The sequence below is a fragment of the Leclercia sp. LSNIH3 genome, assembly GCF_002935105.1.
GTDB lineage: Bacteria > Pseudomonadota > Gammaproteobacteria > Enterobacterales > Enterobacteriaceae > Enterobacter > Enterobacter adecarboxylatus.
This window is the reverse complement of the sequence record NZ_CP026387.1, coordinates 1,947,567-2,004,239: the sequence shown is the minus strand read 5'-3', so window position 1 is coordinate 2,004,239 and position 56,673 is coordinate 1,947,567. Positions and strand designations below refer to the sequence as shown.

The 56,673-nt window shown below is 55.4% G+C and carries 55 protein-coding genes and 2 pseudogenes (2 of these 57 running past the window's edge); 32 read left to right on the top strand and 25 right to left on the bottom strand.

From position 1 onward, the window contains the following. Positions 1-1,332, top strand: the 3' portion of a protein-coding gene (rnr, locus tag C3F35_RS09710) for a ribonuclease R (RefSeq protein ID WP_032616185.1). Its footprint begins 1,110 nt before the window's first position; the window shows 1,332 of its 2,442 coding nt (coding positions 1,111-2,442); its start codon lies beyond the left edge, outside the window; the stop codon is at positions 1,330-1,332. Positions 1,333-1,617: 285 nt separating this feature from the next. After that, entirely contained in the window at positions 1,618-2,352 is a 735-nt protein-coding gene (gene rlmB, locus C3F35_RS09705; RefSeq protein ID WP_032616186.1) for a 23S rRNA (guanosine(2251)-2'-O)-methyltransferase RlmB, read from the top strand. A 123-nt stretch (positions 2,353-2,475) separates the two neighbouring features. Here the strand turns inward: rlmB and C3F35_RS09700 are convergent, their stop codons facing one another. Then, positions 2,476-3,765 carry an MFS transporter gene (locus tag C3F35_RS09700; protein WP_077227715.1) on the bottom strand — a complete coding sequence of 430 codons (1,290 nt, stop codon included), beginning with the start codon at positions 3,763-3,765 and terminating at the stop codon, positions 2,476-2,478. Positions 3,766-3,948: 183 nt separating this feature from the next. On the opposite strand from C3F35_RS09700, the gene C3F35_RS09695 reads away from it, so the two are divergent. Continuing rightward, complete coding sequence (locus C3F35_RS09695; protein ID WP_059308900.1) at positions 3,949-5,571, top strand: isovaleryl-CoA dehydrogenase; 1,623 nt, start codon at positions 3,949-3,951, stop codon at positions 5,569-5,571. A 3-nt stretch (positions 5,572-5,574) separates the two neighbouring features. Here the strand turns inward: C3F35_RS09695 and C3F35_RS09690 are convergent, their stop codons facing one another. From C3F35_RS09690 to bsmA, 3 genes are all read right to left on the bottom strand, one after another. After that, positions 5,575-7,500 (bottom strand): methyl-accepting chemotaxis protein, encoded by a 1,926-nt coding sequence (locus C3F35_RS09690; RefSeq protein ID WP_032616189.1) that lies wholly within the window; start codon positions 7,498-7,500, stop codon positions 5,575-5,577. A gap of 172 nt (positions 7,501-7,672) precedes the next feature. Continuing rightward, the gene (gene yjfN / locus C3F35_RS09685) at positions 7,673-7,960 is read right to left on the bottom strand and encodes a DUF1471 family protease activator YjfN (RefSeq protein WP_032616190.1); all 288 of its coding nucleotides are present in this window, start codon (positions 7,958-7,960) and stop codon (positions 7,673-7,675) included. 136 nt (positions 7,961-8,096) lie between these two features. Then, complete coding sequence (bsmA, locus tag C3F35_RS09680; protein WP_071886502.1) at positions 8,097-8,426, bottom strand: biofilm peroxide resistance protein BsmA; 330 nt, start codon at positions 8,424-8,426, stop codon at positions 8,097-8,099. A 138-nt stretch (positions 8,427-8,564) separates the two neighbouring features. On the opposite strand from bsmA, the gene yjfP reads away from it, so the two are divergent. After that, the gene (gene yjfP / locus C3F35_RS09675) at positions 8,565-9,296 is read left to right on the top strand and encodes an esterase (RefSeq protein ID WP_059308899.1); all 732 of its coding nucleotides are present in this window, start codon (positions 8,565-8,567) and stop codon (positions 9,294-9,296) included. Here yjfP and ulaR read toward each other — a convergent pair. Then, positions 9,293-10,048 carry an HTH-type transcriptional regulator UlaR gene (ulaR, locus tag C3F35_RS09670; RefSeq protein WP_032616193.1) on the bottom strand — a complete coding sequence of 252 codons (756 nt, stop codon included), beginning with the start codon at positions 10,046-10,048 and terminating at the stop codon, positions 9,293-9,295. The two genes, yjfP and ulaR, sit on opposite strands and share 4 nt — an antisense overlap. Before the next feature lie 108 nt (positions 10,049-10,156). Beyond that, positions 10,157-11,221, bottom strand: a complete 1,065-nt coding sequence (ulaG, locus tag C3F35_RS09665) for an L-ascorbate 6-phosphate lactonase (protein WP_032616194.1) — start codon at positions 11,219-11,221, stop codon at positions 10,157-10,159. 356 nt (positions 11,222-11,577) lie between these two features. Here ulaG and ulaA point away from each other — a divergent pair, with 356 nt between their 5' ends. The 6 genes from ulaA to C3F35_RS09635 are packed head-to-tail and all read left to right on the top strand — an operon-like array spanning position 11,578 to position 15,985. After that, entirely contained in the window at positions 11,578-12,978 is a 1,401-nt protein-coding gene (gene ulaA, locus C3F35_RS09660; RefSeq protein WP_032616195.1) for a PTS ascorbate transporter subunit IIC, read from the top strand. Positions 12,979-12,990: 12 nt separating this feature from the next. Beyond that, entirely contained in the window at positions 12,991-13,296 is a 306-nt protein-coding gene (gene ulaB / locus C3F35_RS09655; protein WP_032616196.1) for a PTS ascorbate transporter subunit IIB, read from the top strand. A gap of 9 nt (positions 13,297-13,305) precedes the next feature. Next, complete coding sequence (gene ulaC / locus C3F35_RS09650; RefSeq protein ID WP_032616197.1) at positions 13,306-13,773, top strand: PTS ascorbate transporter subunit IIA; 468 nt, start codon at positions 13,306-13,308, stop codon at positions 13,771-13,773. A gap of 12 nt (positions 13,774-13,785) precedes the next feature. Further along, the gene (locus tag C3F35_RS09645; protein WP_032616198.1) at positions 13,786-14,436 is read left to right on the top strand and encodes a 3-keto-L-gulonate-6-phosphate decarboxylase UlaD; all 651 of its coding nucleotides are present in this window, start codon (positions 13,786-13,788) and stop codon (positions 14,434-14,436) included. Between the two features lie 9 nt (positions 14,437-14,445). Then, positions 14,446-15,312, top strand: coding sequence for an L-ribulose-5-phosphate 3-epimerase (locus C3F35_RS09640; RefSeq protein WP_103793119.1), 867 nt, complete (start codon positions 14,446-14,448; stop codon positions 15,310-15,312). After that, positions 15,299-15,985 (top strand): L-ribulose-5-phosphate 4-epimerase, encoded by a 687-nt coding sequence (locus C3F35_RS09635; RefSeq protein WP_103793120.1) that lies wholly within the window; start codon positions 15,299-15,301, stop codon positions 15,983-15,985. Before C3F35_RS09640 ends, C3F35_RS09635 begins: the two co-directional genes overlap by 14 nt. A 79-nt stretch (positions 15,986-16,064) precedes the next feature. On the opposite strand, the gene yjfY is transcribed toward C3F35_RS09635, so the two are convergent. Then, on the bottom strand, positions 16,065-16,340 hold the full coding sequence (gene yjfY / locus C3F35_RS09630; protein WP_032616201.1) for a DUF1471 family protein YjfY: 276 nt from the start codon (positions 16,338-16,340) through the stop codon (positions 16,065-16,067). A gap of 343 nt (positions 16,341-16,683) precedes the next feature. Between yjfY and rpsF the strand changes: the two genes are divergently transcribed. The 5 genes and pseudogenes from rpsF (at position 16,684) to C3F35_RS09605 (ending at position 19,204) form a co-directional block, all read left to right on the top strand. Beyond that, on the top strand, positions 16,684-17,079 hold the full coding sequence (gene rpsF, locus C3F35_RS09625; protein ID WP_011915632.1) for a 30S ribosomal protein S6: 396 nt from the start codon (positions 16,684-16,686) through the stop codon (positions 17,077-17,079). Between the two features lie 6 nt (positions 17,080-17,085). After that, on the top strand, positions 17,086-17,400 hold the full coding sequence (priB, locus tag C3F35_RS09620) for a primosomal replication protein N (RefSeq protein ID WP_006178996.1): 315 nt from the start codon (positions 17,086-17,088) through the stop codon (positions 17,398-17,400). Between the two features lie 4 nt (positions 17,401-17,404). After that, positions 17,405-17,632: a 30S ribosomal protein S18 gene (gene rpsR, locus C3F35_RS09615; protein ID WP_000135199.1), complete on the top strand. Its 228-nt coding sequence runs from the start codon at positions 17,405-17,407 to the stop codon at positions 17,630-17,632. Between the two features lie 41 nt (positions 17,633-17,673). Next, positions 17,674-18,123 (top strand): 50S ribosomal protein L9, encoded by a 450-nt coding sequence (rplI, locus tag C3F35_RS09610; RefSeq protein WP_032616202.1) that lies wholly within the window; start codon positions 17,674-17,676, stop codon positions 18,121-18,123. Between the two features lie 153 nt (positions 18,124-18,276). After that, positions 18,277-19,204 (top strand): annotated as a pseudogene (locus C3F35_RS09605) (DMT family transporter). A gap of 23 nt (positions 19,205-19,227) precedes the next feature. Here the strand turns inward: C3F35_RS09605 and C3F35_RS09600 are convergent. Next, the gene (locus C3F35_RS09600) at positions 19,228-19,863 is read right to left on the bottom strand and encodes an OapA family protein (RefSeq protein WP_032616204.1); all 636 of its coding nucleotides are present in this window, start codon (positions 19,861-19,863) and stop codon (positions 19,228-19,230) included. Positions 19,864-20,094: 231 nt separating this feature from the next. Between C3F35_RS09600 and fklB the strand changes: the two genes are divergently transcribed. Together fklB and cycA are read left to right on the top strand one after the other, a co-directional pair. Continuing rightward, on the top strand, positions 20,095-20,715 hold the full coding sequence (fklB, locus tag C3F35_RS09595; protein ID WP_032616205.1) for an FKBP-type peptidyl-prolyl cis-trans isomerase: 621 nt from the start codon (positions 20,095-20,097) through the stop codon (positions 20,713-20,715). Positions 20,716-21,021: 306 nt separating this feature from the next. Then, positions 21,022-22,431, top strand: coding sequence for a D-serine/D-alanine/glycine transporter (gene cycA / locus C3F35_RS09590; RefSeq protein WP_032616206.1), 1,410 nt, complete (start codon positions 21,022-21,024; stop codon positions 22,429-22,431). Positions 22,432-22,515: 84 nt separating this feature from the next. Here the strand turns inward: cycA and ytfE are convergent, their stop codons facing one another. Beyond that, positions 22,516-23,178, bottom strand: coding sequence for an iron-sulfur cluster repair protein YtfE (ytfE, locus tag C3F35_RS09585; protein WP_032616207.1), 663 nt, complete (start codon positions 23,176-23,178; stop codon positions 22,516-22,518). 242 nt (positions 23,179-23,420) lie between these two features. Between ytfE and C3F35_RS09580 the strand changes: the two genes are divergently transcribed. After that, complete coding sequence (locus tag C3F35_RS09580; RefSeq protein ID WP_103793121.1) at positions 23,421-25,070, top strand: methyl-accepting chemotaxis protein; 1,650 nt, start codon at positions 23,421-23,423, stop codon at positions 25,068-25,070. A 305-nt stretch (positions 25,071-25,375) separates the two neighbouring features. Here the strand turns inward: C3F35_RS09580 and C3F35_RS09575 are convergent, their stop codons facing one another. Continuing rightward, positions 25,376-26,224, bottom strand: coding sequence for an SDR family oxidoreductase (locus C3F35_RS09575; protein ID WP_103793122.1), 849 nt, complete (start codon positions 26,222-26,224; stop codon positions 25,376-25,378). A gap of 89 nt (positions 26,225-26,313) precedes the next feature. Between C3F35_RS09575 and C3F35_RS09570 the strand changes: the two genes are divergently transcribed. Continuing rightward, entirely contained in the window at positions 26,314-26,694 is a 381-nt protein-coding gene (locus tag C3F35_RS09570; RefSeq protein ID WP_032616210.1) for a winged helix-turn-helix transcriptional regulator, read from the top strand. Positions 26,695-26,768: 74 nt separating this feature from the next. On the opposite strand, the gene C3F35_RS09565 is transcribed toward C3F35_RS09570, so the two are convergent. From C3F35_RS09565 to C3F35_RS09550, 4 genes are all read right to left on the bottom strand, one after another. Next, on the bottom strand, positions 26,769-27,734 hold the full coding sequence (locus tag C3F35_RS09565) for a DMT family transporter (RefSeq protein WP_103793152.1): 966 nt from the start codon (positions 27,732-27,734) through the stop codon (positions 26,769-26,771). A gap of 76 nt (positions 27,735-27,810) precedes the next feature. Beyond that, a complete protein-coding gene (locus C3F35_RS09560) occupies positions 27,811-28,635 on the bottom strand; it encodes an AraC family transcriptional regulator (protein WP_059308894.1) in 825 nt (274 codons plus the stop codon). Between the two features lie 18 nt (positions 28,636-28,653). Further along, positions 28,654-28,842, bottom strand: a complete 189-nt coding sequence (locus C3F35_RS09555; protein WP_059308893.1) for a hypothetical protein — start codon at positions 28,840-28,842, stop codon at positions 28,654-28,656. A 529-nt stretch (positions 28,843-29,371) separates the two neighbouring features. Then, the gene (locus C3F35_RS09550) at positions 29,372-29,602 is read right to left on the bottom strand and encodes an ECs_2282 family putative zinc-binding protein (protein ID WP_032616213.1); all 231 of its coding nucleotides are present in this window, start codon (positions 29,600-29,602) and stop codon (positions 29,372-29,374) included. Positions 29,603-30,179: 577 nt separating this feature from the next. On the opposite strand from C3F35_RS09550, the gene C3F35_RS09540 reads away from it, so the two are divergent. Beyond that, positions 30,180-30,335, top strand: a complete 156-nt coding sequence (locus tag C3F35_RS09540) for a hypothetical protein (RefSeq protein WP_158251938.1) — start codon at positions 30,180-30,182, stop codon at positions 30,333-30,335. Between the two features lie 133 nt (positions 30,336-30,468). On the opposite strand, the gene arsC is transcribed toward C3F35_RS09540, so the two are convergent. The 3 genes from arsC to C3F35_RS09525 are packed head-to-tail and all read right to left on the bottom strand — an operon-like array spanning position 30,469 to position 32,561. Beyond that, positions 30,469-30,894: a glutaredoxin-dependent arsenate reductase gene (arsC, locus tag C3F35_RS09535; protein WP_103793125.1), complete on the bottom strand. Its 426-nt coding sequence runs from the start codon at positions 30,892-30,894 to the stop codon at positions 30,469-30,471. A 12-nt stretch (positions 30,895-30,906) separates the two neighbouring features. Then, positions 30,907-32,196: an arsenic transporter gene (locus C3F35_RS09530; protein WP_103793126.1), complete on the bottom strand. Its 1,290-nt coding sequence runs from the start codon at positions 32,194-32,196 to the stop codon at positions 30,907-30,909. Between the two features lie 44 nt (positions 32,197-32,240). Continuing rightward, positions 32,241-32,561, bottom strand: a complete 321-nt coding sequence (locus C3F35_RS09525) for a transcriptional regulator (RefSeq protein WP_032616217.1) — start codon at positions 32,559-32,561, stop codon at positions 32,241-32,243. 85 nt (positions 32,562-32,646) lie between these two features. On the opposite strand from C3F35_RS09525, the gene arsH reads away from it, so the two are divergent. Further along, positions 32,647-33,327 (top strand): arsenical resistance protein ArsH, encoded by a 681-nt coding sequence (arsH, locus tag C3F35_RS09520; RefSeq protein WP_103793127.1) that lies wholly within the window; start codon positions 32,647-32,649, stop codon positions 33,325-33,327. A gap of 107 nt (positions 33,328-33,434) precedes the next feature. Here the strand turns inward: arsH and C3F35_RS09515 are convergent, their stop codons facing one another. From C3F35_RS09515 to cpdB, 3 genes are all read right to left on the bottom strand, one after another. Beyond that, on the bottom strand, positions 33,435-33,836 hold the full coding sequence (locus C3F35_RS09515) for a hypothetical protein (protein ID WP_103793128.1): 402 nt from the start codon (positions 33,834-33,836) through the stop codon (positions 33,435-33,437). A 194-nt stretch (positions 33,837-34,030) separates the two neighbouring features. Continuing rightward, the gene (locus C3F35_RS09510; protein ID WP_199186157.1) at positions 34,031-35,122 is read right to left on the bottom strand and encodes a YadA C-terminal domain-containing protein; all 1,092 of its coding nucleotides are present in this window, start codon (positions 35,120-35,122) and stop codon (positions 34,031-34,033) included. Between the two features lie 1,115 nt (positions 35,123-36,237). Further along, positions 36,238-38,181 (bottom strand): 2',3'-cyclic-nucleotide 2'-phosphodiesterase, encoded by a 1,944-nt coding sequence (gene cpdB / locus C3F35_RS09505; RefSeq protein ID WP_103793129.1) that lies wholly within the window; start codon positions 38,179-38,181, stop codon positions 36,238-36,240. Between the two features lie 190 nt (positions 38,182-38,371). Between cpdB and cysQ the strand changes: the two genes are divergently transcribed. After that, a complete protein-coding gene (gene cysQ / locus C3F35_RS09500; protein WP_032616220.1) occupies positions 38,372-39,112 on the top strand; it encodes a 3'(2'),5'-bisphosphate nucleotidase CysQ in 741 nt (246 codons plus the stop codon). Here cysQ and C3F35_RS09495 read toward each other — a convergent pair. After that, complete coding sequence (locus C3F35_RS09495; RefSeq protein WP_032616221.1) at positions 39,106-39,663, bottom strand: YtfJ family protein; 558 nt, start codon at positions 39,661-39,663, stop codon at positions 39,106-39,108. The two genes, cysQ and C3F35_RS09495, sit on opposite strands and share 7 nt — an antisense overlap. Positions 39,664-39,985: 322 nt before the next feature. Here C3F35_RS09495 and C3F35_RS09490 point away from each other — a divergent pair, with 322 nt between their 5' ends. Then, entirely contained in the window at positions 39,986-40,192 is a 207-nt protein-coding gene (locus tag C3F35_RS09490; protein WP_032616223.1) for a DUF1107 domain-containing protein, read from the top strand. A gap of 57 nt (positions 40,193-40,249) precedes the next feature. Here C3F35_RS09490 and C3F35_RS09485 read toward each other — a convergent pair whose 3' ends face one another. Further along, the gene (locus C3F35_RS09485) at positions 40,250-41,587 is read right to left on the bottom strand and encodes a hemolysin family protein (protein ID WP_032616224.1); all 1,338 of its coding nucleotides are present in this window, start codon (positions 41,585-41,587) and stop codon (positions 40,250-40,252) included. 362 nt (positions 41,588-41,949) lie between these two features. On the opposite strand from C3F35_RS09485, the pseudogene C3F35_RS27055 reads away from it, so the two are divergent. Then, positions 41,950-42,105: pseudogene (locus C3F35_RS27055) on the top strand (LacI family DNA-binding transcriptional regulator); the annotation flags it as partial. On the opposite strand, the gene msrA reads toward C3F35_RS27055, so the two are convergent. Then, a complete protein-coding gene (gene msrA, locus C3F35_RS09475; RefSeq protein WP_032616225.1) occupies positions 42,106-42,747 on the bottom strand; it encodes a peptide-methionine (S)-S-oxide reductase MsrA in 642 nt (213 codons plus the stop codon). It abuts the pseudogene before it with no gap. 224 nt (positions 42,748-42,971) lie between these two features. On the opposite strand from msrA, the gene tamA reads away from it, so the two are divergent. The 3 genes from tamA to C3F35_RS09460 are packed head-to-tail and all read left to right on the top strand — an operon-like array spanning position 42,972 to position 48,825. Continuing rightward, positions 42,972-44,705 carry an autotransporter assembly complex protein TamA gene (tamA, locus tag C3F35_RS09470; protein ID WP_032616226.1) on the top strand — a complete coding sequence of 578 codons (1,734 nt, stop codon included), beginning with the start codon at positions 42,972-42,974 and terminating at the stop codon, positions 44,703-44,705. Then, positions 44,702-48,478: an autotransporter assembly complex protein TamB gene (gene tamB, locus C3F35_RS09465; protein ID WP_103793130.1), complete on the top strand. Its 3,777-nt coding sequence runs from the start codon at positions 44,702-44,704 to the stop codon at positions 48,476-48,478. The genes tamA and tamB overlap by 4 nt, the downstream gene beginning before the upstream one ends. Positions 48,479-48,480: 2 nt before the next feature. Further along, positions 48,481-48,825: a gamma-glutamylcyclotransferase family protein gene (locus C3F35_RS09460; RefSeq protein ID WP_032616228.1), complete on the top strand. Its 345-nt coding sequence runs from the start codon at positions 48,481-48,483 to the stop codon at positions 48,823-48,825. Between the two features lie 37 nt (positions 48,826-48,862). On the opposite strand, the gene C3F35_RS09455 is transcribed toward C3F35_RS09460, so the two are convergent. Beyond that, positions 48,863-50,446, bottom strand: a complete 1,584-nt coding sequence (locus tag C3F35_RS09455) for a methyl-accepting chemotaxis protein (protein ID WP_103793131.1) — start codon at positions 50,444-50,446, stop codon at positions 48,863-48,865. A 219-nt stretch (positions 50,447-50,665) separates the two neighbouring features. Further along, positions 50,666-51,193, bottom strand: coding sequence for an inorganic diphosphatase (gene ppa, locus C3F35_RS09450; protein ID WP_032616230.1), 528 nt, complete (start codon positions 51,191-51,193; stop codon positions 50,666-50,668). 309 nt (positions 51,194-51,502) lie between these two features. Between ppa and ytfQ the strand changes: the two genes are divergently transcribed. From ytfQ to C3F35_RS09425, 5 genes are all read left to right on the top strand, one after another. Beyond that, on the top strand, positions 51,503-52,459 hold the full coding sequence (ytfQ, locus tag C3F35_RS09445; protein ID WP_032616231.1) for a galactofuranose ABC transporter substrate-binding protein YtfQ: 957 nt from the start codon (positions 51,503-51,505) through the stop codon (positions 52,457-52,459). 266 nt (positions 52,460-52,725) lie between these two features. Next, complete coding sequence (ytfR, locus tag C3F35_RS09440; protein WP_032616233.1) at positions 52,726-54,228, top strand: galactofuranose ABC transporter, ATP-binding protein YtfR; 1,503 nt, start codon at positions 52,726-52,728, stop codon at positions 54,226-54,228. Between the two features lie 10 nt (positions 54,229-54,238). Beyond that, positions 54,239-55,264 (top strand): galactofuranose ABC transporter, ATP-binding protein YtfT, encoded by a 1,026-nt coding sequence (ytfT, locus tag C3F35_RS09435; RefSeq protein ID WP_163604553.1) that lies wholly within the window; start codon positions 54,239-54,241, stop codon positions 55,262-55,264. Continuing rightward, complete coding sequence (yjfF, locus tag C3F35_RS09430; protein ID WP_032616236.1) at positions 55,251-56,252, top strand: galactofuranose ABC transporter, permease protein YjfF; 1,002 nt, start codon at positions 55,251-55,253, stop codon at positions 56,250-56,252. Before ytfT ends, yjfF begins: the two co-directional genes overlap by 14 nt. Before the next feature lie 93 nt (positions 56,253-56,345). Continuing rightward, positions 56,346-56,673 carry the 5' end (the start) of a methyl-accepting chemotaxis protein gene (locus C3F35_RS09425; protein WP_103793132.1) on the top strand. 1,241 nt of this gene lie beyond the right edge of the window, so the window shows 328 of its 1,569 coding nt (coding positions 1-328); the start codon lies at positions 56,346-56,348; its stop codon lies off the right edge, out of view.

Here is a 56,673-nt window from a genome sequence, read left to right as displayed (position 1 = left end):
TATGAAGCGGTGATGAGCTCACATGCTCGCCTGACCTACACCAAAGTGTGGCACATGCTGCAGGGTGACCAGGATCTGCGTGAGCAGTATGCGCCGCTGGTGAAGCACATCGAAGAGTTGCACAACCTCTATAAAGTGCTGGATCAGGCGCGTGAAGAGCGCGGCGGCATTTCATTTGAGAGTGAAGAAGCGAAGTTCATCTTCAACGCTGAACGTCGCATCGAGCGTATTGAACAGACTCAGCGTAACGATGCGCACAAGCTGATTGAAGAGTGCATGATCCTGGCGAACATCTCCGCGGCACGCTTCGTTGAGAAAGCCAAAGAGCCAGCGCTGTTCCGTATTCACGATAAACCGACCACGGAAGCCATTACCTCGTTCCGTACCGTACTGGCGGAACTGGGGCTTGAGCTGCCGGGTGGCAACAAGCCGGAGCCGCGCGATTACGCCGAATTGCTGGAATCCATTGGCGATCGCCCTGATGCAGAAATGCTGCAAACCATGCTGCTGCGTTCGATGAAGCAGGCGATTTACGATCCAGAAAACCGTGGTCACTTCGGCCTGGCATTGCAGTCTTATGCCCACTTTACCTCGCCGATCCGCCGTTACCCGGATCTCTCCCTGCACCGCGCCATTAAGTATCTGCTGGCGCAGGAGCAAGGTCATAAAGGCAACACGACGGAAACCGGTGGTTACCACTACTCCATGGAAGAGATGCTGCAACTGGGCCAGCACTGTTCCATGGCAGAACGCCGGGCAGATGAAGCAACCCGTGACGTGGCTGACTGGCTGAAGTGTGACTTCATGCTGGATCAAGTTGGTAATGTCTTTAAAGGCGTGATTGCCAGCGTCACCGGCTTTGGCTTCTTTGTGCGTCTGGATGAGCTGTTTATCGACGGTCTGGTGCACGTCTCCAGCCTGGACAATGACTACTACCGGTTTGACCAGGTTGGGCAGCGTCTGATTGGCGAATCTGGCGGGCAAACCTATCGTCTGGGCGATCGGGTGGAAGTGAAGGTTGAAGCCGTCAACATGGACGAGCGTAAGATCGACTTCAGTCTGATCTCCAGCGAACGAGCGCCGCGCAACGTGGGTAAAACCGAGCGCGAGAAAGCGAAGAGAGGGGCCGCCGGTAAAACCAGCGGCAAACGTCGTCAGGCCGGGAAGAAGGTGAACTTCGAGCCGGACAGCGCGTTCCGTGGCGAGAAAAAACAGAAGCCGAAGGCCGCAAAGAAAGAAGCCAGAGCAGCGAAAAAGCCGTCAGCGAAATCTCAGAAAATCGCCGCCGCGACCAAAGCAAAGCGCGCAGCGAAGAAAAATAGCGCTGAGTAATACCTCCCAGTCACCCCTTCCAGCCGGAAGGGGTGACGCTTTTTAGCCGTAAGGCATCCCGTAACAAAATAGATATTTCCTTGCGTCCTACCATGCCTCCACGCGCTTTTTGCTGAACGCCAGTTTGCCTGCGCACCCGGTCCCGACAGACGTTGCGTGAGCGGTGGTGAACGGCTAATGCCGACAGGAGTCGATTTGACCGGCGGGTCGGTTATAATAGGCGCAAGTGACGACATTCACGGCCCCATTTAACCCGGCGCACACCGCCTCACATGAGTACCTTTAATGAGTGAAATGATTTACGGCATCCACGCGGTGCAGGCCCTGCTGGAGCGCGCACCGGAGCGTTTTCAGGAAGTGTTTATTCTGAAAGGGCGTGAAGATAAACGCCTGATGCCGCTGATCCACGCCCTGGAAGCGCAGGGTGTGGTGATCCAGCTGGCGAACCGTCAGTATCTGGATGAAAAAAGCGAAGGCGCGGTGCACCAGGGAATCATCGCCCGCGTGAAGCCGGGTCGCCAGTATCAGGAAAACGATCTGCCGGATCTCATTGCTTCGCTGGAGAATCCGTTCTTCCTGATCCTCGACGGTGTGACCGATCCGCACAACCTCGGTGCCTGCCTGCGTAGCGCCGATGCGGCGGGTGTCCACGCGGTGATCGTGCCCCGGGACCGTTCCGCACAGCTGAACGCGACGGCCAAAAAAGTGGCCTGTGGCGCAGCGGAAAACGTGCCGTTGATCCGGGTAACCAACCTGGCGCGTACCATGCGTCAGCTGCAGGAAGAGAACATCTGGATCGTGGGTACGGCGGGTGAAGCTGACCATACTCTGTTCCAGAGCAAAATGACCGGCCGCATGGCGCTGGTAATGGGTGCAGAAGGCGAAGGTATGCGCCGCCTGACCCGTGAGCACTGCGACGAGCTGATCAGCATTCCGATGGCAGGCAGCGTCTCGTCCCTGAACGTCTCCGTGGCTACCGGCATCTGCCTGTTTGAAGCGGTGCGCCAGCGCGGGAAATAAACTAAAGGCCTTCAAAGAAGGCCTTTAGTGTTTTCTCCCTCTTACTATGGGAGAAGGTTGGGGTGAAGGCACCAGAGGGTGATCATCCGGGCCGGGTAAGCGTAATGCTACCCGGCACATACCTCACTCCTCCAGCGACCGCAAATGGTCATCCTTTCTCAGCGTCATCAGCGCCACAATACTCACCACTGCCGTCGCCATCACGTAATATGCCGGGATATCCAGATTCCCCGTCTCTTTTATCAGACCTGTAATGATTAAACCCGCACAGCCCGAGAAGATGGCATTCGACAGCGAATAGGCCAGCCCCAGCCCGGTATAACGTACTCGCGTCGGGAACATCTCCGACAGCATGGCCGGCCCTGGTCCTGCCAGCATTCCTACCAGGCCACCAGCAATCAGCACCACAATCGCTTTCACTGCCAGGGTACTGGATTCAGCCTGCAATATTTTCAGCAGCGGCAGGGCGAGGATCAGCAGCAGGACAGCGGCAATCACCATCACCGTGCGGCGTCCGATGCGGTCGCTGAGGATCCCCGACGGAATAATGGTCAGCGCAAAACCGATATTGGAGATCACTGCAATCAGCAGCGCCTGGTTAAAGCCGGTATGCAGGGCAGATTGCAGGTAGGCGGGCATGATCACCAGATAGGTATAGCCCGCAGCAGACCACACCATCACCCGGCCGATCCCCATCACAATGGCTTTCAGCGTGTCGCCGGTTTTGGCCTTCGCAACGACTGGCCTGGTTTGCTGTTTCACGAAGCTCGGCGTCTCTTCCATACTCACCCGCAGCCACAAGGCGACGGCCCCCAGCGGCAGAGCGATAAAGAACGGAATGCGCCAGCCCCAGTCATGCAGAGCTTCTGGTGTCAGCAGCGCCGACAGCAACGCCACAATGCCCGCACCGGCCAGCAGTCCCAGCGCAACGGTAAACGACTGCCATGCGCCGTACAGCCCCCGTTTGCCGCGCGGGGCGAACTCGGTCATCAGCGATACCGCGCCGCCATACTCGCCGCCCGCGAACAGCCCCTGCAGGATCCGCAGGACGGTGATAATCAGCGGGGCGGCAATGCCGATGCTGGCATACACCGGTACGAGACCGATGGCCGCGGTGGCCAGCGTCATCATCACCAGCACGATGATAAGCGTGGGCTTACGCCCGATACGATCGCCGATCCGCCCGAAGACGATGGCGCCCAACGGACGAAAGAAAAAGGCGATAGCAAAAGAGGCGTAGGTGAGGATCAGGCTGGTCAGCCCGGCCTCGCCGCTGAGCTGGAAAAAGTTTTTTGCAATCACAGTGGCCAGAAAACCGTACACCGCAAATTCGTACCATTCGATGAAATTACCAATTGAGCCAGCAATTAAAGCGCGCTTATGGGCATCCGGCGCTCGTTGAGGGGTTTGCATCGTTATTCTCTCCATGAGGGTAGGAATAAATTATTCACCATAAAAGCTATTTGGAAATTTATTATTCGCGCAATCTGTGACCAGATTCACGCTTACGGAGGGCGAAATTTTGTGCCCGCTCCCGTGCAGCGTCTGCCTGGCCTGTCCATAATTACGTCATTGCCATAGAAGGAGGGATACATTATGCACTGGCAGACGCACACTGTTTTTAATCAGCCTGCGCCACTCACCAACAGCAACCTTTTTCTTTCCGATCGTGCCCTGTGCGAAGCGGTCAGCCGTGAAGGCGCGGACTGGGACGCCGAGCTGCTCGCCAGTATCGGCCAGCAACTGGGTACGGCAGAATCTCTGGAACTGGGCCGCCTTGCCAACGTCAATCCACCTGAACTGCTGCGCTTTGACGCCAGCGGAACCCGGCTGGACGATGTGCGCTTTCATCCCGCGTGGCACCTGCTGATGCAGGGTCTGTGCGCCAACCGGGTGCATAACCTGGCGTGGGAAGAGGAGGTGCGCAAAGGCGCATTTGTGGCCCGGTCGGCACGCTTTATCCTGCATGCGCAGGTTGAGGCCGGCACGCTTTGCCCGATCACCATGACCCATGCCGCCACGCCGCTGCTGCAACAGGCATTACCGCGCGCCTTCCACGACTGGCTGACGCCGCTCCTCAGCGACCGTTATGACTCGCATCTGGCCCCGGGCAATCAGAAGCGCGGTCTGTTAATTGGCATGGGGATGACGGAAAAACAGGGCGGATCGGATGTTCTCAGCAATACCACCCGGGCAGAACGGTGCAGCGACGGTAGCTACCGGCTGGTGGGCCATAAATGGTTCTTCTCTGTGCCGCAAAGCGATGCCCATCTGGTGCTGGCGCAGGCGAAAGGTGGCCTGTCGTGCTTTTTCGTTCCCCGTTTTCTCCCAGACGGCCTGCGTAATGCCGTGCATCTGGAGCGTCTGAAAGACAAGCTGGGGAACCGTTCGAACGCCAGCAGTGAAGCCGAGTTTCTCGAGGCGACCGGCTGGCTGCTGGGCGAGGAGGGTGAAGGGGTGCGCCAGATCCTGAAAATGGGCGGCCTCACCCGATTCGATTGCGCGCTTGGCAGCCATGGCCTGATGCGCCGGGCATTTTCGGTGGCGCTGTATCATGCCCACCAGCGGCAGACCTTTGGCAAAAACCTGATCGATCAGCCGCTGATGCGCGACGTATTAAGCCGCATGGCGTTGCAGCTGGAAGGGCAGACTGCGCTTCTGTTCCGCCTGGCGCGCGCCTGGGATCGCCGGGATAACGAGCGCGAAGCGCTGTGGGCGCGGCTGTTTACCCCGGCTGCAAAGCTGGCCATCTGTAAAGCGGGGATCCCCTTTGTCGCTGAAGCGATGGAGGTGCTCGGCGGTATAGGCTATTGCGAAGAGAGTGAATTGCCGCGCCTGTACCGTGAAATGCCGGTCAACAGTATCTGGGAAGGCTCGGGCAATATCATGGGGCTGGACGTGCTGCGCGTGCTGGCGAAACAGCCTGCGGTGATGGATCTGCTGGCCGATGATTTTGCCGAGGTGAAAGGGCAGGATCGGCACTTCGATCGCAGCTGGCGCCAGTTGCAGCAGAAGTTACGTAAACCGCAGGAGGCGCAGGGCAGGGAGATCGCCCGGCAGATCTTCCTGCTGGGCGCGGGGGCGCAGATGTTGCGCCATGCGTCACCGCCGGTGGCGCAGGCCTGGTGTCGTGAAATGCTTGATGCCCGCGGCGGATCGCTGATCGGCGAGCAGGTCCAGGACGACCTGCTGCTCCGCGCCACGGGCGGCGTTGCCTGATCCTTACAGGCGGAACAGGCTGACCAGATCGGTCAGGTGCGAGCCTTTCCCGCGCAGGACCTGCGCGGTCTGTTCGCTGCGCGAGACGCGATCGGCGTTAATATGCGACGCTTCGCCGATATGCGTCATCGCCAGGTTCACCTGACCGATGCCTGCCGACTGCTCGCGGGAGGCATGGTTAATTTCCGTGACCAGCTGGTTGATATTGTCGATGTGCTCAATGATGCTATCCATCGCCTGACGGGTCTGCTCCGACAGGGCGTGGCCCTCGCTCACCTTGCTGAGCGTATCGCCAATCAGCTGTTCAATCTCCTTCACCGCGTTGGCGCTTCGTGCTGCCAGGGCGCGAACCTCCTGAGCCACCACGGCGAAGCCTTTACCGTGCTCACCTGCGCGGGCGGCTTCTACGGCGGCGTTTAGCGCCAGAATATTGGTCTGGAAAGCGATACCCTCAATCACCCGGGTAATGGCTTCGATACGTTTCGATGCTTCGCGAATATCATCCATCGTAGAGACAGCATTGCTGACGGTCTCCCCGCCCTGATGCACTGCCCGGGACGTTTCGCCCACCAGTTGCTGGGTCTGCTCCATATTGGCCGCATTCTGCTGCACGCTGGCCGCCAGTTGCTCCATACTGGCAGAGGTCTCTTCCACGCTGCTGGCCTGCTTGTTGATCTGTTCGGAGATCTCGCCGGTATCCGCCGCCAGGGCGTTGGTTCCCAGATGGATATCTCCCGCGGCTTCACGCACCTGCAGCACGATTTTTTGCAGCCCGCCGCCAATGCCGTTAATGGCGCTTATCAGCTGACCCACCTCATCCTGACGGGTGGCTGGCAGAGTGGCGCGCAGATCGCCTGCGGCATACTGTTCTGCCAGACCAATCACATCGCGCAGCGGGCGTGTCAGCCAGCGGCGGATAATAAACACGAACAGCATGGCGAAGAGCGCAGACAGAACAACGCCAGCCAGCAGGAAGCGATCGCGCATGCTGGTCACATCGGCCAGCAGGACGGTTTTATCCACTTCGCCCACTATCGTCCAGTTCCAGCCCGGGAGCGGCGTCCAGGCCATAATCAGGGTGCGACCATCGGCGCTCTGACGTTCCAGGGTGCCGGAGTCATCCCCCAGTAACTGTTGCTGAACCTCGTTCTCCCACGTCGGCAACCGTCCCTCTTCTGCGCTGTGGAACAGGTACTGGCCGTGATTTTTGCCATTGCTGCGGTCCAGCACAAAGAAGTGGCCACTTTCGCCCAGACGGCGGCTGAGGATCTTCTCGCGCATGACGTTCCACGAGTGGGTGATGTCGACCCCGACGAAGATAATGGCGATTACCTGTCCACCCGCATCCTTTACCGGTTGGTACTGGGTGATATAGCGTTTGCCGAACAGCAGGGCGAGGCCGCGATAAACCTCTCCTTTGGCCACCACTGCCCATGCTGGACTGGCGTGATCCAGTTTCGTACCGATGGCCCGATCGCCGTTCTCTTTACGCAGGGAGGTTGCCACGCGAACAAAGTCGTCACCGCTGCGAACAAACAGCGTAGAGATGGCGCCGGTGCGATTCAGAAAATCATCGGGTGTGGTGTTGTTCTCATGGAGTTCCGTATCGCCGCCTTTCAGCAGCGGGACAGTCTGACCGTTGATGGTGCGGGTCTGGCTGGCGTCAAGGTTCAGCGGCTGCGGCAAAAAGGTGGTGAACAGGCGGGTATAGCTTTCCACCTCTTCGGTGAGGCTAGTGTTGAACATCTGCACCATATCCACCACGCCGGTGGACTGGTTATGCAGGTCTTCTATGGCCAGCGATTCGAGTTTTTGACTGGTGTTATAGCTCAGAAGGAAAGTGAAAAGCAGAAAGAGTGTGGCAACACTCAAGCCGGTAAGCAGCGATAGCTTTGTGCCCAGACCTGCACGGCGAAAAAAGTTGATCATAAATTGCTCATTGTTAAAAAGGTAACGCTTTTCAACGGCAGAGCAGGGATAACATTTATTGGGTTTATGTAACAAAATGTTACATAAGTGTCTCGTGGTAGTAACGGCAAGGATAATAGAATTGTAAATAATAAAAAGCCACTCTTTTTTAGTGGCTTTTTATTGATGCTTTTTAGACGTAAAGGATGGCCTGGACTCGCCAACGATCAACATGGCTCTCTTCCTGCATAGCAATAATGCGATACCAAGATGCTCCCTGTTCATCTGCTTTTAGCGCGATCATGCGCTCAACATCCTGCGGACTCCCTGAGATATCACTCACGGAAATCAGTCCGATTTCATTTAAACCCGTCACGCAATCAGCACTGGCAAATTCGGCTGACTGGGCGGCAGTGCTCACCAGACCGGCTGAGAGCAACAGTGAGGTCAAAGCAAGAGATCGTTTCATCGTCAGCTCCATTTTACGTGTCCCCGGAATCCGCCGGGCAATCCTTCGCTAATAAACTCGCTTCCATTGACCCAGGCATGGAGTTTATTGTGAACAGGAAAACGTCTATGGACGCAAAGCAGTGTAAATGTCGTTTAAATACCGCGCGTTATTTACGGTATAAAATGGCCTGCGAGTACCATTGTCCTGTCACGATGGTTTCATCAACAAGGACAATGACGTAATAATCTGCTTTCGCAGCGACGGCTTTTGCTTTAATGGCATTTTCCACATCTGCGGGAGAGCCTCGCTCCAGGGCGGTGACCGTACCCATCCGCTGTAATCCTTCCGTCTGATTACGACGAATTTCTTGTGGGTGGTCGGCAACCGGTGGTGCAGGCTGCGGCGAGCCTTCTAATACACTACATCCGCCCAACGCCAGCGTTAGCAATAAAGCAGCAAACCTACGCATAACCATATCTCGTTTCCTGATAGCCATAGTGTAGAACTCTGTTGATTTAGGATTGGGGGAATGTTCCCAAATTGTTAGCTGCGGCGTAAATTTCGAATGAAAATTGTGCGAAAGCGTAATCTGGTTCTCAACATTTTAAATCACCCATTAGCATGAGGCCCATTAATGATTGAACTTGAAATACGTCAATTTGGCGACCATGAGTGTGTACACGCTTTTCCCGCCGGGAAAAAGGCTCAGCCGTTGCCCGTTGTCATTTTTTATCATGGTTTTACATCCTCAAAACTGGTTTACAGCTATTTTGCGGTGGCGCTGGCGCAAGCGGGTTTTCGGGTGGTGATGCCAGATGCACCCGATCACGGGGCGCGTTATTCCGGCGATGAGCAGGCTCGGCTGGGCCAGTTCTGGCCGATTCTGCATGGTAATCTCACGGAGTTTGCCGCATTGAAGAGCGCGTTATACCAGGCCGGGCTGGTGGCGGATGAACGCCTGGCAGTCGCCGGAGCCTCGATGGGAGGGATGACTGCGCTGGGTATCATGGCGCGCCATCCAGAGGTGAAATGCGTGGCAAGCCTGATGGGTTCTGGCTACTTTACCTCGCTGGCCCGCACGCTGTTTCCGCCGCTGCAACCGGGGGACTTTGCGACCATGGTCTCTCCGCTTGCCGACTGGGAGGTGACGAATGCGTTACCGCGCCTGGCCGATCGCCCGCTGTTGCTGTGGCACGGGGAGGAGGATGATGTGGTGCCCGCCGGGGAAACATTCCGTCTGCAGCAGGCCTTGCAGCATGAAGGGCTGGATAAAAACCTGACCTGCCTCTGGGAGGCGGGAGTAAAACACCGCATCACGCCCACGGCCCTTGATGCCACGGTGGCCTTTTTCCGTCAGCACCTTTAAACGCGCAGGATCTTCACCCCCTGATCTTCCAGTTTCTGGAGGATTGTGGGGTCAGCACTTTTACCGGTGATCACCAGATCAATCTGCTCGGCGCGGCTGAATAACATCCCCGCACGCTCTCCGACCTTGCTGCTGTCGACCAGCACCACCAGCTTGCCGACGACGTTCAGCATGTTCTGCTCCGCCATCGCCGTCAGCATATCGGTTTTATACAATCCCTCGGCGGTGAGTCCTTTCCCGCTGGTAAACATCCAGTGCCCGGCATAGAGGGTGTTCTCGCTATCCTGCGGACTTAGGGTAATGGACTGGCTCTTGTTGTACTGCCCGCCCATGATCACCACGCTTTCGTGCTCCTGATCGATGAGGTAGTTAGCCAGCGGCAGGTAGTTGGTAATGATCTGCACCGGCTTACCACACATTTCCCGACCCAGCAGGAAAGCGGTTGAACCACAGTTGATCACCACGCTTTCGCCGGGATTGACCAGCTGAGAGGCGGCCCGGGCAATACGCACTTTTTCGTCGTGATTCTGCGCCTGATGAATATTCATCGGCGACCAGCGTGGACGCTGTTGGCTAATACCTTCGGCACCGTTGCGGACTTTTTTCAGCTTCCCGCTTTCATCAAGCTTATTGATATCCCGGCGCGCGGTGGCAGGGGAAACGCCCAGCCGGGCAATCACCTGTTCCACGGTAACAAACCCCGTCTGCGCCAGGAGTTCCAGTAAAATTTGATGCCGCTGTGCTTCTGTCATGAGCTATTCCGAAACAAATTGATTTTAAAAGATGATATTTGAAATAGCGTGAAATTACTAAGTAAAAGATGGTATCGCCAGGCGCTGTGCCCGGCGATAAGAGGGGTATTACAGGAAAGATTTGAACGGCAGATCCGGCTCAATGGTAAAGCAATCGTCAAACCCGCGCGGGTAGTGATATTCAAAATTGTCTTTATCCAGCGGCCAGGTAAACTTGCCGCCCACCTGCCAGATAAACGGCTTAAAGCCATATTTCAGACGGTCTTTTTTCATCTCCCACAGCACACGGATCTCCTGTGGATCGGCCTGGAAGTTTGACCAGATATCGTGGTGGAATGGGATTACCACCTGGGTGTTCAGTGCTTCTGCCATGCGCAGAATATCGGCACTGGTCATCTTGTCGGTGATACCACGCGGGTTCTCGCCATAGGAGCCCAGCGCCACGTCGATGTGATGCTCGTTGCCGTGTTTGGCATAGTAGTTTGAGTAGTGGGAATCGCCGCTGTGGTACAGCGTACCGCCGGGGGTTTTGAACAAATAATTTACCGCCCGCTCATCCATGCCGTCCGGCAGTACGCCGGCTGCCTTCTGGTCTGCCGGCAGGGTAATCAAAGCCGTGCGGTCAAAGGCATCCAGCGCGTGGATTTCAACATCTTTGATTTTTACGACATCACCCGGCTTCATCACGATGCAGCGCTCTTTTGGCACGCCCCAACCGATCCATAAATCAACGCAGGTCTGTGGGCCAATAAAAGGAACATCATCTGCACAGTTCTGCATTACCGCCGCCGCGACGTTGACGTCAATATGATCGTTGTGATCGTGGGTCGACAGGACGGCATCGATCTGGCGAATCGCAAAGGGATCAAGGACAAATGGCGTAGTACGCAGGTTGGGCTGCAGTTTCTGCACCCCCGCCATACGCTGCATCTGATGTCCCTTTTTCATCAGCGGATTGCCATGGCTTTGCTTGCCGGTGCCACACCAGAAGTCGACGCAAATATTGGCTCCCCCCTCTGATTTCAGCCAGATCCCGGTACAGCCCAGCCACCACATTGCAAAGGTGCCAGGCGCAACCTGTTCCTGCTCAATCTCTTCGTTCAGCCAGCTGCCCCATTCCGGGAAGGTGCTCAGAATCCATGATTCGCGGGTGATGGTGTTCACTTTACTCATCTTTTTGACTCCTGGTTTAATCAAATTAAATCATTTTGTGATTTGTTATGATTAATGCTGTCACTATTTCACGCGCTTTGCAACGGTGTAAATGCGGAATTTTGGCTGATCGACTTCACGAATTGTTCAACTATTGCTTATTAAACGATCGCGTTATTTTCATTAATGTTATGAATTATAAGAATTTAATTGGAATTTTTGGTGGTTTAATAAAATCAACACTAACAACAGGGAAATAATTTGCGTGACGCGTCACAAATAATCAAATGCAATCTTGTGATGATTATTCTTGATTACTAGAGTGGGGGCCTGTTGTACGAGCATTACGCAGCGTACTGCCTTTATCGGAGAGTGTTATGGAGATCCTCTACAGCGTCTTTACCGTCTTTTTTAATCAGGTAATGACCAATGCCCCGCTACTGCTGGGTATCGTGACGTGTCTGGGCTACATCCTGTTACGCAAGAGCGTCAGCGTCATTATCAAAGGCACTATTAAAACCATCATCGGTTTTATGCTCCTCCAGGCGGGGTCCGGCATTTTAACCAGCACCTTTAAACCTGTGGTCGCCAAAATGTCGGAGGTCTACGGCATTAATGGCGCAATATCAGACACCTATGCATCAATGATGGCCACCATTGAACGCATGGGCGACGCCTACAGCTGGGTGGGTTACGCCGTCCTGCTCGCGCTGGCGCTGAACATCATTTACGTTCTGCTACGCCGGATCACCGGCATCCGCACCATCATGCTCACCGGCCACATCATGTTCCAGCAGGCGGGGTTGATTGCGGTTTCCTTCTATATCTTCGGTTATCCAATGTGGACCACGATTATCTGCACGGCCGTGTTGGTCTCACTCTATTGGGGTATTACCTCCAATATGATGTACAAACCGACGCAGGAAGTGACCGACGGTTGCGGTTTCTCTATCGGCCATCAGCAGCAGTTCGCCTCGTGGATTGCCTACAAGGTTGCCCCGTATCTGGGTAAAAAAGAGGAGAGTGTGGAGGACCTTAAGCTGCCAGGCTGGCTGAATATCTTCCATGACAACATCGTTTCTACAGCGATTGTAATGACCCTCTTCTTCGGCGCCATTCTGCTCTCTTTCGGTATCGACGTAGTCCAGGCGATGGCGGGTAAGACCCACTGGACGGTCTATATCCTGCAAACCGGTTTCTCTTTTGCAGTGGCAATTTTCATTATCACGCAGGGCGTACGCATGTTTGTCGCCGAGCTGTCCGAAGCTTTCAACGGTATTTCTCAGCGTCTGATTCCTGGGGCCGTTCTGGCAATTGACTGTGCAGCTATCTATAGCTTCGCGCCAAATGCCGTGGTCTGGGGCTTTATGTGGGGCACCATCGGTCAGCTGATCGCGGTGGGTATTCTGGTGGGCTGCGGCTCTTCCATCCTTATTATTCCTGGCTTTATCCCGATGTTCTTCTCCAACGCCACCATTGGCGTCTTTGCTAACCACTTTGGTGGCTGGCGCGCGGCGCTCAAGATCTGCCTGGTGATGGGGATGATTGAAATCTTTGGCTGCGTGTGGGCGGTCAAGCTCACCGGCATGAGCGCGTGGATGGGTATGGCCGACTGGTCAATTCTGGCGCCGCCAATGATGCAGGGCTTCGCCTCCGTCGGCATCGTCTTTATGGCCGTCATCATTGTTATTGCCCTGGCTTATATGTTCTTCGCTGGCCGTTCGCTGCGGGCGGAAGAAGATGCAGAGAAACAAACAGCAGAAGTTTCTGCTCACTAAGGAGTTTCGATTATGACCGTACGTATCCTGGCTGTGTGTGGCAATGGGCAAGGTAGCTCCATGATCATGAAGATGAAAGTGGACCAATTTTTAACCCAGTCCAACGTTGACCACACGGTGAACAGCTGCGCGGTGGGTGAATACAAAAGTGAACTGAACGGCGCAGACATCATCATTGCCTCGACCCATATCGCCGGTGAAATAAGCGTCACAGGCAATAAATATGTGGTGGGGGTGCGCAATATGCTGTCGCCTGCGGATTTTGGCCCAAAACTGCTGGAGGTGATCAAAGAACACTTCCCGCAAGACGTGAAGTAAGGAGGCCCGATGAAGCTCCGTGATTCGCTGGCAGACAACCACTCCATCCTTTTACAGGCCGAAGCCAGCACCTGGCAGGAGGCGGTAAAGCTGAGCGTTGATTTGCTGGTTAAGGCTGATGTTGTTGAGCCGCGCTATTACCAGGCCATTCTCGATGGCGTTGAGCAATTTGGCCCCTATTTTGTGATTGCGCCAGGGCTGGCGATGCCGCATGGCCGCCCAGAGGAGGGAGTCAAAAAAACCGGCTTTGCACTGGTCACATTGAAAACGCCGCTGGTGTTTAACCATGAAGATAACGATCCGGTCGATATCCTGATCACCATGGCGGCCGTTGATGCCAATACCCATCAGGAGGTGGGCATCATGCAGATCGTCAACCTGTTTGAAGACGAAGCCAATTTCGACCGTTTACGCGCCTGCCGCACCGAGCAGGACGTGCTGGATTTAATCGACAACGCCACAGCGGCGGCAGTTTAAGAGGGAATTGAAATGTCATTACCAATGTTGCAGGTCGCACTGGATAACCAAACCCTGGCCCACGCATACGAAACGACGCGTCTCATCGCCGAAGAGGTGGATATCATCGAAGTGGGCACCATTCTGTGCGTCGGAGAAGGCGTGCGCGCCGTGCGCGATCTGAAAGCGCTCTATCCTCACAAAATTGTGCTGGCTGACGCCAAAATCGCGGATGCAGGCAAAATCCTGTCGCGCATGTGCTTCGAAGCTAACGCCGACTGGGTGACGGTGATCTGCTGTGCAGACATTAATACTGCCAGAGGCGCGCTGGAGGTTGCCAAAGAGTTTAACGGCGACGTGCAGATCGAACTCACCGGCTTCTGGACCTGGGAGCAGGCGCAGGCGTGGCGCGAGGCGGGCATTCAGCAGGTGGTCTATCACCGCAGCCGCGATGCCCAGGCCGCGGGCGTCGCCTGGGGTGATGCCGATATTACTGCCGTGAAGCGTCTGGCGGAGATGGGCTTTAAGGTTACCGTCACCGGCGGTCTGGCGCTGGAGGATCTGCCGCTGTTTAAAGGTATCCCGATTCATGTCTTTATCGCCGGGCGCAGCATTCGTGATGCTGCCTCGCCGGTGGAAGCGGCACGTCAGTTCAAACGTTCCATCGCCCAGCTGTGGGGATAAGGAGCGGTTATGTTAAGCAAGCAGGTGCCGCTTGGCATCTATGAAAAGGCACTTCCTGCCGGGGAGTGCTGGCTTGAACGGCTAAAACTGGCTCAGTCTCTGGGTTTTGATTTCGTCGAAATGTCGGTGGATGAGACGGATGCGCGTCTCTCCCGTCTCGACTGGAGCCGCGAGCAGCGTCTGGCGCTGGTAAATGCGGTGGCCGAAACTGGCGTGCGCGTGCCTTCAATGTGCCTGAGCGCTCATCGTCGCTTCCCGCTCGGCAGCGAAGATGACGCCGTGCGAGCACAGGGGCTGGCGATCATGCGTAAGGCGATTCGCTTTGCCCAGGACGTGGGGATCCGCGTCATCCAGTTGGCGGGCTACGACGTTTATTACCAGCAGGCCAACAACGAAACGCGGCGGCGCTTTCGTGAAGGGTTGAAAGAGAGCGTGGAGATGGCGAGCCGCGCCCAGGTGACGCTGGCAATGGAAATCATGGACTACCCGCTGATGAACTCCATCAGCAAGGCGCTGGGCTATGCCCACTACCTCAATAATCCGTGGTTTCAGCTTTATCCCGATATCGGCAACCTGTCTGCGTGGGATAACGACGTGTCTATGGAGCTGCAGGCGGGGATGGGCCATATCGTGGCGGTACACGTCAAAGACACCCGGCCGGGCGTATTTAAAAACGTATCTTTCGGCACAGGCGTGGTGGATTTCGAAGCCTGTTTCGCCACTCTCAAGCACAGCGGTTACTGCGGACCCTACTTGATTGAGATGTGGAGCGAAACCGCAGAGGATCCGCTGCAAGAAGTCGCAAAAGCCCGCGACTGGGTGCTCGAGCGCATGGCACGGGCCGGGCTGACGGGAGCAGAAAATGCAGCAGCTTAAGCAGCAGGTTTTTGAAGCAAACATGGATTTGCCGCGTTACGGTCTTGTTACCTTTACCTGGGGAAACGTCAGTGCGATAGATCGCCAGCGCGGGCTGGTGGCGATCAAACCCAGCGGTGTAGTCTATGAGGCCATGCGTGTGGAAGACATGGTGGTGGTGGATCTTGACGGCAAGGTAGTAGAGGGCCAGTGGCGGCCCTCGTCCGATACCGCAACCCATCTGGAGCTGTACCGGCGTTATCCGTCACTTGGCGGCGTGGTGCATACCCACTCCACCCATGCCACGGCCTGGGCGCAGGCGGGGCTGGCCATTCCGGCGCTGGGCACCACCCATGCCGACTACTTTTTTGGCGACATCCCCTGTACGCGCGCATTAACCGAAGCGGAGGTGCAGGACGAGTATGAACGCAACACTGGCAAGGTGATCATTGAAACGCTGGGGAAGGGTGAACCGCTGCACACCCCGGGGATAGTGGTGTATCAGCATGGCCCCTTTGCCTGGGGTAAAGATGCCCACGATGCCGTACACAATGCCGTGGTGATGGAAGAGGTAGCGAGAATGGCGTGGATTGCCCGCGGCATCAACCCGCATCTGCAACCTATCGACAGCTATCTCATGAACAAGCATTTTATGCGTAAGCATGGCCCGAATGCTTATTATGGGCAGAAATAAAAAAAGCCCCCGGGCAGGGGGCTAATTCGACTATGACAATATTTTAGTTGTTGGCTTTCCTGGTGCTAGCGTCAAAGCATTATCTGTAGATATCTGCACTGACATGCATATTGCCGTTGCTGCCCGGTTCACGGGTGAGCATGACGTGATAGTAGCGGGCATCCCGCGCATCGGCTTCTGCATTAATGGCTTCCGTCGCTTCGCTTTCCGTTGCGAAGTTATGGTTGATATAAATGACGCCCAGACTTTGCACATCATCCATATTTCTGGCCTGTCGGCCGTCAACCTGAATCGCTGCTGTCGCGTTTGCACTGAGCAAAAGCGCAGCCAGAATGGCAAGGTTTATCTTTTTCATGATATGCGCTCCACGACAAACTACGGTGCGACGATAATCACTTCGGGTTTTGTCCTCAGAAGGGGTCTGATTAAAGTGTAACCCCTTATCTGACGGGCATTGGCGACCATTTCTGATGCTGTTGTTCAAAAAATCGCCGCGATCGTCCGTGAGCCATGGTAAATCACCCACTTAGACGAGCTTTGCGCTTTGTGCGAATTATTTGTGCAATCAGCTTGAGTTTCCAGGGGGGTACAAGTATTATGGCGCGTCAATTTTTCAGCCGACCTTTAACACGTTCCTTGCCTCCCCGGGCCTCGGCTGACCCAGACAGGAGGCTGAATAATCCGTAAGGAGCAATTCGATGCGTCATTACGAAATCGTTTTTATGGTCCATCCTGACCAGAGCGAACAGGTTCCGGGTATGATCGAGCGCTACACTGGTGCAATCACTGCAGCAGAAGGCACGATCCACCGTCTGGAAGACTGGGGCCGCCGTCAGCTGGCTTATCCGATCAACAAACTGCACAAAGCTCACTACGTTCTGCTGAACGTTGAAGCACCGCAGGAAGCGATCGATGAGCTGGAAACTAACTTCCGCTTCAACGATGCCGTTATCCGCAGCATGGTTATGCGTACCAAAAACGCAGTGACCGAAGCATCTCCGATGGTTAAAGCGAAAGACGAGCGCCGTGAGCGTCGCGATGATTTCGCAAACGAAACCGCAGATGATTCTGATGCTGGGGATTCTGAAGAGTAATTTCTGATGACCAACCGTCTGGTGTTGTCCGGTACCGTGTGCAGGACCCCCCTTCGTAAGGTCAGCCCATCAGGAATTCCTCACTGCCAGTTCGTGCTTGAGCATCGTTCAGTGCAGGAGGAAGCCGGGTTTCACCGGCAGGCGTGGTGCCAAATGCCCGTTATTATTAGCGGACACGAAAACCAGGCCATTACTCACAGTATAACGGTCGGTAGCGCAGTAACCGTTCAGGGGTTCATCTCTTGCCATAAGGCAAAGAACGGTCTGAGCAAAATGGTTCTGCATGCCGAGCAGATTGATTTGATAGATTCTGGAGACTAGCCATATGGCACGTTATTTCCGTCGTCGCAAGTTCTGCCGTTTCACCGCGGAAGGCGTTCAAGAGATCGACTATAAAGATATCGCAACGCTGAAAAACTACATCACCGAAAGCGGTAAGATTGTCCCAAGCCGTATCACCGGTACTCGTGCAAAATACCAGCGTCAGCTGGCTCGCGCTATCAAACGCGCTCGCTACCTGTCTCTGCTGCCGTACACTGATCGTCATCAGTAATCGGGCACGGTCCATTAATACGACTTTAAGAGGATAAGGTAATGCAAGTTATTCTGCTTGATAAAGTAGCAAACCTGGGCAGCCTGGGTGATCAGGTTAACGTTAAAGCGGGCTACGCTCGTAACTTCCTGGTTCCACAGGGTAAAGCTGTTCCTGCTACCAAGAAAAACGTAGAGTTTTTCGAAGCACGTCGTGCTGAACTGGAAGCCAAACTGGCTGACGTTCTGGCGGCTGCTAACGCTCGCGCTGAAGAAATCAACGCACTGGGCACCGTTACTATCGCGTCTAAATCTGGCGACGAAGGTAAACTGTTCGGTTCCATCGGTACCCGCGACATCGCTGATGCAGTAACTGCAGCTGGCGTTAAAGTGGCTAAGAGCGAAGTTCGTATGCCGAACGGCGTTCTGCGTACCACCGGTGAGCACGAAGTGGACTTCCAGGTTCACAGCGAAGTCTTCGCTAAACTGGTTGTTAACGTTGTTGCTGAGTAAGTAATTACTCGTCATCACGTTCGAAGCGCCGGCCTTGTGCCGGCGTTTTGCTTTTTAATGAGACCCGTCCCTACCTTTTGCCTTGTAAGGTAGCTATTCCCATCACATTCTCTGATAATAAAATGAAACAACATTTTAACTTTTGGATGTGTTATGGATGCCGTTTTGCCCACGCCGGTTTTTGCCCGTAAAAACATCGTATTCGCCAGCGCGACGCTGTGCTGTTTGTTATGGGGAAGCTCCTATCCCGCAATTAAAAGCGGCTACGAACTCTTCCAGATCGCCACTAACGACATTTCGTCAAAGGTGGTCTTTGCAGGCTATCGCTTTGTGTTTGCCGGCCTGCTATTGCTGCTGTTAGCCCTTGCCCAGCGCAAGCCGATTGGCCGACTCAGTCCACGGCAGTTTGGGCAGTTGACGGTGCTGGGCCTGACGCAGACGGCTATCCAGTACACCTTCTTTTATATCGGTCTCGCTTACACGACGGGTGCTAAAGGGTCGATCATGAACGCGACCGCCACGTTCTTCAGCGTCATGCTGGCGCACTTCATCTATCAAAACGATAAGATCAGCTACAACAAAGCCCTCGGTTGTATCCTCGGTTTTGCCGGGGTGATGATCGGGCTTGCAGGACTTCCACTTTGTCTGGAACGGCGACGGTTTTGTTGTGCTGGCGGCGTTTATCCTCTCTGCGGCCACGCTGTATGGCAAACGTATTTCTCAGACGGTCGATCCTATGGTGATGACCGGCTGGCAGCTGGCGATCGGTGGGGTGATGCTGGTCGTGGGGGGCTACATAACGGGCGGGACGCTGGCAGTACCGAGCGTCAAAGCGGCGGCCATCCTGGGCTATCTGACCTTGCTCTCCTCGGTGGCATTTGCGCTGTGGAGTTTGCTGCTGAAATACAACCGCGTCAGCATGATTGCGCCGTTCAACTTTTTAGTACCGGTCGCCGGAACCGTGCTCTCTGCCATTTTCCTTGGGGAGAATATCCTGGAGATCAAATATGCCGTGGCGCTGGTGCTGGTCTGCTCAGGGATCTGGTGGGTCAACAAAGTGAGTGGAAAACAGGCCCGGTAAAGGGTGCATTACCGGGCGAACCGCTATTTAGCGCGGACAAAGCTGCCGTCAGCCTGACGAGTAAACAGCACCTGCTGACCATTGCCGCTGTCGATGGTCAGCCCTGTCACCACGCCGCTCGCGTTCTGGCGGATCTGTACCATCTGACCGTTTTGCAAATTGCTCAGCGGCTTGCCTGCGCCCTCAACCTGCGCCATCGCATAGACGTCAGTCGGAGGAAGGTTGTGATCGCGGAACAGCTGCGCCATCGTTTTGCCTGACTCTACCCGATAGGAACGCCACTGCTGTTCGATACCAGGCACCGGCTGCGACTGCACCGGCGCGGCGGCCTGCTCCTGCGGTTGCTCTTCCTGAATTGGCTCCGGCTCTACCGGCGCCATCTGGCCTGGATCGTTTGTCGGGGAGACCAGCTGCGTCTGCATCGGCTGGGTATCGGGTTGCGGCTGCGTTTGCGAGCGGAAATCCAGTTCGGCATCCCGCCGGACAGGCGTTGTCGCGCTGTCGTCAGCCCCTGGCAGCAGAAAACCAACGATAACCATCAGCGCACCGATGATAATGCCTCTGCGGTGCAGGGGCGGCAGCGGGTCCATGAGGCGAAAGTTGTCTGGCGCATGCCAGATTTTCGTCAGGGTAGGTTTTAGTTCAAATGGCCCGGGCATGGCTCTCCTCCTGCTCCGCGTCTTTTTTCCTGTCCCAAGAAGTATAGTTCGCTAACTGCCTGATGAGCGTAGTAAAGCGGGCTTCCGTGACACACATTCGGGAAAAATCCAGATAGCCTCTATTGTTTCCGTTTCATCGCAATTTGTCATCTTTCCATGCGACAAAGTTTTACCGGATGGAAGGTGGCTGTTATGCTGCCCGCTACTTTAAATGTGATGGAAGGAAATCCCATGACCACCCCGACTTTTGACACAATCGAAGCGCAGGCAAGCTACGGTATTGGTTTGCAGGTAGGACAGCAGCTGAGCGAATCAGGTCTGCAAGGTCTGTTACCTGAAGCGCTGGTGGCGGGTATCGCCGATGCGCTGGAAGGTAAACATCCGGCGGTTCCGGTAGATGTGGTTCACCGTGCGCTGCGCGAAATCCACGAACGTGCTGACTCCGTACGTCGCGCGCGTTTTGAAGAGATGGCCGCGGCAGGCGAGAAGTTCCTCGAAGAAAACCGTGAGCGCGAAGGCGTGAACAGCACCGAAACCGGTCTGCAGTTCCGCGTGATCAATCAGGGTGACGGCGCAATTCCGGCGCGTACCGACCATGTTCGCGTGCACTATACCGGTAAACTGATTGACGGCACCGTGTTCGACAGCTCTGTTGCCCGTGGCGAACCGGCTGAATTCCCGGTCAACGGCGTGATCCCAGGCTGGATCGAAGCCCTGACGCTGATGCCAGTAGGCTCCAAATGGGAACTGACTATCCCTCAGAACCTGGCCTACGGCGAGCGTGGCGCAGGCGCGTCCATTCCGCCATTCAGCACCCTGGTCTTTGAAGTTGAGCTGCTGGAAATTCTGTAATTCCGCTCTCTTTCCTCTCCCCAGCCGGGGAGGGGAATTCAGTTTAAAAACCTATAGTTACGCGACAATCAACAGATTATCTTGCAAATGGTCACAGTAAGTGTATTTTTGTGAGCTGTTTTGCGTTGCATAAGTGATATGCCACTCACTTTCAACATATTGTTAACATAATATTTAAATCATAGTATTCATCCCGCCGATTCTTACCTAATATCGATGAGTCCTTAACCGGGCCGTCGCTTTTCGACGTAATAAAGGGCCAGAAGAGCCTAAACAACACAGGCAGTAACAACAGGAAAACATCACATGGTAGATCAGGTAAAAGTCGTTGCCGACGAAGAGGCACCGTCTGAACAATCGCTACGGCGTAATCTCACAAACCGTCATATTCAGCTTATCGCCATTGGCGGTGCCATTGGCACCGGGCTGTTTATGGGGTCAGGCAAAACCATCAGCCTTGCGGGGCCGTCGATCATTTTTGTCTATATGATCATCGGCTTTATGCTCTTTTTCGTGATGCGTGCAATGGGTGAATTGCTGCTCTCGAATCTCGAATACAAATCCTTTAGCGACTTTGCGTCCGACCTTCTTGGGCCGTGGGCGGGGTACTTTACTGGCTGGACCTACTGGTTCTGCTGGGTGGTTACCGGGATGGCCGACGTTGTCGCCATTACGGCCTATGCGCAGTTCTGGTTCCCCGGACTGTCGGACTGGGTTGCCTCGCTGGCGGTGATTGTCCTGCTGCTGAGCCTTAACCTCGCCACCGTAAAAATGTTCGGTGAGATGGAGTTCTGGTTCGCGATGATTAAAATCGTCGCCATTGTCGGGCTGATTGTGGTCGGCCTGGTGATGGTCATGACTCACTTTACCTCGCCGACGGGCGTAGAAGCCTCGTTCTCCCATCTGTGGAATGACGGCGGCTGGTTCCCGAAAGGGCTGAGCGGATTCTTTGCCGGTTTCCAGATTGCGGTCTTCGCCTTCGTGGGGGTTGAGCTGGTAGGGACTACCGCCGCAGAAACCAAAGATCCTGAGAAATCCCTGCCGCGGGCGATTAACTCCATTCCGATCCGTATCATCATGTTCTATGTGTTTGCGTTGGTCATTATTATGTCCGTTACGCCGTGGAGTTCCGTCGTACCGACCAAGAGCCCATTCGTGGAGCTGTTTGTACTGGTTGGCCTGCCGGCTGCGGCGAGCCTGATTAACTTCGTGGTGCTGACCTCCGCGGCCTCTTCGGCCAACAGCGGTGTGTTCTCCACCAGCCGTATGCTGTTCGGTCTGGCGCAGGAAGGCGTGGCGCCGAGTGCATTCGCCAAGCTGTCAAAGCGTGCGGTGCCGGCGAAAGGGCTGACCTTCTCCTGTATCTGCCTGCTGGGTGGCGTGGTGATGCTTTACGTGAACCCAAGCGTCATCGGCGCGTTCACCATGATCACCACCGTCTCGGCGATCCTGTTCATGTTCGTCTGGACCATCATCCTGTGCTCGTACCTGGTGTACCGCAAACAGCGTCCGCACCTGCATGAAAAGTCCATCTATAAGATGCCGCTGGGCAAGTTCATGTGCTGGGTCTGCATGGCGTTCTTCGTGTTTGTGCTGGTACTGCTGACGCTGGAAGAGGATACCCGTCAGGCGCTGATCGTCACGCCGCTGTGGTTTATCGCACTGGGGCTGGGCTGGCTGTTTATCGGTAAGAAAAGAATGGCAGGCGTAAGATAAAAGCAAAACGGCAACTTCGGTTGCCGTTTTTTTATCTGTTCTTTTTCTCCCTGTGGGAGAGGGCATCAGGCTGCAATAGTCTTATTATTCCCCGGCCAGCGCCCGCGGGAACAGCACGTTATTCTCGAGGCTGATGTGCTCCATCAGGTCGTCGATCATCTCGTTAATCCCGTTATACATTGCGCGCCAGGTGGTGCAGGCATCCGCCGGTGGGGTAACGTTATGGGTGATGTGTTTGATCACTTCCACCAGTTCACCCGCGTCATCATGCTCGCTTTCCATCACGCTGATTGGCCCCATCGCCTGGCTACCCATTCCCTGTTTGATCATCGGGAACAGGATCTGCTCTTCTTTCATCATGTGGCTGGACAACTCTTCATGCAGCATGGTCAGGCTTTTCGCCAGGCCACGCGGTACAGAGGCTTTCTCGGCATGAACGCGCTCCACTTTGGTCGCCTGCAGGATCAGTTCCGGCAGCTGTTCGCGGTGGCGGTCATGGTAACGCACGATGATGTGATTGATGATCTCTGCCAGTGCCACGTTGCGCCAGTCTTTTTCCAGCGGTTGCTCAGCCAGTTTTGCCAGTTCAGCTTCGATGAGATCCAGATTCAGTTCCTTACGCGATGCCGCACGCGCCAGGGTTTGCTTACCGCCACAGCAGTAATCCATATCGTATTTACGAAACAGCGCGGAAGCGCGTGGGATGGAGAGCGCCAGCTCGCCTAAAGGTTGGTCGCGGAAGGCCATCGTTGTTACCTCATCGTGATTTAATAACATGTATTTTAAATGCATCTTTAAGGCGAGGATATAACCCTTTAGGGGCAGAGGGAATAAAGTCAGTAAATTATCAAAAATTTCTTATGTTTTAACTTGCTGAATGGATTTGATTATTTCCAAATAATTGAGGTGGTTAGACCACCAAATGTTAAATAACATGCCTTCTCTGCCGATATACCCCTCAGTCAATATCCTGCAAAAGAAGGCTGAGAATGTTCAAACGTATTAAAGTAATCACCCTGTTAGTTTCGGTACTGCTGGTGCTCGGGCTGATGCAGATCATCGCCGCGACGGTTTTTATCAATGCCCTGAACAATGATAAGGACAATTTCACCGTCTCCCAGCTATCCAGCCAGAACGTGGCAGAGTTTACTGACGCGTGGATCAGCCTGAACCAGGCGCGCGTAACCCTTAACCGCGGCATGCTCCGTTTGCAAAGCAGCACGGCGACCGAGATCAACGGTACGCAACTGGGTGAGCTGGTCACCGCCGGTAAAGCCCGGCTGAATGAAGCTCAGGAGCATTACGACAAATATTACGCCCTGCCGGAAACCCCAGGGCTGGACGAGAAGCTGGCCGATCGGCTGGAAGAACAGTACCGCGCTTACCACACTACGCTGACGAATATGAATGCGCTGCTGGCAGAGGGCAAGCTGGACGATATGTTCAAGCAGAATGCCGAGCAGAAGCAGGTGGCAATGCAGGCGGTGTACCGCGAATGGCGTGAAGCGCAGGCGAAGCTGGCCAGCGCAGGCATCACCGATAACGAAAACGACTACAAGCGTATCCTGTGGATCCTCTCCGCTGTTATGGTGATTGTCGTGGCAGTGATTATTGCCAGCTGGATCGCCATGCGCAACGTGCTGCTGAAGCCGCTGCATGAGGTGATCGCGCATATTCGCGCTATTGCCGCAGGCGACCTGACGCAACCGATCGATGGGCAGGGGCAGAACGAAATGGCGCTGCTGGCGCATAACGTTCATGAGATGCAAAAGGCGTTGGCCAACACTGTGGGCGTGGTGCGCGATGGGGCCGATACCATTTTCACCGGTGCCGGTGAAATCTCCGCAGGCAGTAACGACCTCTCTTCCCGTACCGAGCAGCAGGCGGCCTCGCTGGAAGAGACCGCAGCCAGCATGGAGCAGTTAACCGCGACCGTGAAGCAGAACGCCGATAACGCCCGTCAGGCGTCACGTCTGGCGCTGGATGCCTCATCCACTGCGAAAAAAGGCGGCAACGTCGTCGAAGGCGTGGTGCGTACCATGGACGAGATTGCCACCAGTTCCAGCAAAATCGCTCAGATCACCAACGTGATCGATGGTATTGCTTTCCAGACCAACATCCTGGCGCTGAACGCAGCAGTAGAAGCGGCACGTGCTGGTGAGCAAGGACGTGGATTTGCGGTGGTGGCAGGGGAAGTTCGTACTCTGGCCCAGCGCAGCGCCCAGGCCGCGAAAGAGATCAAAGGCCTGATTGACGACTCGGGCGCGCGCGTCAGTGCGGGCTCCGCGCTGGTGAATGAAGCCGGGGCGACAATGGCGGAAATCGTCAGCGCCGTAACCCGCGTGACCGACATCATGGGCGAAATCGCTTCCGCCTCGGATGAGCAGAGCCGCGGTATTGACCAGGTGGGTCAGGCAGTGGCCGAGATGGATCGCGTGACCCAGCAGAACGCCTCGCTGGTAGAGGAGTCTGCGGCAGCAGCGGCAGCGCTGGAAGAGCAGGCGGCACGTCTGAATGAGGCGGTGGCGGTGTTTAAGATCGTTCACGGCCAGGCGGCCACAGCGGCACCAGTGAAAACCTATACCGCAAAAGCGAAACCGGTGCTGGCGACCACGGACGCTAACTGGGAAACCTTCTGACGGACGCCGGGTAGCGGCTACGCCTGATCCGGCCTGCGGCTTATACGGTCTGGTGTCCTCAACCCAACCCTCTCCCACCGGGAGAGGGAGCACAGATTAAAAACGGCAACCCCTGGGTTGCCGTTTTACGTTTATCTTGCTGCCGGGGACGGTAGGGAAGCCGGAACACCCCGTGGCGAAGGCCCGCTACCTCTTCCGGCAGTTCCGGCTCGAAGGCGATCATCCGGTAGCGCCAACCGTGCGGGCCAGATTTCACGACCGGAGATGACCCGCAGAGACGCCGCAAAAATCCCCCTTTTTGACAGCTACAGGATGCCTTTCACGCTCTCCGCAAGGGAGGTCGTCGGGTGACCCAGCAGCGCGCTCAGCGTATGACTGTCATCAAACAGACCGCCCTTTGAGGCACCGACATCGGAGTCGGCCAGCATATCGGCCAGGCCCGCCGGTAAACCGACACTCTTCAGCGCGGCGGCAAAATCGGCCTCGCTCAGGTTCTGATACACCACGTTTTTACCGCTCTGACGGCTCAGTTCGGCAGCCAGTTCGCTTAATGTCCACGCCTGGTCGCCCGCCAGCTCATAGACTTTTCCGGCATGACCCTCTTCGCTGATGACGCGCGCGGCAGCGGCGGCATAGTCGGCACGGGTGGCGGAGGCAATTTTGCCTTCCCCCGCAGCGCCGATGAACACGCCATGCTCCAGTGCAGGCGGGGCGCTGGCGAGGTAGTTTTCGGTATACCAGCCGTTACGCAGCAGGGCGTAAACAATGCCGGATTCGGCCAGCGCTTTTTCGGTGGCGACGTGCTCCACGTGCAGCCCCAGCGGCGAGGTATCGGCATGCAGCAGGCTGGTATAGGCGATAAATTTCACGCCCGCCGCCTTCGCCGCATTAATCACGTTCTGATGCTGCGCCGCACGCTGGCCCACTTCGCTCGAGGAGATCAACAGCAGTTTATCCACGCCCGCGAGCGCGGCGGTGAAGGCGGTCTGGTCGGTGTAATCGGCCTGACGGACGGTCACGCCCTGCTGGCTCAACGCTTCGGCCTTGGCCGGGTTACGCACAATGGCGACAAGCTGGCTAGCCGGAACGGTCTCCAGCAGCTTTTCAATAACGTGCTGGCCAAGCTGGCCGGTAGCTCCGGTAATGGCGATCATGATGAATATCCTTCGTCTCGTGTGAATGTTATGGCACACTACCATCCAAGCTAACTTTTAGTAAGTACGTACAAAAAGGTAAGTATCAAATGAGCAATCTCACCCTCAGCGAACAAATGCGCGACGGCAATCTTTTTGCCGAACAGTGCCCTTCCCGGGATGTACTCAAGCACGTCACCAGCCGCTGGGGTGTGCTGATCCTGGTGGCGTTGCGTCAGGGGACGCATCGCTTTAGCGATCTGCGGCGCAAAATGGGCGGGGTGAGCGAGAAGATGTTAGCCCAGTCGCTTCAGGCGCTGGAGCAGGATGGTTTTATCAATCGCGTGTCGTATCCGGTGGTGCCCCCGCACGTGGAGTACAGCCTGACGCCGCTGGGGGAAGCGGTGAGCGAGAAGGTGGCGGCGCTGGCCGACTGGATTGAGCTGAATTTACCGCAGGTGATGAGTCACCGGGATGAACATGCGGCCTGATGCCGGGTGGCGGCTGCGCCTTACCCGGCCTGCGGATTTGTCGGCCCGACAGGTAAAGCGCCGCCGGGCGTTTTCTATGGTTGAGAAGCCGGAACAACCAGTGGCTTTTCCGGCTTCGCGCTGACGGCGATCACCACCCCCACGACCAGCAACACTATCCCCGTACCGGTTAACAGCGGCGGCAGGCTCTGGCGCATCAGGAAGGTATACAGCAGCCCGGCCAGGGTTTCGAAGACTATCAATGGGCCTAAGATCACCGTTGGCAATTTCTGGCTGGCGACGTTCCAGCACAAGGCACCCACCCACGAGCAGCAGATGGCAATCGCCACCATCAGTCCGAGGAAGACCCAGGGGCGCGGCCCCAGCGGCAGCGCGAATTCCGGCTGCTGCACATTCAGCCAGGCGCAGGCGGCGATATAGCCCAGCACCGCCACCGGCAGCGTCACCAGCGCCTGCGCGGTAGCCCACATCATCGGATGTTTGTCCGGGTTCTCCCGCAGCCAGCGCGCATTACGCAGCGCATACCATGCCCAGCAAACCACCGACACCGACGCCAATAGGATCCCGGAGACATAGCGCCAGCCGCTGCCCCCGGCCGCGCCATGACGCAGCTCGGCAATGTTGACGCAGGCCAGCCCCAGCGCAATGGCGATCAGGCCTGGCACCATCTTCGACCACGCCAGTTTGCCGTCACGCTGGCTGTAGAGCAGATTGGCAAATACCGGGATCACCACCGGCAGGGTGCCGATGATCATCGTCGAGACGGGAGCGCCAGTGCGCTGGATGGCGCTGGCCAGGCAGATGTAATAGATGAGGTTGCCCATCATGGTCAGCGCCAGCGCGGTCAGCCAGTCCTGGCGTTTCAGCTGGCGTAAGCGCGCGCGGCCCAGCCAGGCGATCGGCAGAGCGATAAGCCCCAGCGCCAGATAGCGCCCCATCGACTGCAATGCCGCCGGGTACTCCGGCACGATCAGCGGACCGACAAAAATCAGCCCCCACATTAGCCCTGCAAGCAGGGCGTAAATTACGCCACTAACCATTTTTGTATCCATTTTCGCTAAACCTGCTGGCAGTGTAGAAAGGCAAAAGGGGGGGCGTATTGTATGAGATTGCGCATTAGCGCTTTGCGACCTGCTTCTGGTAACGCACGGGAGTGATGCCATACCGCCGGGTAAACGCCCGGGTCAGGTGCGACTGATCGGTCAGGCCCGTCGCGGCAGCCACCTCTGCCGCCGGCAGCCCCCGGGTGAGGAAGTCTTTAGCGCGCCACAGGCGGATCGCCATCAGCATCTGATGGGGCGTGACGTGGAAATGGGCCTTAAACTGGCGCTGAAAATGGTACGGGCTGAGCGATACCACCTGCGCCAGCTCATCGAGGGTCAAAGAGTGCATGTAATTATCGTGCAGATAGTCGCGCACGCGCTCGAAGCGATGCGCCCCTTCGTGCAGGACCGGGGCATGGCGCGCCAGCGGTGTGAAGGTATCAATCAGATCCAGCAGCAGGCCTTTTTGCGCCAGCGGGTCGTCGGTGTGCCACAGGCCATAGATCAGCTGGCATATCTGCTGCGAACGACGGGGATCGTGGCGGGTGACATCGCTGAACCACCAGTGGCGAATGCCCGTCACCTCTTCCAGCAGATCCGGCTCGAGGTAGATCATCCGGTAGCGCCAGCCGTCAGCGGTTTCGGCTTCGCCGGTATGCAGCTCATCAGGATTCATGGTAACGACGGAATGGACGGGGGCAACGTACTGCGTTCCGCGATAGCGAAAGCGTTCGGCACCGGCTTCAATGGCGCCGATACCAAAGGCCTCGTGGGTGTGCGGCTCAAAGGCGTAGCGTGAAATATGGGCATGATACAGTTCGACGCCCGGCAGCTGCGCCAGATGGCGAAAGCGCGCGCTGTCTCTCTCATCGAAGAACTGTTCGGGTACGCCTTGCACGGTGAGCCTCCTCGCGGGTCAGATTTCATTATCAGAGATGACCCACAGGGATGCCACCAAAAATAACCACTTTTTAACAATTACAGGGTGCTTTTCACGCTCTTTGCGAGGAGGCAGCGTGGCGGCATAATCCGCCTCGCTCAGATTTTGATACCCTCCGGCAAAAAGATCTCCGATATCTCCCGGGGTCGTCGCGGGTGGCTTCATGGCCGATCACCGGCGAGGCGTGTAAACCCGTGTGCTGGTGCCTTAAATACTCCAGGTAAAAATATTTCTGACCGGTCCCCGCAAGCAGGAACCGGTTAAAAATAAGAGGGATGTAAAATATTTCGCACTGAAAAGGAAAGCGGGCCAGAAAAATAAATTTATCGGACAAATTTTTCGCGTTTAATAAATAAAACAGATAAAAATAGCTTTATGGCAGGAAGACGACTAGGCTGTGCCTGTGATGAATCCCCCTATGCGGCGGGGCGTCCAGACAGGCAGGTGAGTAGCGCGGTTCTGTGGTCTGGCATAGAGTCACCGGGAGGCACCCGGCATCACACCCAATCATGCACTCCTTTTTAGCCCACTATGTAAATTATGTTCACTGTACTGAATCAGATAGCGTCCCCTCGGAAATATCCGGCATGCTGCTCATAAATAATGGCCAGGTGATTATCAGGTAGGGTTTCAACGGTGCCACGACCGCAAACTGTGGCCCCGTAGATGATGGATAAGGCTGGTTACCTAAAAATTATTTTCGTTCCCACGGGGTTCCTTTAAAAACAGCTTCGATAGTTTCATCATCGCGTTTTCTTGTCGCATCGACATCTTGCTGTAGAACATCATCCTTATTAATTTCTCGACCACACTCAACACAACTTACGTCAACAAAGTTGGTTTCAAAATCAAAGTCATTGGGCATCGTCAGGAACGGGCTGCCGCAATACGGGCATGTAACTTTGAGATTTTTATTTTTAAGCATGGAAAAACCTCCTTTTTATTGTGGCGTATAAATATTAGCTCAGGTTTTTTATAGAGAAAATACGAAACAAAGATGTCAGTGGTCGATAATTAGGGTGATAACAATGCGTTAAGATTTTTCCAGCCAGAGTGACTTTATTCTGAATAGATGCGCACCGGGAAAGGTTATAAATAAACAGCGAAGGATAGCGGTTACGGAGCGATGACAGGCAAACATTGGGTCGGGTATTTATCGCTGCCACTATGGTCGGTGAAACAGGAACAGAAGTCCTGCCGAAACCGTACGTCTCTGACTGTGTAGAGAGGCCAGTGGTGAGCATCTGGCGTCAGCGCCAGCAGCAAGTCGTGCGTATACAGGTTGAGCAGGAGCCGGCAAGGTTTAAGGCAGGGCAGGGTGGAGACTACGGCTGTCGCCAAGTCGAGAGAATATCAGGCTGTTCAGCTGTCGTTATCACCAGGCTCCCCCCCTCCGACCAGGTAACGCAGGTGGCCGACGTAAAAATTTCAGGATGCTAATGACAAATGAAAAATCCGTTCTAAGATTCTGTAGCAAGAAAAGTGAGAATAAGGAGTTTCTTATGACATTAGCTATGCTGGCTGTTTTATCCGCGCTACTGATTGTTTCCGGGCTTATCTACATTTTGAGGCAGTTAATGAATGCCTGGTGTGACCCGGAACATCCTCAGACAGGGAACTCTCTCCCTGGAACAGCAGACGATCTCTTAAAACGGTAAAACGGATAACCCAGGGGGGAGGTATCGCTGATCCTCATCTGGCGCACTCTGTACTACGTTTTATATCTGCTATGCGCGACAGGCGGACGCCCGCACAGAGTACACGGGCGTCCATTAACGTGACGTGGACAGATTACTTAACCCGCTTCCCCGTTTCGTCAATGACCTTCTCGCCATCCTCTTTGGTAAACATGCCTTTCTGATCTTCCGGCAGAATATCCAGCACGACTTCTGACGGGCGGCAAAGACGCGTGCCAAGCGGCGTCACTACGATGGGGCGATTAATCAGGATCGGATGCTGAAGCATAAAATCAATCAACTGCTCATCCGTAAATTTCTCTTCACCAAGACCCAGTTGTTCATAGGGTTCAACGTTCTTACGCAGCAGTTCCCGAACTCCAATCCCCATATCTGAAATCAGTTTAATCAGCTCGTCCCGGGTCGGTGGCGTATCGAGATAGTAAACGATGGTCGGTTCGTTACCGCTGTTACGGATCATCTCCAGCGTGTTGCGTGAAGTGCCGCAGGCCGGGTTGTGATAAATGGTAATGTTGCTCATATCAATATCTCATTACAAAGTGACAGAGAGCCGCCACGCCAGCGCGGCCAGAGTGACTAACAGCACGGGCACCGTCATGATAATGCCGGTACGGAAATAGTATCCCCAGGTGATCGTGATATTTTTCTGGGCAAGCACATGCAGCCACAGCAGGGTTGCCAGACTGCCAATCGGGGTGATTTTCGGGCCTAAATCGCAGCCAATCACGTTGGCATAAATCATGGCCTCTTTGACAACGCCCGTCGCGGTACTGCCGTCAATCGACAGCGCGCCAATCAACACCGTTGGCATATTGTTCATCACCGACGACAGGAACGCCGTCAGAATGCCGGTGCCGAACGTTGCAGTCCATAACCCCTTAGCTGCCAGCAGGTTCAGTACGCCTGACAGGTACTCCGTAAGCCCTGCATTACGCAGACCATAGACCACCAGATACATGCCCAGCGAGAAAACAACGATCTGCCATGGCGCACCGCGCAGGACTTTCCCCGTATTGATGGCATGACCTCTTTTCGCTACCGCAAACAGCACCGCTGCGCCAGAAGCCGCTATCGCGCTGACCGGGATCCCCATCGGCTCCAGTACAAAGAAACCGATAAGCAGCAGTAACAGCACAATCCAGCCCGCCCTGAAGGTCGCCGGATCCTTTATCGCACTGGCAGGAGTTTTCAGCAGCGAAATGTCATACGTCGCCGGTATATCCTTGCGAAAGAAGAGGTGCAGCATGACCAGCGTGGCTGCAATCGCGGCCATATCCACAGGGATCATCACGGAGGCGTACTGCGCAAAGCCCAGATCGAAGAAATCCGCCGAGACGATATTCACCAGGTTAGACACAATGAGCGGCAGGCTGGCTGTATCGGCGATAAATCCTGCGGCCATGACAAAGGCCAGTGTCGTGCCCTGGCTGAACCCCAGCGCAAGCAGCATCGCAATCACAATTGGCGTCAGGATCAGCGCGGCGCCGTCATTGGCAAATAACGCAGCAACGGCGGCACCGAGTAACACTATCCAGGTAAACAGCAGGCGGCCACGTCCGTTACCCCATCGGGAGACGTGCAGTGCAGCCCATTCAAAGAACCCGGACTCATCAAGCAGCAGGCTGATAATGATGACCGCAATAAATGCCGCCGTCGCGTTCCAGACGATATTCCAGACAACGGGAATATCAGCAATATGAATGACACCGGTTCCCAGCGCCAGCGCAGCCCCGATACTCGCGCTCCAGCCAATACTCAGGCCTCTGGGTTGCCAGATCACCAGCACCAGCGTCAGTAAAAATATACTCCCTGCCACAAGCATTTTAGACTCCATTATATATGATTATGTGAATGTGTTTTTCTGTCTCAGCAGGCGGTGCAGGCTGATTTATTCAGCCATTCACGTACATCTTCCCGCAGACACTGCCAGGACGACGTGATGGTCTCCGCTGCCCACGCCGGTATGTGGGGTGACAGGCGATAGTGGATCCACTTGCCTTCCCGGCGGTCAAGAACCAGCCCCGCCTCGCGGAGAATAGCCATATGGCGCGAGATTTTGGGCTGCGATTCAGCGGTGGCCGCGCAGATATCGCAGACACACAGCTCTCCAGACTCCCGCAAGAGCATCACGATGGCGAGCCGTGTTTCATCGGACAGGATTTTAAAAAGCTGAACAGGTTGTAGCATGATTCACTCCGTTCCCTTTAGAATATACATATGCTAATTCATATGTATTGATTTTGAAATCACCTGTTCTCCCCGGAGGAGAAAAATGGAACAATTTCCTGCCCTGAACACTGAATGCTTTGATCGACACATCGCTGAACGCCTGCACCTGCAGGAACCGCCACGCATTCTGATTCTGTATGGCTCAGTAAGGGAGCGATCCTACAGCCGCTTTGCCGCAGAGGAAGCCGGTCGCCTGCTGACGGCGATGGGCGCGGAGGTGAAACTCTTTAATCCCTCTGGTTTGCCCCTGCCAGATGATGCGCCGGATACGCACCCGAAAGTCACCGAGCTGCGCGGTCTGGTCAGATGGTGTGACGGTATGGTCTGGAGTTCCCCGGAACGACATGGGGCGATGAGCGCAATTATGAAGGCGCAGATCGACTGGATACCCTTAAGTGAAGGCGCGATCCGTCCTTCGCAGGGCAAAACACTTGCAGTCATGCAGGTTTGCGGCGGTTCGCAGTCTTTTAACGCCGTGAACCAGATGCGCATTCTGGGTCGATGGATGCGGATGTTCACTATCCCCAACCAGTCCTCAGTAGCGAAAGCCTGGCAGGAATTTGATGAGAATGGCCGGATGAAACCCTCTTCCTGGTATGACCGTATTGTCGATGTCACCGAGGAGCTGTTCAAGATCACGCTACTGCTTAAGGGGCAAACCGGCTATCTTGCCGATCGTTACAGCGAGCGAAAAGAGAGATCACAAAAAGACGCTGGACGATGAATCACCCGCAGAGAGTCTTAACTTATGTGTTGCATCCATGAGTTGACTCATCGCGACAAGCCGACATTAAACCTTTTCAATAACGTGTCGGCTTATCCAGGCGTGTATTACTGCGCTTTCAGGATACCGGACTGTCCCTGTTTATTGGTCCAGGTGATATCGCAACCTGTACCGGTGTACAGAACAGAGAGCGTGACGCCCATCTGAGTCTGCACTTCATCCATATTCTTCTTAACATGTTTAACGTGTTTTGGCGCGAAGCCGTTCACTTTTTTCACCTGACAGGAACTGTCGGCCTGTACTTCCAGCATGCTGTCAGAATAGGTGGTGAGTCCTTTGCTCATGTTCGGCGTGTTTGGGTGCACTGGCTCTGCCAGTTCATCCATTTGTGTTTTGCCACTCTGCTCAAGCTGCTGGCGATATTTTTCGCTGATGGCATAAGCCGTAGACATGGAAGCAACGGTGATGAAAACAGCCAGCAGGCCTGTTCCAAAAGTAAGTTTATTCATTGTCGGTTCCTGATTAATGATGTTTTGCGAGCGTTGCGATCTCTCATATTCTTAGTATTAATTGCTTCATATGGCGAGGACCAGAAAAAGCGCCAATCGTCATAATACTGAGACCAAAAGACGCAACACATGAAAGAGTAGCGTACTGCTTACATCAGAAAGCCGCCCTGTAAGGCGGCTTCAACATTTAGCGATTACCAGCCGTATGACACGCCAGCACCTACAACAAAATTATGTTGTGTATCGTTAGACACGGAGCTTTTAACGACCACGTTTTCCGTAGCGCGGGCAGAGAAGCCAACCGCTAACGCGCTCTCGCCATCGGTATTACCCACGCCAGCGCCGACGCTGAAGTTTTGAGTATTGGTAACTTGTGGAATGTTAGCCATTGCCGCAACGCCTGCGATTCCCGCCGAAGCACGTTGGCGGTTTTCCTCAACCTTATTTTTAAGCGCACCGAACTTGCTATTCGTTTCGCTTTCCAGAGTCTGAATACGGCTTTCGTGATCGGCCAGCTCGGCAGAATGAGCGGCAACAGTCGCATCCGTTTTGCGGCGTGCTTCATTTTCTGCGGCGATCTGTTGATCGACGGCGGCCAGGCTGCGGGCCTGTTTCACAACCTCGCCGTTAACCCGGGCGGTCTCCTGCGCATTGGCGGCAATGCCTGCGGCGTTGTTTTCGATTTCTGCGGTGACCTGCTGATCGACAGCGGCAAGGCTACGGGCCTGTTTCACGACTTCGCCGTTAACACGGGCAGTTTCCTGCGCATTGGCGGCAATGCCTGCGGCGTTGTTTTCGATAGCTTCCGCTTCGTTATCGATCTGCGCCTGATAGGTATCAATCGTCACCGGATCATTTTTAACCGTTACGGATTCATTAGCGGTAGGTATCGCTTTTGGCGCGTCAGTTTCACCGGTCGTGATAGTGATTGGCGTCTCTAACACTGGTTTAGCCGTGATCATCGGCGTGAATTGCGTCGGCTGCGGGTTTACAGTCGGTTTAGTCATGCCCGCATACACTGGCGTCGGTGGGGTGATCTGCGGGGTGGCCTGCGGAATAGCCTGCGGCGCAAGGATCGGCGTCTTCTGCATAATTGGTGTTTGTTGCTGAATTACCGGGATAGCGTCGGGCTCAGCTTGCGCGAATACACTGCCTTTGGAGCTGCGCGTCTGGCTTTCACCGTTCTTGGCTTGTGCCGATACGGTATAAGCCAGATTGTTAGCCGAAGCCTTCAGCGCAGAAAACAGACGCGTATCATGTGCGTCGCGCTCATCGTCCTGGCTCACTTTATAAACTGAAGTATAGCCATCCCTTAAAGAGACAGTTTGGCCTTGAGTAGAAGGTGCATTGATAGTGCCATAGTTACTGGAAGCACTCACATTTGTTGCAGAAAGTGCGACCGCGCCCGCGATTACGAGTGAAAGTGTGGATCTTTTCATAGTGTTTGTTAAACTCGAAAATGCTGTAAATGATCAGCTGAAAATAATGCGTTACAGATAGTTAGGTGGTTGCCGCCATCTAACTATCACCCTAACTTCTTCCATGAGATTCATGAACGAAGTACTCTATGTGATTAATAATTAACGAATTGAAGTAAGCAACCTCGCTTTTTAAGTCATATATTTTTTAAAAAAATGACATGCCAATGAATTACCAGACTGTCATGTGAACGGTAATGAAAATGGTAAAGGTATTGTTAATTACTTAAATAACAAATTAACAATTAATTTAATTCGATAACCGAACAAACATAATATTCCTTCATATTTAATGACATGCGATATCAGTGGTACCGTTTACACAATAATTGCGTGATCGTGGCTGCACTATCCCCGGATTTAATTTCTCCTTCCTTGATTTATATCAATAATTTCACATAGGCATATTTAGCCATACATTTTTTACCCTAAATTTCAGACTTTATATCGTGAAGTAATACGTATCCCGAGAGAGTATCGGCTTAATTTTTAAGACATATTTTTCTTTGCGAATTATGCGGAAAGAATGAATGGTGAATTAACGCTCATATGTCATTGAGGGTAGTTTGTTTTTTTGTTCTGCTTTTTAGTAATAGTTGGGTTTTTTATGCTTCTTTTTCTAAATTAATATCTGAATCTGCACTTAGAAATTAAAAAGAATATAGTTTTTTACTCGGCGCTTAAGGGGGTTTTTTCCACTAAATGGGACGATGCAGGACAGGGACGGTTCCCGGTCGTTGTTCTCTCAACCCATCACGTTGAGCGAGTGACCTCAGGCTTCATCGCAATAGTTCAGGTGCCCTCTTGAGCCATCGTTGCAACGATACCAGGCACCTTTCCCTGCCGTTTTGCTTATACCTTGTACGGTCTGACTGCCGGGTAGCGGCTTCGCCTTACCCGGCCTTCAGAAACCTTCACTTCGGTTATTTGCTTAAATCCACCTGATAAATCGCAAACCCAATGTCATCGGTTGCGACCTGCTGCATCGGATACTGCGCTTTCTCTTTGATAAACGCCGCCGCTTTTTCTGATGGCGACGTCTCAAAGCGAACATCCAGCTTCACCTTGCTGGCGATCGGTGCCAGACGCCAGTTGTTGTCCGCTGCCGGATGAATTTCACCACTCTTTTTCGACTGCTCACCGATCCACGCAGCCAGCACCGAGCGGTTCTCATCCGGTGAAGCGAAGGCGATATGGCTGTCGCCGGTTCCGGCAAACTTACCGCCGTAGGCGCGATAGTTATTGGTCGCCACCAGGAAGGTCGCTTTAGGGTCGATTGGCTTACCGTTAAAGGTCAGGTTCTTGATACGCTCCGCCTGGGCGTTCACCACCTGGCACTCGCCGTCATATTTCGCCGGCTGCGAGACATCAATCTGATACTCCACGCCGTCGATTACGTCGAAGTTATAGGTACGGAACCCGTCCCAGTTAATAAGCGACTGCGGTTGGGGGCTGTTCGTATCGATCTGGTTGAATTGTCCAGCAGAGCACTCCAGCCACTCTTTCACCTCCTGGCCGGTCGCTTTCACCACTACCAGGGTGTTCGGATAGAGATAGAGATCGGCGGCGTTACGGAAGGTCAGCTGGCCTTTTTCCACTTCGACGTAGCTGGCCGGATCGTTCTTACGTCCGCCCACTTTAAATGGCGCGGCAGCAGAGAGTACTGGCAGTTTCGCCAGGTCCGGGTCGCCCTGAATATAGCGCTCCACGTAGGCTTTCTGCGCCATGTTCACCACCTGTACGGTGGGATCGTCCTGCACCAGCGACAGGTAGCTGTACATGTTGTCCGAGGATTTACCGATCGGTTTGCTGACAAACTCACGGGTAGCGTCGTGATCGTGTTTCAGCACCTCGACGATGTTTTTATCCTCACCCACCAGCGCTTTTTTGGCGGCCAGATCGTAAATCGGTCGCGCTTCGGCCTTCGACTGCGTCACCTGCCATTTGCCGCCGTCATTATTCAGCACCAGATCGACCACCCCGAGGTGATCCCCCCACATGCCCGGCATGACAGCAGGTACACCGTTCAGCGTTCCTTTGGCAATATCAGCCCCTTTAATGCTGGCGAAATCTTTGCCCGGGAACACTGCGTGCGCGTGGCCGAAGAGAATGGCATCAACGCCTTTCACTTCGCTGAGGTAGTAGACGGAGTTTTCCGCCATCGCCTGATACGGATCGGCAGACAGACCCGAGTGCGCCACGACGACCACCAGATCGGCACCTTTCTCACGCATCTCCGGCACATACTTACGTGCAGTTTCGGTAATGTCGTTAACCGTCACTTTGCCGCTCAGGTTGGCCTTATCCCAGGTCATGATTTGCGGCGGTACAAAACCGATATAGCCAATCTTCAGGGTCTGCGTTTTCCCGTCCTGATCGACCACGGTCGTCTCTTTGATCAGATAAGGGGTGAACAGCGGCTTATTGGTTTTAACGTCGATGATATTGGCGTTAACGTACGGGAATTTGGCCCCGGAGAGCGCCATATGCAGATAATCCAGCCCGTAGTTAAACTCGTGGTTGCCGAGGTTACCCACCGCGTAGTCCAGGGTGTTCAGCGCCTTATAGACCGGATGAACATCGCCCTTTTTCAGACCTTTCGCAGCCATGTAATCGCCAAGCGGACTACCCTGAATTAAGTCCCCGTTATCGACCAGCACGCTGTTTTTCACTTCGCTACGGGCGGCATTAATCAGGCTGGCAGTGCGAACCAGGCCAAATTTTTCCGTCGGTGCATCTTTGTAGTAGTCGAAGTCCATCATATTGCTGTGCAGGTCGGTCGTTTCCAGAATGCGGAGATCAACTGTCGCTGCCTGTACGCTCGCGGCAATCAGCGTCGCCAGGAGCGTTGCGCTAAACTTAATCATCAGAGGAGTCCTTTTTTTGAAGCAGGCCACAAAAGAATATGTATCTATATTTTTTTGCTTACAGAATTGTGAATCCTGCCAGAAAAAAGTGCCCTGAAACCGGAATTGCTTCACAGATAGCGGATTTATTCACAATGCGATATAAATAAAACAAAGAGTTAAACCCACTGTGTTAACAAAGAGGTGGAGAATGTTAGATAAAATTTGTCAGCTCGCACGGGATGCGGGCGATGCCATTATGCAGGTCTATGATGGCAAGATCCCGATGGACGTGCTCAGCAAAATCGACGACTCGCCGGTAACCGCAGCGGATCTCGCGGCACACAGAGTGATCCTGCAAGGTCTGCAGGCGCTGACGCCCGATATTCCGGTGCTGTCAGAAGAAGATCCTCAGCCCTGGGAAGAGCGCCAGCACTGGCAACGTTACTGGCTGGTTGATCCGCTGGACGGTACCAAGGAGTTCATCAAACGTAATGGTGAATTCACCGTCAACATTGCCCTGATTGAGAATGGCAAAGCGGTGCTGGGTGTGGTCTATGCCCCGGTGCTGAACGTGATGTATAGCGCCGCCGAAGGCAAAGCCTGGAAAGAAGAGTGCGGCGTGCGTAAACAGATTCAGGTACGTGATGCCCGGCCACCGCTGGTGGTCATCAGCCGCTCGCACGCCGATAACGAACTGCAGGAGTACCTGCATCAGTTAGGTGAGCATCAGACGACGTCGATCGGTTCCTCGCTGAAGTTCTGCCTGGTAGCAGAAGGGCAGGCGCAGCTGTATCCCCGCTTTGGGCCGACCAACGTCTGGGATACGGCGGCAGGTCACGCCGTTGCCGCCGCTGCGGGAGCACACGTTCACGACTGGCAGGGCAAGCCGCTCGACTATACCCCGCGTGAATCGTTCCTCAATCCCGGCTTCCGGGTCTCGCTTTACTGACCGAGCAGCTTATGCAGCAGGGCAACCACCTGCTGCACCTCTTCCTGTGTCAGCGATCCGTCTTTGGCCCATTGAATGCGGCCTTCTTTATCCAGCACGGCAATCGCTGAACTCTCTTCTTGCAGCTGCCATGCGGCGCGCGCCGTGCCGTTGCTGTCGACGATAATCTGCGACCACGGATAGAGCTTTTTATTGCTCTCAAGGCTGCTACGTACAAACATGCCAGAGCCAGGAATCGCATCGTCGGTATTGACGATGGTGGTCGTCTGGTAGTGATCTCTTGGCAAATTTGCCGCCTTGATCGCTTCAATTAAGGTTGCGTTTTTCTCTTTTGCTGACGAGCGACCGGCAATATGTAGCACAACTCGCACTTTGCCTGGGAGCTGCGCGCTATTCCAGGTTTTATAGCTAAACTTATCATTGTCGAGGATCAATTCTCCCCGGTCGGCAATGCCCACCGGCGGCACACGTTGTCCCTTATCAAAATTATGTGCGGAAGCCATCAGTGGCAGCATCAGGCAGGCAGTTGCCAGAATGTTACGTAGAGTCATGGTGTTTCCTTATTTTTTAGCAGGTGATCCGACCACTTGGTCTGACGTTTAATCATAAGTGCGATTGCGGCGCTTTACCCGCAATCCCGGTGCCAGAGTGAGGCGGAACGCACATATCTGCGCAAAAACGAAGGCTTATACTGCTCGAAAGTTACCATTGCAAAGAATATTCTGATTATTTGTCATCAAAAGGTAAATAAACTTATGCAGACTGGGTATCACCGTTTTTCTGGACTATAGTCATTGGGCAATAAATTTGCGCTCCAGAGGGTCGGCCCGATTGTGGTGCCGCAAGAGCGTATGATTCGCAGGAGATAATAGAATGAAAATTTTCCAACGCTACAATCCGCTTCAGGTGGCGAAATACGTAAAAATCCTGTTCCGTGGACGGTTGTATATCAAGGATGTTGGCGCTTTTGAGTTCGATAAGGGCAAAATCCTTGTCCCAAAAGTGAAGGATAAACAGCACTTTTCTGTGATGTCCGAAGTCAACCGTCAGGTTATGCGTCTGCAAACTGAGATGGCTTAACCAACGTGCTATGCAGTAAAAAAAACGGCTCCCGAGGGAGCCGTTGATGTTTCTGGCTTAGGCCGACGCGTTCTCTTCGGCGTCCGGCAGTTTCGGCACCAGCACGGTCGGCTTGTTGTCGATGCGCGTCACCAGCAGCTGGTCGATGCGGTAGTTGTCGATATCCACCACTTCGAACTTATATCCCGAGAATTTCACCGAGTCGGTGCGTTTCGGGATCTTACGCAGCATAAACATCATAAAGCCGCCAATGGTCTCGTAGTTGCCGGACTGCGGGAACTCGTCGATATCCAGCACGCGCATCACGTCATCGATCGGCGTACCGCCGTCCACCAGCCATGAGTTCTCATCGCGCGCCACAATCTGTTCTTCCAGACCCTGGCCCACCAGATCGCCCATCAGCGTGGTCATCACGTCATTGAGCGTGATGATCCCCACCACCAGCGCGTATTCATTCATGATTACCGCGAAGTCTTCCCCGGCGGTTTTGAAGCTTTCCAGCGCTTCGGAGAGCGTCAGGGTGTCCGGCACAATCAGCGTATTGCGGATCTGGACGCCGCTGTTCAGCGCCAGGCTCTGGTTCGCCAGCACACGGTTCAGCAAGTCTTTGGAATCCACATAGCCGATGATGTGGTCAATATCCTCATTACAGACCAGGAACTTGGAGTGCGGATGTTCCGCCACTTTGTTCTTCAGGCTCTGCTCGTCTTCGTGCAGATCGAACCAGATCACGTTCTCGCGGCCGGTCATTGACGACGGCACGGTACGCGACTCCAGCTCAAACACGTTCTCGATCAGCTCATGCTCCTGCTTACGCAGCACCCCTGCCAGCGCACCGGCTTCGAACACCGCGTAGACATCATCAGAGGTGATGTCGTCTTTACGTACCATCGGCAGCTTGAACAGGCGGAAGATGGTGTTTGCCAGGCCGTTAAAGAACCACACCAGCGGGCGGAACACGAACAGGCAGAAGCGCATCGGGTTGATGATGCGCAAAGCCACGGCTTCGGGCGCAATCATACCGATGCGTTTCGGGGTCAAGTCGGCAAACAGAATGAACAGGCCGGTCACCAGCGAGAAGGAGAGGATAAAGCTCAGTTGCTCGGAGAGTTCAGGGGAGAAGTAGTTAGAGAAAACGCTATGAAACACCGGGGAGAATGCGGCGTCGCCGACGATACCGCCCAGGATGGCGACGGCATTAAGGCCAATTTGCACTACGGTGAAAAACATCCCCGGATTTTCCTGCATTTTCAGGACCCGTTGGGCATTAAGGTTGCCATCATCGGCGAGCAGCTTAAGTTTGATTTTACGGGATGCGGCCAGAGAGATTTCCGATATCGAGAAAAATGCACTGACAGCGATTAGACAAAGTATGACTAAGATACTGTTTAACATAGTTTATCCGGCTTCTCGCCAGATCCTCAGAGATAATACTGTGAAGAGACATTGAGTACCCGCTCGTAGCGTTGAGCCGGTTATTTACGCGGCTAGTATAGCGTAAAGGCGTGTAAATCTGCCAGAGGTCACGTTTTACACATATTTTGAGGGTAAATGTATGCCGGGTAACGCAAGGTGGTACCCGGCATAGCAGGGGGGGAACTGCCTGCTCTGCTCTCGCACCAGATACCTCTCTCCCGTACGATAGGGCGCAGCTTCCATCGTCAGGCCATCGTATAACCCGCGTTTTGTGTTCGAGGGATGTTAAGCGACACCTCCTGCACCCGCAAAAGGCCAGGGGAGCGATGGTCCGCACCGCGCGGGATCGGGGTATAAACGCTGTGCAACTATTGCAGACGCAGCTCAACCGGCCGCAGGCACCGGTTTTGAAGTTGCTGTTAAAGGGTAAAGAGATAAAGGACGGTTCGGTGAGCAATGCCATGCGCCACGCGGCTCGCGTGGCGCTAAACCGATAATCAGGCCAGTTGTGGCGGCAGGCATACGCCGATGCCACCGATACCGCAGTAGCCGTACGGATTTTTATGCAGGTACTGCTGGTGATCGTCTTCCGCGTAGTAGAACGGCAGCGCGGTGGCGATCTCCGTGGTGACCTGACGGTCGTCGTTTGCCGCGAGCATCGCCTGCTGGAAGCGCGCCAGGCTGTCGCGGGCCGCCGCGTCCTGTTCCGGGGTGAGCGGATAGATCGCCGAGCGGTACTGGGTGCCGTGGTCATTGCCCTGACGCATACCCTGTGCCGGGTCGTGGTTTTCCCAGAACACCTGCAGCAGCTGTTCATAGCTGATCACGTTCGGGTCATACACGACCCGCACCGCCTCGGCATGACCGGTCTGGCCGGAGCAGACTTCGCGGTAGGTTGGGTTAGGGGTATAGCCGCCGGTGTAGCCCGCAGCGGTGCTGTAGACGCCAGGCAGCTGCCAGAACAGGCGCTCCACGCCCCAGAAACAGCCCATCGCGAACAGGGCGATAGCCATGCCGTCGGGGACGTTGGTCATTGAGTGACCGTTCACGGCGTGCAGGGTGGCGACTGGCATAGGGGTGTTCCGTCCCGGTAATGCATCCGCCTGAGCAACAAGGTGCTTTTTATCGAATAAACTCACGGTGTGACCTCCGGGTAGGTGATGTTTGGGTTAAGGTTGTCACGACGCGTTTAATTGAACACAATAAATGCCGTGAATGAGTCTAGATTTAAACATAAGAAATATTAGGTTGTTTAACCATTTTTCAACCCGTGTATTGGGTTTTGGGCTTTATGCCGTGATCTGCCGCGGAGCGGCAATTCATCTGCTTCCAGGGGTGGAAACAAGGATATTCAGGAGAAAACGTGCCAAAAATCCGCCAGTTATGTTTAGTCAGTTTCTTGCTGACAAGCGGAATCGCCGACGCGGCGAATGTTCGTTTGCAGGTTGAGGGGTTATCCGGGAAACTGGAAAAAAACGTACGCGCACAGCTCTCCACGATCCAGAGCGACGAAGTGACGCCAGACCGCCGCTTCCGCGCCCGCGTGGATGACGCCATCCGTGGCGGTTTAAAAGCGCTCGGCTACTACGAACCCACTATCGACTTCGAACTGCGTCCACCTCCGGCCAAAGGGCGGCAGGTATTGATTGCCCGCGTCAAGCCGGGCGAGCCGGTGCTGATCGGCGGCACGGACGTGGTGCTGCGCGGCGGCGCGCGCACGGATCACGACTACCTCGATCTGCTGAATACGCGACCGAAAAACGGCACCGTGCTTAATCACAGCGATTACGACGGCTTCAAAAAAGATCTGACCAAAGTAGCGCTGCGCAAAGGCTATTTCGACAGTCAGTTCAATAAAAGCCAGCTGGGCATTGCCCTCGACAGACGCCTGGCATTCTGGGATATCGACTACGACAGCGGCGAACGTTACCGCTTTGGCGACGTCACCTTTGAAGGGTCGCAAATTCGCGACGAATATCTGCAAAATCTGATCCCCTTCAAAGAGGGCGACTATTACCAGTCGAAAGATCTGGCCGAGCTTAACCGCCGCCTCTCTGCCACCGGCTGGTTTAACTCAGTAGTGGTAGCCCCAGAATTTGATAAAGCGCGGCAGACCAAAGTGCTGCCGCTGCACGGCGTGGTCTCGCCACGCACCGAGAACACCATTGAGACCGGGGTCGGTTACTCCACCGACGTCGGCCCGCGGGTCAAAGCGACGTGGAAAAAGCCGTGGATGAACTCCTACGGCCATAGCCTGACCACCAACGCCAGCATCTCTGCTCCCGAACAGCAGCTGGATTTCAGCTATAAAATGCCGCTGCTGAAAAACCCGCTTGAGCAATATTACCTGGTGCAGGGCGGCTTTAAGCGCACCGATCTGAACGATACCGAAGCCGACTCCACGACCCTCGCGGTGTCACGCTACTGGGATCTCTCCAGCGGCTGGCAGCGCGCCATTAACCTGCGCTGGAGCCTCGACCACTTTACCCAGGCCAATGTAACCAACACCACCATGCTGCTCTATCCGGGGGTGATGATCAGCCGGACCCGCTCCCGCGGCGGGCTGATGCCGACCTGGGGCGATTCTCAGCGCTATTCAGTGGATTACTCCAATACCGCCTGGGGTTCAGATGTCGATTTTGTCGTGGTGCAGGCGCAGAACGCCTGGATCCGCACCCTCTACGATCGTCACCGCTTTGTGATGCGCGGCAATCTGGGCTGGATTGAGACCGGCGATTTCGAAAAAGTGCCGCCGGATCTTCGCTTCTTCGCCGGGGGCGATCGCAGTATTCGTGGCTACAAATACAAATCCATCGCGCCAAAAGATGACGACGGCAAGCTGATCGGGGCCTCGAAGCTGGCCACCGGCTCGCTGGAGTATCAATACAACGTCACCGGAAAATGGTGGGGCGCGACCTTTATCGACAGCGGGGAAGCGGTAAGCGATATCCGCCGCAGCGACTTCAAAACCGGCGCGGGCGTTGGAGTGCGCTGGGAGTCACCGGTCGGGCCGATCAAGCTCGATTTCGCCGTGCCGGTGGGTGATAAAGATGAACACGGTTTACAGTTTTACATCGGTCTGGGGCCTGAATTATGAGTTTATGGAAGAAAATCAGCCTCGGCGTTGTGCTGTTTGTTCTGCTGCTGCTGTCTGCGGTGGCCTTTCTGGTGGGCACCACCAGCGGGCTGCATCTGCTGTTTAAAGCGGCCAACCGTTGGGTGCCGGGGCTGGAGATTGGCCAGGTCACCGGCGGCTGGCGCGACCTGCATCTGAAAAACGTCCGCTATGACCAGCCGGGCGTGGCGGTCACCGCGGGCGATCTGCACCTGGCGGTGAAGCTCAGCTGTCTGCGTGACAGCAGCCTGTGCGTTAACGATCTGTCGTTAAAAGATGTGTTCGTGACGATCGATTCGAAAAAAATGCCGGAAGCGGCACCCCCTGCTGAAGAGGAGAGTGGGCCGCTGGATCTCTCCACGCCATACCCGATTTCGCTTAACCGGGTGGCGCTGAATAACGTCAACGTCAAAATCGATGACACCACCGTGTCGGTGATGGACTTCACCTCGGGCCTGCGCTGGCAGGAGAAAAACCTGACCCTGACGCCGACCGCCCTGCAGGGGCTGCTGATTGCCCTGCCGAAAGTAGCGGACGTGGCGCAGGAGGAGATCGTCGAGCCAAAAATTCAGAATCCGAAGCCGGAAGAGAAGCCGCTGGGCGAAACGCTGAAAGATCTCTTCTCTAAACCGGTCCTGCCGGAGATGACCGACGTTCATCTGCCGCTGAACCTCAACATCGAAGAGTTTAAGGGCGAGCAACTGCGCCTGACCGGCGATACGGACCTGACGGTCTTCAACATGCTGCTGAAGGTGAGCAGTATCGACGGCAATATGAAGCTCGACGCGCTGGATATCGACACCAACCAGGGGAGCGTCAACGCCACCGGTAATGCGCAGCTGCGCGATAACTGGCCGGTGGACATCACTCTCAACAGCAGCCTGAACATCGACCCCATCAAGGGCGAAAAGGTGAAGCTGAAGGTCGGCGGTGCCCTGCGTGAGCAACTGGAGTTTGGCGTGAACCTCTCCGGCCCGGTGGATCTGGTGCTGCGCGGCCAGACCCGGCTTGCAGAGGCGGGCCTGCCGCTCAACCTGGAAGTGGTCAGTGAACAGCTGTACTGGCCCTTCACCGGCGAGAAGCAGTATCAGGCCGATAACGTGAAGCTGAAGCTTACCGGCAAAATGACCGACTACACCCTGTCGTTCCGCACTGCGGTGAAAGGGGAGGGGCTACCGCCTGCGGGCATTACCCTTGATGCGAAGGGCAACGAACAGCAGATCAACCTCGATAAGCTGACGGTCGCGGCGCTGGAGGGCAAAACCGAACTGACGGCGCTGCTCGACTGGCAGCAGGCGATCAGCTGGCGCGGGGAGTTGAAGCTCACCGGGATCAACACTGCCAAAGAGGTGCCGGACTGGCCATCGAAGCTCGACGGCCTGATTAAAACCCGCGGCAGTCTGTACGGCGGCAGCTGGCAGATGGATGTGCCGGAGCTGAAAATTACCGGCAACGTGAAGCAGAACAAGGTGGATGTGCATGGCTCGCTGAAGGGCAACAGCTACCTGCAGTGGATCATTCCCGGCCTGCACGTGGCGCTGGGCCGCAATACCGCCGACATCAAGGGCGAGCTGGGGGTGAAAGATCTGGATCTGGATGCCACCATCGATGCACCGAATCTTGATAATGCCTTGCCGGGGCTTGGCGGAACGGCGAAAGGGCTGGTGAAAGTGCGCGGCACGGTCGAGGCCCCGCAGCTTCTGGCTGACATCACCGCTAACGGCCTGCGCTGGCAGGAACTCACCATTGCCCGCGTGCGCGTCGATGGCGATGTAAAATCCACCGACCAGATCGCCGGACACATGAACCTGCGCGTGGATCGTATTTCGCAGCCGGGGGTTAACCTCAATCAGGTTACCCTGGAGGCCAAAGGCAGCGAGAAACAGCACGACCTCCAGCTGCGTGTCCAGGGCGATCCGGTCTCGGGTCAGCTGCATCTGGCGGGCAGTTTTGACCGCAAAGAGATGCGCTGGAAAGGCTCGCTCGACAACACCCGCTTCGCCACCCCGGTGGGGCCGTGGTCGTTAACCCGCTCGATTGCGCTGGATTACCGCAATGCGGAGCAGAAGGTCAGCATCGGGCCACACTGCTGGACCAACCCGAACGCTGAGCTGTGCGTGCCGCAGACTATTGATGCCGGGGCCGAAGGGCGGGCGGTAGTGAACCTCAACCGCTTTGACCTGGCGATGCTCAAGCCGTTTATGCCGGACGCCACCCAGGCCAGCGGCGTGTTTAGCGGTAAAGCGGATGTGGCCTGGGATACCACCAAACCGGGGCTGCCGCAGGGCAACGTCACGCTCTCCGGGCGCAACGTGAAGGTCACGCAGGTGGTGAACGACGCGCCGCTGCCGCTGGCATTCACCACGCTCAATCTTACCGCCGATCTGCACAACAACCGCGCCGAGCTGGGCTGGCTGATCCGCCTCGCCAACAACGGCCAGTTTGATGGCCAGATCCAGGTAACCGATCCGCAAGGGCAGCGTAACCTGGGCGGCAACGTCAATATCCGCAATCTCAACCTGGCGATGGCCAACGCCATTTTCTCACGGGGCGAGAAAGCGGCAGGGATGCTGAACGCTAACCTGCGGCTGGCTGGTAACGCGCAAAGCCCGCAGCTCTTCGGTCAGATGCAACTGAACGGGGTCGATATCGACGGCAACTTTATGCCGTTCGATATGCTGCCGAGCCAGCTGGCGATGAACTTCAACGGCATGAGCTCGACGCTGACCGGGACCGTACGCACCCAGCAGGGGCAGATCAACCTCAGCGGCGATGCCGACTGGAGCCAAATCGATAACTGGCGCGCGCGGGTGGCGGCTAAGGGCAGCAAGGTGCGCATCACGGTGCCGCCAATGGTGCGTTTAGACGTCTCGCCGGACGTGGTCTTTGAGGCCACGCCACAGCTGTTCACCCTTGATGGCCGTGTCGATGTGCCGTGGGCGCGTATTGTGGTGCATGACCTGCCAGAAAGCGCGGTGGGCGTCTCCAGCGACGAGGTGATGCTCGACAAAAATCTGCAGCCGGAAGAGACCAGGCGGGCCTCTATCCCGATCAACAGCAACCTGATCGTGCATGTGGGCAACAACGTGCGGCTGGATGCCTTTGGCCTGAAGGCGAGGCTCACCGGCGATCTGAAGGTCGCGCAGGATAAACAGGGGCTGGGCCTGAACGGGCAGATCACTATCCCGGAAGGGCGCTTCCACGCTTACGGGCAGGATCTGCTTGTCCGCAAAGGCGAGCTGCTCTTCTCCGGTCCACCGGATCAGCCGCTGCTGAATATCGAGGCGATTCGTAATCCAGAGGCCACCGAGAATGACGTGATCGCGGGGGTGCGAGTCACTGGCACCGCTGATGAACCGAAAGCGGAGATATTCTCCGACCCGGCCATGTCCCAGCAGGAAGCGCTCTCATACCTGCTGCGCGGGCAAGGTCTGGACAGCAATCAGAGCGACAGTGCGGCGATGACTTCAATGTTAGTCGGTCTGGGGGTTGCACAAAGTGGTCAGGTTGTGGGTAAAATCGGGGAGACGTTTGGCGTAAGCAATCTGGCGCTGGACACCCAGGGGGTCGGTGACTCTTCACAGGTGGTGGTCAGTGGCTATGTACTGCCGGGTCTGCAGGTGAAATATGGCGTGGGGATCTTTGACTCGCTGGCGACACTCACGTTACGCTATCGCCTGATGCCTAAGCTATATCTGGAAGCGGTGTCTGGCGTAGATCAGGCACTCGATTTGCTCTATCAGTTTGAGTTTTAGCAATGCGAATATTTGTCTACGGCAGTTTACGAACCAAGCAGGGCAACAGCCACTGGATGACCAACGCCCAGTTGCTGGGGGATTACAGTATCGAGAACTACCAGTTGTACAGCCTGGGCCACTATCCAGGCGCGGTTCCGGGGAACGGAGCAGTACAGGGTGAGGTTTATCGTATTGATAATGCCACGCTGGCTGAACTTGATGCTTTGCGCACTAAAGGCGGGGAATATGCTCGCCGGTTGATCCAGACGCCCTACGGCAGTGCCTGGATGTACGTGTACCAACGTCCGGTCGATGGCCTGACGCTGATTGAAAGCGGTAACTGGTTAGACAGAGACCAGTACTGAGATGAACAACGCCACCCTCGGGTGGCGTTGTTTTTTGTTATGCCCCTTCCTGGCGCAGCTTAAAGATCTGCACCGTCTCCAGTAGCTGTTCAGCCTGGCGATGCATCGCCTGTGCCGCCGCGGACGACTCCTGCGAAAGCGTAGCGTTTTGCTGCGTGGCGGCATCCATATGGGTGACGGCCACGTTCACCTGATCGATGCCCGTGCTTTGCTCGTGGCTGGCTAACGAAATTGCCTCAATCAGTTCACTCACCTTGCTGACGCTTTGCAGAATACCGGCCATGGCAACCCCGGCTTCTTTGACCTGACCATTACCCTCATCGATGCGGCTGACTGAGCGATCGATAAGGACGCGAATCTCTTTGGCGGCCGAGGCAGAACGCTGGGCCAGCGCGCGCACTTCAGCAGCGACTACCGCGAATCCACGGCCTTCGGTTCCCGCCCGGGCGGCTTCGACCGCGGCGTTCAGCGCGAGAATGTTGGTCTGGAAGGCGATACTGTCGATCATGCTGATGATGGTGTTGATCTCGCTGGAGAAATTATGGATCTCGCTCATGGTCTGCATGGCACGATCCACGGCTTCCTCCCCCTGACGCGCCACCTGACGGGCATTACGAGCCAGATCGCTGGCGGTTCGTGAATGTTCCGCGTTGCTTTTGACCACCGAGGTCAGCTCTTCCATCGACGCGGCGGTCTGCTCCAGGGCACTGGCCTGGGCTTCGTTACGGGAAGAGAGTTCATGGCTGCCACTGGCAATCTGTGCCGAGGCGGTGGCGATGGTCTCAGTGCCACTGCGTACCCCGGACACAATGCGGGTCAGGTTGATGTTCATCTCTTGCAGGGCATGCATCAGTTCGGCCGTCTCATCGCGACCAGCAACCGTAAAGCGGGACTGCAAATCCCCGGCGGCCACGGTACGGGCGATGCTCACAGCCTGGGCCAGCGGCCGGGTGATGCTGCGGATTAACCACCAGGTCACCAGCATTCCGGCGCCGAGCGTTAACGCCATCGTCAGCGCCAGCATCCAGCGGGTCTGCTGATAGCGGGCCTGGTTCTGGTCAGCGATCTGCTGGTGAAGCATCTTTGCGTGCTGGAGAGTGTTCGCCACCACCTCGTCGATCATTCTGGTCGGTTCGCGGTCAATGCCAGTGACCTGCTTATCCACGCGCTGGGCGCTGGTCACATCCCCCACCTGATAATCGTTCAGCGCTTTCAGGTACTGTTGCTCCAGCCCGGCGTGGATCTGCCGGGTTGCCAGCACCTCGCGGTTATCCATACCGATTTTGGGCAGCAGCTCGCTCAAATGGGTGAGCAGCGCCTGGGTGGCCTGGCTCTCGCGGCTAAAAGCATTTTTGTATTTATCGAACGCCTCCTGCCCCTGGGCACCGCGCAGCAGGGTGTTTTTCCACTCTTGCACCTGGATTTTAAACTGCACCTGGGCGCTACGTGCAGTGTCGATGCTTTCCGTGATGGACTGTTCCATTGCCATAATGCGTTGTTGCTGCGTCAGGCTGTCGTTGTTAATCGCCAGGCCGCGCAACCCGGTGAAGAGTGTTGCAAGCAGCAGCAGTGCGGCCAGCAATCCTAGCCGCTGGCCAATTGTAAGGGTGTTGATTTTCATCTGTAGCAGGTATTTCCCTGGTGGAATAAAGCGATCGTGATCACGTAACGGAGGTATCGACCGAGGGCAGACAGACTTTAAGGGCGCAGAAGGGGATTAAGACAGGGTAAACGCGCTATCTCGTTAATACACATAGAGAAAAGGGGTGTGTGACAGTTTCGTGACAATTTACGGGCATAAAAAAACCCCGACAAGTCGGGGCTTTTTACACGTTAAGAATTACTTCTTAGCGCGCTCAAAGGAGGCAATGATTTCAGCTTTAGCCGCTTCTGCATTGTCCCAACCTTCCACTTTCACCCATTTGCCTTTCTCGAGATCTTTGTAGTGCTCGAAGAAGTGGGCGATCTGCGCTTTCAGCAGTTCTGGCAGGTCGTTCACATCTTTGATGTGATCGTATTCTTTGCTCAGCTTGGTGTGCGGTACCGCAACCAGTTTCGCATCTTCACCGGCTTCGTCGGTCATTTTCAGAACACCAACCGGACGGCAGCGGATTACGGAACCAGGCTGCAGTGGGTATGGGGTTGGGACCAGCACGTCTACCGGGTCACCGTCCAGAGACAGGGTGTGGTTGATGTAACCGTAGTTGCACGGATAGAACATCGCGGTAGACATGAAACGGTCAACGAACAGCGCACCGGTGTCTTTGTCGATTTCGTATTTGATAGGATCAGCGTTCGCCGGGATTTCGATAACTACGTAGATGTCTTCCGGCAGTTCTTTACCCGCTGGGACGTTGAGTAAGCTCATGTCTGTGTCCTTTAAAATGATTGGTAATCAAGTGGCGAGTATTATAGCCAACTGACGCGGAATGTCTTCGCCTGTTTTCATCCTTCACCGCTTCTGAGCGCCAGTATTAGACCTTTCTCATGACAAGATAATCCATAAACTTAGCCGCATCTTTAATGGCTCAATGAAAGCGATTACAAACTTGTGATTAACGTTTTATTCACTTCTTCGAAGTGTGATGTAACACACTCCGTTACATCTTGTATTGTCTATAGTCATTTCGCAGAACACCTTTTACCCAACAATAAACTACCCTACGAGGACGTTCTTATGTGGAAGCGCTTACTTCTTGTCACAGCAGTTTCAGCAGCCATGTCGTCTATGGCAATGGCCGCCCCATTAACCGTAGGATTCGCTCAAGTCGGCTCAGAATCAGGCTGGCGAGCAGCTGAAACCAACGTCGCGAAAAGCGAGGCCGAAAAGCGCGGCATCACGCTGAAAATCGCTGACGGTCAGCAAAAACAGGAAAACCAGATCAAAGCGGTGCGTTCTTTTATCGCCCAGGGCGTTGACGCCATCTTCATTGCGCCGGTCGTGGCAACAGGCTGGGAGCCGGTATTGAAAGAAGCCAAAGATGCCGAAATTCCGGTGTTCCTGCTTGATCGTTCCATCGATGTAAAAGACAAATCTCTCTATATGACCACCGTCACTGCCGACAACGTGCTGGAAGGCAAATTGATCGGTGAATGGCTGGTGAAGCAGGTGGATGGCAAGCCATGTAACGTAGTGGAACTGCAGGGCACCGTCGGTGCCAGCGTGGCCATCGACCGTAAGAAAGGCTTTGCCGATGCCATTTCCAAAGCGTCAAACATCAAGATTATCCGTTCTCAGTCCGGCGACTTCACCCGCAGTAAAGGGAAAGAGGTCATGGAAAGCTTTATCAAAGCCGAGAACAACGGCAAAAACATCTGCATGGTTTACGCCCATAACGATGACATGGTGATCGGCGCCATTCAGGCTATTAAAGAAGCGGGTCTGAAACCGGGCACCGATATCCTTACCGGCTCTATCGACGGCGTACCAGACATCTATAAAGCGATGATCGACAAAGAGGCCAACGCCAGCGTTGAGCTGACGCCAAACATGGCTGGTCCGGCTTTCGATGCGCTGGAAAAATTCAAGAAAGACGGCACCATGCCAGAGAAAGTCACCATCACCAAATCCACGCTTTATCTGCCTGATACCGCAAAAGAAGAGTTAGAGAAAAAGAAAAATATGGGCTACTAAGCCTTAACCCCTCACCCCTGCCCTCTCCCCATAGGGGAGAGGGAGAAAGGCGGGTTAAGCAGAAAATTAAAGCCTGGCACGGTTAATTCCCTCTTCCCATAGGGGAGAGGGGGAAAGGCGGGTTGGGCAGACAATTAAAGCCTGGCACGTTCAATTCTCTCTTCCCACAGGAGAGAAGGGGAAAGGCGGGTTGGGCAGAAAATTAAAGATTTGCACGATCAATTCCCTCTCCCCTCCGGGGAGAGGGTTAGGGTGAGGGGGAAAATATGACCACTGAACAACACCAGGAAATCCTCCGCACAGAGGGCTTAAGCAAATTCTTCCCCGGCGTAAAAGCGCTGGATAACGTCGATTTTAGCCTACGGCGCGGCGAGATCATGGCCCTTCTTGGGGAAAACGGCGCGGGGAAATCCACGCTGATTAAAGCCCTGACCGGCGTGTATCACGCCGATCGCGGCACTATCTGGCTGGAAGGCCAGGCCATTTCGCCAAAAAATACCGCCCATGCCCAGCAGCTGGGAATCGGGACGGTCTATCAGGAAGTGAACCTGCTGCCGAACATGTCGGTCGCTGATAACCTGTTTATCGGTCGCGAGCCGCGGCGTTTTGGCTTTTTGCGTCGCAAAGAGATGGAAGCCCGCGCCACCCGGCTGATGGAATCCTACGGCTTTTCCCTCGACGTGCGCGAACCGTTGAACCGTTTTTCGGTGGCGATGCAGCAGATCGTCGCTATCTGCCGCGCTATCGATCTCTCTGCCAAAGTGCTGATCCTCGATGAACCCACCGCCAGCCTGGATACCCAGGAGGTGGAGATGCTCTTCACCCTGATGCGTCAGCTGCGCGATCAGGGGGTGAGCCTGATTTTTGTCACCCACTTCCTCGATCAGGTCTACGAAGTGAGCGACCGCATTACCGTGCTGCGTAATGGCGGCTTTGTTGGCTGTCGCGAAACCCGCGAGCTGCCGCAAATCGAGCTGGTGAAAATGATGCTTGGCCGCGAGCTGGAGACCAACGCCCTCCAGCGTGCGGGCCGGACGCTGCTAAGTGAAAAGCCCATTGCGGCGTTCAAGGATTACGGCAAGAAAGGCACCATTGCGCCGTTTAACCTGGAAGTCCGCCCTGGCGAGATCGTCGGCCTGGCGGGGCTGTTGGGTTCAGGCCGTACCGAAACCGCAGAGGTGATCTTCGGCATTAAACCAGCCGACACCGGCACTGCGCTGATCAAAGGCAAACCCCAGGCGCTGCGTTCGCCGCATCAGGCCTCCAGCCTCGGGATCGGCTTCTGCCCGGAAGATCGCAAAACCGACGGGATTATTGCCGCGGCCTCCGTGCGTGAAAACATCATTCTGGCCCTGCAAGCCCAGCGCGGCTGGCTGCGGCCAATCCCGCGTAAAGAGCAGAACGCTATTGCCGAGCGCTTTATTCGCCAGCTGGGGATCCGCACCCCGAGCGCCGAACAGCCCATCGAATTTCTCTCGGGCGGCAACCAGCAGAAGGTGCTGCTGTCGCGCTGGCTCCTGACCAAACCGCAGTTCCTGATCCTCGACGAGCCGACACGGGGCATCGACGTGGGGGCGCATGCGGAGATCATCCGCCTGATCGAAACGCTCTGCGCCGACGGCCTGGCGCTGCTGGTGATCTCCTCGGAACTGGAGGAGCTGGTGGGCTATGCCGATCGCGTGATCATCATGCGTGACCGGCAGCAGGTGGCCGAGATCCCGCTGGACGGGCTGTCCGTTCCGGCAATCATGAACGCCATTGCGGCATAAGGAGTAGATCGTGATGCCACGTTCACTGACTCAAACTGGCGAGCCGAAACGCCGCTTCCGTTGGCCCACCGGGACGCCGCAAATCATTGCGCTGCTGCTGGTGTTGCTGGTGGATAGCCTCGTTTCGCCGCATTTTTATCAGATTATCCTCCAGGATGGCCGCCTGTTCGGCAGCCCGATTGATATCTTAAACCGCGCGGCCCCGGTGGCCCTGCTGGCGATCGGCATGACCCTGGTGATCGCCACCGGCGGTATCGACCTGTCGGTAGGGGCGGTGATGGCTATCGCGGGCGCCACCGCGGCCTCGATGACCGTGGCCGGACACAGCCTGCCGGTGGTGCTGCTGGTGACCCTGGGAACGGGCGTGCTGGCAGGATTGTGGAACGGCATCCTGGTGGCGATCCTCAAAATACAGCCCTTCGTCGCCACCCTGATCCTGATGGTAGCCGGACGCGGGGTGGCGCAGCTGATCACCTCCGGGCAGATCGTCACCTTTAACGCCCCCAATCTGGCATGGATCGGCAGCGGTTCGCTGCTGTTCTTCCCGACGCCAGTGATTATCGTGGTGGTGACACTGATTGCGTTCTGGCTGTTCACCCGCAAAACCGCCCTCGGGATGTTCATTGAAGCGGTGGGGATTAACATTCGCGCGGCGAAAAACGCCGGGGTCAGCACCCGCCTGATGGTGATGCTGACCTACGTCTTAAGCGGGGTCTGCGCCGCCATCGCCGGGATCATTGTCGCGGCCGATATTCGCGGGGCCGACGCCAACAACGCGGGCCTGTGGCTGGAGCTGGATGCGATCCTCGCGGTAGTCATCGGCGGCGGGTCGCTGATGGGCGGGCGCTTTAACCTGCTGCTGTCGGTGATTGGCGCGCTGATTATCCAGGGAATGAACACCGGGATCCTGCTGTCTGGTTTCTCGCCCGAGTTAAACCAGGTGGTGAAAGCGGTAGTGGTGCTCTGCGTGCTGATCGTCCAGTCGCCGCGCTTTATCAGTCTTATTAAGGGGATGCGTGGCCATGATAAAACGTAATTTACCGTTAATGATCACCCTGGGCGTGTTCGTGCTGGGCTATCTCTACTGTCTGACGCAATTCCCCGGTTTTGCCTCGACGCGTGTGATCTGCAACATCCTGACCGATAACGCCTTTCTTGGGATCATCGCCGTCGGCATGACCTTCGTGATCCTCTCCGGCGGTATCGACCTCTCCGTTGGATCAGTGATCGCCTTTACCGGCGTCTTCCTGGCGAAAGCGATCGGCTATTGGGGGATCTCCCCACTGCTGGCCTTCCCGCTGGTGCTGGTGATGGGCTGCGCCTTCGGCGCCTTTATGGGGTTGTTGATTGATGCGCTGAAGATCCCGGCGTTCATTATCACCCTCGCCGGGATGTTCTTCCTGCGCGGCGTCAGCTATCTGGTGTCGGAAGAGTCGATCCCGATTAACCATCCGGTTTACGACACGCTCTCCAGCCTGGCGTGGAAAATTCCCGGCGGCGGCCGTCTGAGTATTCTCGGGCTGGTGATGCTGGGCGTGGTGGTGATCGGTATTTTCCTCGCCCACCGTACCCGCTTCGGTAACGAGGTGTACGCCATCGGCGGCAGCGCGACCTCTGCCAACCTGATGGGGATCTCCACCCGCAGCACCACCATCCGTATCTATATGCTCTCAACCGGGCTGGCGACGCTGGCGGGGATTGTCTTCTCCATCTATACCCAGGCAGGCTACGCCCTGGCGGGTGTGGGCGTTGAGCTGGACGCGATTGCCTCGGTGGTGATTGGCGGCACGCTGTTGAGCGGCGGGGTCGGCACGGTGCTGGGGACGCTGTTTGGCGTGGCGATCCAGGGGCTGATCCAGACCTATATCAACTTCGACGGCACGCTAAGTTCGTGGTGGACCAAGATTGCGATAGGCATCCTGCTGTTTATCTTTATCGCCCTGCAGCGCGGCCTGACGGTGCTCTGGGAGAACCGCCAAAGCTCGCCTGTCACCCGCGTGAGCACAACGACCAGCAAGGGATAACTTGCTGAATTTTCGCAATGTCTAAATCTTTTCCGGTAGCGGCCGATAACCCTTAATTCTGTCCAGATTTATCTCGCTACCGGAAATTACATCATGCTTAAAACGCTATCGATTCGTACCGGCTTGCTTTCGTTACTGGCCGTCATGACCCTCCTGCTGCTGCTCGTCAGCGGTATCGGCATTTATGCCCTCACACAAAGTTCCGCTTCACTGCAGCGCATTAATCATCTTCAGGGTGAACAGCTGGTGCAGCTTAACTCGGGCTACACCCTGATCCTGCGCGCGCGCAACGAAGCAGGGCAGGCCGTGCGCATGATGGAGGTGGGTCTGCTGGATGACGCCGCAAAAGCGGTGAAAAACATCAATGATGAAATCACGCAGGCACAAACCACGTTGAAAAACGTGATCGATAGCGGGGTAA

Excerpts from the sequence above, each read along its gene's own strand:
- C3F35_RS09690 (WP_032616189.1), bottom strand. The coding sequence starts at position 7,500 with ATGATCAACTTTTTTCGCCGTGCAGGTCTGGGCACAAAGCTATCGCTG.
- ppa (WP_032616230.1), bottom strand. The coding sequence starts at position 51,193 with ATGAGCTTACTCAACGTCCCAGCGGGTAAAGAACTGCCGGAAGACATC.
- yjfF (WP_032616236.1), top strand. The coding sequence starts at position 55,251 with ATGATAAAACGTAATTTACCGTTAATGATCACCCTGGGCGTGTTCGTG.
- C3F35_RS09635 (WP_103793120.1), top strand. The coding sequence starts at position 15,299 with ATGCAGCAGCTTAAGCAGCAGGTTTTTGAAGCAAACATGGATTTGCCG.
- C3F35_RS09645 (WP_032616198.1), top strand. The coding sequence starts at position 13,786 with ATGTCATTACCAATGTTGCAGGTCGCACTGGATAACCAAACCCTGGCC.
- tamB (WP_103793130.1), top strand. The coding sequence starts at position 44,702 with ATGAGTTTATGGAAGAAAATCAGCCTCGGCGTTGTGCTGTTTGTTCTG.
- yjfP (WP_059308899.1), top strand. The coding sequence starts at position 8,565 with ATGATTGAACTTGAAATACGTCAATTTGGCGACCATGAGTGTGTACAC.
- C3F35_RS09695 (WP_059308900.1), top strand. The coding sequence starts at position 3,949 with ATGCACTGGCAGACGCACACTGTTTTTAATCAGCCTGCGCCACTCACC.
- C3F35_RS09700 (WP_077227715.1), bottom strand. The coding sequence starts at position 3,765 with ATGCAAACCCCTCAACGAGCGCCGGATGCCCATAAGCGCGCTTTAATT.
- C3F35_RS09550 (WP_032616213.1), bottom strand. The coding sequence starts at position 29,602 with ATGCTTAAAAATAAAAATCTCAAAGTTACATGCCCGTATTGCGGCAGC.
- C3F35_RS09525 (WP_032616217.1), bottom strand. The coding sequence starts at position 32,561 with ATGCTACAACCTGTTCAGCTTTTTAAAATCCTGTCCGATGAAACACGG.
- C3F35_RS09460 (WP_032616228.1), top strand. The coding sequence starts at position 48,481 with ATGCGAATATTTGTCTACGGCAGTTTACGAACCAAGCAGGGCAACAGC.
- C3F35_RS09515 (WP_103793128.1), bottom strand. The coding sequence starts at position 33,836 with ATGAATAAACTTACTTTTGGAACAGGCCTGCTGGCTGTTTTCATCACC.
- C3F35_RS09580 (WP_103793121.1), top strand. The coding sequence starts at position 23,421 with ATGTTCAAACGTATTAAAGTAATCACCCTGTTAGTTTCGGTACTGCTG.
- C3F35_RS09455 (WP_103793131.1), bottom strand. The coding sequence starts at position 50,446 with ATGAAAATCAACACCCTTACAATTGGCCAGCGGCTAGGATTGCTGGCC.
- ulaG (WP_032616194.1), bottom strand. The coding sequence starts at position 11,221 with ATGAGTAAAGTGAACACCATCACCCGCGAATCATGGATTCTGAGCACC.
- bsmA (WP_071886502.1), bottom strand. The coding sequence starts at position 8,426 with ATGGCTATCAGGAAACGAGATATGGTTATGCGTAGGTTTGCTGCTTTA.
- rpsF (WP_011915632.1), top strand. The coding sequence starts at position 16,684 with ATGCGTCATTACGAAATCGTTTTTATGGTCCATCCTGACCAGAGCGAA.
- C3F35_RS09565 (WP_103793152.1), bottom strand. The coding sequence starts at position 27,734 with ATGGTTAGTGGCGTAATTTACGCCCTGCTTGCAGGGCTAATGTGGGGG.
- rlmB (WP_032616186.1), top strand. The coding sequence starts at position 1,618 with ATGAGTGAAATGATTTACGGCATCCACGCGGTGCAGGCCCTGCTGGAG.
- yjfY (WP_032616201.1), bottom strand. The coding sequence starts at position 16,340 with ATGAAAAAGATAAACCTTGCCATTCTGGCTGCGCTTTTGCTCAGTGCA.
- C3F35_RS09575 (WP_103793122.1), bottom strand. The coding sequence starts at position 26,224 with ATGATCGCCATTACCGGAGCTACCGGCCAGCTTGGCCAGCACGTTATT.
- ytfR (WP_032616233.1), top strand. The coding sequence starts at position 52,726 with ATGACCACTGAACAACACCAGGAAATCCTCCGCACAGAGGGCTTAAGC.
- arsH (WP_103793127.1), top strand. The coding sequence starts at position 32,647 with ATGGAACAATTTCCTGCCCTGAACACTGAATGCTTTGATCGACACATC.
- yjfN (WP_032616190.1), bottom strand. The coding sequence starts at position 7,960 with ATGGAGCTGACGATGAAACGATCTCTTGCTTTGACCTCACTGTTGCTC.
- ulaB (WP_032616196.1), top strand. The coding sequence starts at position 12,991 with ATGACCGTACGTATCCTGGCTGTGTGTGGCAATGGGCAAGGTAGCTCC.
- ytfQ (WP_032616231.1), top strand. The coding sequence starts at position 51,503 with ATGTGGAAGCGCTTACTTCTTGTCACAGCAGTTTCAGCAGCCATGTCG.
- ulaR (WP_032616193.1), bottom strand. The coding sequence starts at position 10,048 with ATGACAGAAGCACAGCGGCATCAAATTTTACTGGAACTCCTGGCGCAG.
- arsC (WP_103793125.1), bottom strand. The coding sequence starts at position 30,894 with ATGAGCAACATTACCATTTATCACAACCCGGCCTGCGGCACTTCACGC.
- C3F35_RS09490 (WP_032616223.1), top strand. The coding sequence starts at position 39,986 with ATGAAAATTTTCCAACGCTACAATCCGCTTCAGGTGGCGAAATACGTA.
- C3F35_RS09485 (WP_032616224.1), bottom strand. The coding sequence starts at position 41,587 with ATGTTAAACAGTATCTTAGTCATACTTTGTCTAATCGCTGTCAGTGCA.
- C3F35_RS09570 (WP_032616210.1), top strand. The coding sequence starts at position 26,314 with ATGAGCAATCTCACCCTCAGCGAACAAATGCGCGACGGCAATCTTTTT.
- C3F35_RS09640 (WP_103793119.1), top strand. The coding sequence starts at position 14,446 with ATGTTAAGCAAGCAGGTGCCGCTTGGCATCTATGAAAAGGCACTTCCT.
- cpdB (WP_103793129.1), bottom strand. The coding sequence starts at position 38,181 with ATGATTAAGTTTAGCGCAACGCTCCTGGCGACGCTGATTGCCGCGAGC.
- cycA (WP_032616206.1), top strand. The coding sequence starts at position 21,022 with ATGGTAGATCAGGTAAAAGTCGTTGCCGACGAAGAGGCACCGTCTGAA.
- rplI (WP_032616202.1), top strand. The coding sequence starts at position 17,674 with ATGCAAGTTATTCTGCTTGATAAAGTAGCAAACCTGGGCAGCCTGGGT.
- C3F35_RS09495 (WP_032616221.1), bottom strand. The coding sequence starts at position 39,663 with ATGACTCTACGTAACATTCTGGCAACTGCCTGCCTGATGCTGCCACTG.
- C3F35_RS09600 (WP_032616204.1), bottom strand. The coding sequence starts at position 19,863 with ATGCCCGGGCCATTTGAACTAAAACCTACCCTGACGAAAATCTGGCAT.
- ulaA (WP_032616195.1), top strand. The coding sequence starts at position 11,578 with ATGGAGATCCTCTACAGCGTCTTTACCGTCTTTTTTAATCAGGTAATG.
- fklB (WP_032616205.1), top strand. The coding sequence starts at position 20,095 with ATGACCACCCCGACTTTTGACACAATCGAAGCGCAGGCAAGCTACGGT.
- ytfE (WP_032616207.1), bottom strand. The coding sequence starts at position 23,178 with ATGGCCTTCCGCGACCAACCTTTAGGCGAGCTGGCGCTCTCCATCCCA.
- C3F35_RS09555 (WP_059308893.1), bottom strand. The coding sequence starts at position 28,842 with ATGAAGCCACCCGCGACGACCCCGGGAGATATCGGAGATCTTTTTGCC.
- ulaC (WP_032616197.1), top strand. The coding sequence starts at position 13,306 with ATGAAGCTCCGTGATTCGCTGGCAGACAACCACTCCATCCTTTTACAG.
- cysQ (WP_032616220.1), top strand. The coding sequence starts at position 38,372 with ATGTTAGATAAAATTTGTCAGCTCGCACGGGATGCGGGCGATGCCATT.
- rpsR (WP_000135199.1), top strand. The coding sequence starts at position 17,405 with ATGGCACGTTATTTCCGTCGTCGCAAGTTCTGCCGTTTCACCGCGGAA.
- C3F35_RS09530 (WP_103793126.1), bottom strand. The coding sequence starts at position 32,196 with ATGCTTGTGGCAGGGAGTATATTTTTACTGACGCTGGTGCTGGTGATC.
- priB (WP_006178996.1), top strand. The coding sequence starts at position 17,086 with ATGACCAACCGTCTGGTGTTGTCCGGTACCGTGTGCAGGACCCCCCTT.
- C3F35_RS09540 (WP_158251938.1), top strand. The coding sequence starts at position 30,180 with ATGACATTAGCTATGCTGGCTGTTTTATCCGCGCTACTGATTGTTTCC.